The sequence below is a fragment of the Paenibacillus sp. J22P15 genome, assembly GCF_056269345.1.
On record NZ_JBWDNT010000003.1, the window covers coordinates 461372 to 519042 of the forward strand.

50 protein-coding genes (1 of these 50 cut by a window edge) are annotated in these 57671 nt (G+C 45.3%); 43 read left to right on the forward strand and 7 right to left on the reverse strand.

Translation table 11 applies throughout. The features are described 5' to 3' along the window. From AC0YN6_RS10480 to AC0YN6_RS10530, 11 genes are all read left to right on the forward strand, one after another. On the forward strand, positions 1 to 196 hold the end of the coding sequence (locus AC0YN6_RS10480; RefSeq protein WP_475746723.1) for a cation diffusion facilitator family transporter. It extends 722 nt beyond the left edge of the window; 196 of the gene's 918 nt are visible here — the last part of the coding sequence; its start codon lies off the left edge, out of view; the stop codon is at positions 194 to 196. A 30-nt stretch (positions 197 to 226) separates the two neighbouring features. Then, positions 227 to 2233: a single-stranded-DNA-specific exonuclease RecJ gene (gene recJ, locus AC0YN6_RS10485; protein WP_475746724.1), complete on the forward strand. Its 2007-nt coding sequence runs from the start codon at positions 227 to 229 to the stop codon at positions 2231 to 2233. Positions 2234 to 2287: 54 nt separating this feature from the next. After that, on the forward strand, positions 2288 to 2815 hold the full coding sequence (locus tag AC0YN6_RS10490; protein ID WP_475746725.1) for an adenine phosphoribosyltransferase: 528 nt from the start codon (positions 2288 to 2290) through the stop codon (positions 2813 to 2815). A gap of 200 nt (positions 2816 to 3015) precedes the next feature. Continuing rightward, the gene (locus AC0YN6_RS10495) at positions 3016 to 5196 is read left to right on the forward strand and encodes a RelA/SpoT family protein (RefSeq protein ID WP_475746726.1); all 2181 of its coding nucleotides are present in this window, start codon (positions 3016 to 3018) and stop codon (positions 5194 to 5196) included. A 54-nt stretch (positions 5197 to 5250) separates the two neighbouring features. Then, positions 5251 to 5694 carry a D-aminoacyl-tRNA deacylase gene (dtd, locus tag AC0YN6_RS10500; RefSeq protein WP_475746727.1) on the forward strand — a complete coding sequence of 148 codons (444 nt, stop codon included), beginning with the start codon at positions 5251 to 5253 and terminating at the stop codon, positions 5692 to 5694. A gap of 91 nt (positions 5695 to 5785) precedes the next feature. Continuing rightward, on the forward strand, positions 5786 to 5956 hold the full coding sequence (locus tag AC0YN6_RS10505; RefSeq protein ID WP_475746728.1) for a hypothetical protein: 171 nt from the start codon (positions 5786 to 5788) through the stop codon (positions 5954 to 5956). Positions 5957 to 6630: 674 nt separating this feature from the next. Beyond that, positions 6631 to 7893, forward strand: a complete 1263-nt coding sequence (gene hisS / locus AC0YN6_RS10510; RefSeq protein ID WP_475746729.1) for a histidine--tRNA ligase — start codon at positions 6631 to 6633, stop codon at positions 7891 to 7893. A gap of 31 nt (positions 7894 to 7924) precedes the next feature. Next, entirely contained in the window at positions 7925 to 9739 is a 1815-nt protein-coding gene (gene aspS / locus AC0YN6_RS10515; RefSeq protein WP_475746730.1) for an aspartate--tRNA ligase, read from the forward strand. Positions 9740 to 9768: 29 nt separating this feature from the next. Beyond that, a complete protein-coding gene (locus AC0YN6_RS10520; RefSeq protein WP_475746731.1) occupies positions 9769 to 10524 on the forward strand; it encodes a tRNA threonylcarbamoyladenosine dehydratase in 756 nt (251 codons plus the stop codon). Positions 10525 to 10712: 188 nt separating this feature from the next. Then, on the forward strand, positions 10713 to 10952 hold the full coding sequence (locus AC0YN6_RS10525; protein WP_475746732.1) for a hypothetical protein: 240 nt from the start codon (positions 10713 to 10715) through the stop codon (positions 10950 to 10952). Beyond that, on the forward strand, positions 10927 to 12201 hold the full coding sequence (locus AC0YN6_RS10530) for a replication-associated recombination protein A (protein WP_475746733.1): 1275 nt from the start codon (positions 10927 to 10929) through the stop codon (positions 12199 to 12201). Before AC0YN6_RS10525 ends, AC0YN6_RS10530 begins: the two co-directional genes overlap by 26 nt. Before the next feature lie 163 nt (positions 12202 to 12364). Here AC0YN6_RS10530 and AC0YN6_RS10535 read toward each other — a convergent pair whose 3' ends face one another. Beyond that, entirely contained in the window at positions 12365 to 13240 is an 876-nt protein-coding gene (locus AC0YN6_RS10535) for a helix-turn-helix domain-containing protein (RefSeq protein WP_475746734.1), read from the reverse strand. Positions 13241 to 13379: 139 nt separating this feature from the next. On the opposite strand from AC0YN6_RS10535, the gene AC0YN6_RS10540 reads away from it, so the two are divergent. Beyond that, positions 13380 to 14204: a phytanoyl-CoA dioxygenase family protein gene (locus AC0YN6_RS10540; protein ID WP_475746735.1), complete on the forward strand. Its 825-nt coding sequence runs from the start codon at positions 13380 to 13382 to the stop codon at positions 14202 to 14204. Between the two features lie 228 nt (positions 14205 to 14432). Further along, positions 14433 to 16868, forward strand: a complete 2436-nt coding sequence (locus AC0YN6_RS10545; protein ID WP_475746736.1) for a hypothetical protein — start codon at positions 14433 to 14435, stop codon at positions 16866 to 16868. A 124-nt stretch (positions 16869 to 16992) separates the two neighbouring features. On the opposite strand, the gene AC0YN6_RS10550 is transcribed toward AC0YN6_RS10545, so the two are convergent. Both AC0YN6_RS10550 and AC0YN6_RS10555 read right to left on the reverse strand, forming a co-directional pair. Continuing rightward, entirely contained in the window at positions 16993 to 18078 is a 1086-nt protein-coding gene (locus AC0YN6_RS10550) for a copper resistance D family protein (RefSeq protein WP_475746737.1), read from the reverse strand. Next, positions 18078 to 18647, reverse strand: a complete 570-nt coding sequence (locus AC0YN6_RS10555; protein ID WP_475746738.1) for a copper resistance CopC family protein — start codon at positions 18645 to 18647, stop codon at positions 18078 to 18080. The genes AC0YN6_RS10550 and AC0YN6_RS10555 overlap by 1 nt, the downstream gene beginning before the upstream one ends. Positions 18648 to 19021: 374 nt before the next feature. On the opposite strand from AC0YN6_RS10555, the gene AC0YN6_RS10560 reads away from it, so the two are divergent. Continuing rightward, positions 19022 to 20365 (forward strand): hemolysin family protein, encoded by a 1344-nt coding sequence (locus AC0YN6_RS10560; protein ID WP_475746739.1) that lies wholly within the window; start codon positions 19022 to 19024, stop codon positions 20363 to 20365. Between the two features lie 79 nt (positions 20366 to 20444). On the opposite strand, the gene mnmA is transcribed toward AC0YN6_RS10560, so the two are convergent. Continuing rightward, positions 20445 to 21578, reverse strand: a complete 1134-nt coding sequence (gene mnmA / locus AC0YN6_RS10565) for a tRNA 2-thiouridine(34) synthase MnmA (RefSeq protein WP_475746740.1) — start codon at positions 21576 to 21578, stop codon at positions 20445 to 20447. A gap of 201 nt (positions 21579 to 21779) precedes the next feature. Here mnmA and cymR point away from each other — a divergent pair, with 201 nt between their 5' ends. From cymR to AC0YN6_RS10640, 15 genes are all read left to right on the forward strand, one after another. Further along, the gene (gene cymR / locus AC0YN6_RS10570; RefSeq protein ID WP_475746741.1) at positions 21780 to 22199 is read left to right on the forward strand and encodes a cysteine metabolism transcriptional regulator CymR; all 420 of its coding nucleotides are present in this window, start codon (positions 21780 to 21782) and stop codon (positions 22197 to 22199) included. A gap of 13 nt (positions 22200 to 22212) precedes the next feature. Continuing rightward, entirely contained in the window at positions 22213 to 23367 is a 1155-nt protein-coding gene (locus tag AC0YN6_RS10575) for a cysteine desulfurase family protein (RefSeq protein ID WP_475746742.1), read from the forward strand. A gap of 17 nt (positions 23368 to 23384) precedes the next feature. Beyond that, positions 23385 to 23921 carry a PRC-barrel domain-containing protein gene (locus AC0YN6_RS10580; RefSeq protein ID WP_475746743.1) on the forward strand — a complete coding sequence of 179 codons (537 nt, stop codon included), beginning with the start codon at positions 23385 to 23387 and terminating at the stop codon, positions 23919 to 23921. A 13-nt stretch (positions 23922 to 23934) separates the two neighbouring features. Further along, positions 23935 to 24132, forward strand: coding sequence for a hypothetical protein (locus AC0YN6_RS10585; protein ID WP_054027275.1), 198 nt, complete (start codon positions 23935 to 23937; stop codon positions 24130 to 24132). Between the two features lie 155 nt (positions 24133 to 24287). Continuing rightward, positions 24288 to 25358 carry an AI-2E family transporter gene (locus AC0YN6_RS10590; RefSeq protein WP_475746744.1) on the forward strand — a complete coding sequence of 357 codons (1071 nt, stop codon included), beginning with the start codon at positions 24288 to 24290 and terminating at the stop codon, positions 25356 to 25358. A 353-nt stretch (positions 25359 to 25711) separates the two neighbouring features. Then, a complete protein-coding gene (alaS, locus tag AC0YN6_RS10595; RefSeq protein WP_475746745.1) occupies positions 25712 to 28345 on the forward strand; it encodes an alanine--tRNA ligase in 2634 nt (877 codons plus the stop codon). 50 nt (positions 28346 to 28395) lie between these two features. Then, the gene (locus tag AC0YN6_RS10600; protein ID WP_076270873.1) at positions 28396 to 28662 is read left to right on the forward strand and encodes an IreB family regulatory phosphoprotein; all 267 of its coding nucleotides are present in this window, start codon (positions 28396 to 28398) and stop codon (positions 28660 to 28662) included. A 60-nt stretch (positions 28663 to 28722) separates the two neighbouring features. Then, a complete protein-coding gene (ruvX, locus tag AC0YN6_RS10605) occupies positions 28723 to 29139 on the forward strand; it encodes a Holliday junction resolvase RuvX (protein WP_475746746.1) in 417 nt (138 codons plus the stop codon). Positions 29140 to 29147: 8 nt separating this feature from the next. Then, positions 29148 to 29444 (forward strand): DUF1292 domain-containing protein, encoded by a 297-nt coding sequence (locus tag AC0YN6_RS10610; protein ID WP_475746747.1) that lies wholly within the window; start codon positions 29148 to 29150, stop codon positions 29442 to 29444. Further along, positions 29444 to 29755 carry a DUF1292 domain-containing protein gene (locus tag AC0YN6_RS10615; RefSeq protein ID WP_475746748.1) on the forward strand — a complete coding sequence of 104 codons (312 nt, stop codon included), beginning with the start codon at positions 29444 to 29446 and terminating at the stop codon, positions 29753 to 29755. The genes AC0YN6_RS10610 and AC0YN6_RS10615 overlap by 1 nt, the downstream gene beginning before the upstream one ends. A gap of 212 nt (positions 29756 to 29967) precedes the next feature. Then, a complete protein-coding gene (mltG, locus tag AC0YN6_RS10620; protein WP_475746749.1) occupies positions 29968 to 31074 on the forward strand; it encodes an endolytic transglycosylase MltG in 1107 nt (368 codons plus the stop codon). A 56-nt stretch (positions 31075 to 31130) separates the two neighbouring features. Continuing rightward, the gene (locus AC0YN6_RS10625) at positions 31131 to 32063 is read left to right on the forward strand and encodes a peptidase U32 family protein (RefSeq protein WP_475746750.1); all 933 of its coding nucleotides are present in this window, start codon (positions 31131 to 31133) and stop codon (positions 32061 to 32063) included. A gap of 94 nt (positions 32064 to 32157) precedes the next feature. Continuing rightward, entirely contained in the window at positions 32158 to 33417 is a 1260-nt protein-coding gene (locus AC0YN6_RS10630) for a peptidase U32 family protein (RefSeq protein ID WP_475746751.1), read from the forward strand. Positions 33418 to 33608: 191 nt separating this feature from the next. Further along, positions 33609 to 35822 (forward strand): methyl-accepting chemotaxis protein, encoded by a 2214-nt coding sequence (locus AC0YN6_RS10635; protein ID WP_475746753.1) that lies wholly within the window; start codon positions 33609 to 33611, stop codon positions 35820 to 35822. A 199-nt stretch (positions 35823 to 36021) separates the two neighbouring features. After that, positions 36022 to 37977: a peptidoglycan D,D-transpeptidase FtsI family protein gene (locus AC0YN6_RS10640; RefSeq protein ID WP_475746754.1), complete on the forward strand. Its 1956-nt coding sequence runs from the start codon at positions 36022 to 36024 to the stop codon at positions 37975 to 37977. Positions 37978 to 38061: 84 nt separating this feature from the next. On the opposite strand, the gene ytvI is transcribed toward AC0YN6_RS10640, so the two are convergent. Further along, entirely contained in the window at positions 38062 to 39213 is a 1152-nt protein-coding gene (gene ytvI / locus AC0YN6_RS10645) for a sporulation integral membrane protein YtvI (protein WP_475746756.1), read from the reverse strand. Between the two features lie 166 nt (positions 39214 to 39379). Between ytvI and AC0YN6_RS10650 the strand changes: the two genes are divergently transcribed. After that, the gene (locus AC0YN6_RS10650; RefSeq protein ID WP_475746757.1) at positions 39380 to 40771 is read left to right on the forward strand and encodes a polysaccharide deacetylase family protein; all 1392 of its coding nucleotides are present in this window, start codon (positions 39380 to 39382) and stop codon (positions 40769 to 40771) included. Positions 40772 to 40874: 103 nt separating this feature from the next. Here the strand turns inward: AC0YN6_RS10650 and ilvD are convergent, their stop codons facing one another. Beyond that, positions 40875 to 42560, reverse strand: a complete 1686-nt coding sequence (gene ilvD / locus AC0YN6_RS10655; RefSeq protein WP_475746758.1) for a dihydroxy-acid dehydratase — start codon at positions 42558 to 42560, stop codon at positions 40875 to 40877. A 241-nt stretch (positions 42561 to 42801) separates the two neighbouring features. Between ilvD and AC0YN6_RS10660 the strand changes: the two genes are divergently transcribed. The 12 genes from AC0YN6_RS10660 (at position 42802) to melA (ending at position 55221) form a co-directional block, all read left to right on the forward strand. Then, positions 42802 to 43500 carry a response regulator transcription factor gene (locus AC0YN6_RS10660; RefSeq protein WP_475746759.1) on the forward strand — a complete coding sequence of 233 codons (699 nt, stop codon included), beginning with the start codon at positions 42802 to 42804 and terminating at the stop codon, positions 43498 to 43500. Beyond that, a complete protein-coding gene (locus AC0YN6_RS10665) occupies positions 43490 to 44587 on the forward strand; it encodes a sensor histidine kinase (RefSeq protein ID WP_475746760.1) in 1098 nt (365 codons plus the stop codon). The genes AC0YN6_RS10660 and AC0YN6_RS10665 overlap by 11 nt, the downstream gene beginning before the upstream one ends. 96 nt (positions 44588 to 44683) lie before the next feature. Next, positions 44684 to 45643 (forward strand): D-alanyl-D-alanine carboxypeptidase family protein, encoded by a 960-nt coding sequence (locus AC0YN6_RS10670; protein ID WP_475746761.1) that lies wholly within the window; start codon positions 44684 to 44686, stop codon positions 45641 to 45643. 385 nt (positions 45644 to 46028) lie between these two features. Next, positions 46029 to 46454 (forward strand): MarR family winged helix-turn-helix transcriptional regulator, encoded by a 426-nt coding sequence (locus tag AC0YN6_RS10675; RefSeq protein ID WP_475746865.1) that lies wholly within the window; start codon positions 46029 to 46031, stop codon positions 46452 to 46454. Between the two features lie 145 nt (positions 46455 to 46599). After that, positions 46600 to 47637 (forward strand): BMP family lipoprotein, encoded by a 1038-nt coding sequence (locus AC0YN6_RS10680; RefSeq protein ID WP_475746762.1) that lies wholly within the window; start codon positions 46600 to 46602, stop codon positions 47635 to 47637. A 117-nt stretch (positions 47638 to 47754) separates the two neighbouring features. Beyond that, positions 47755 to 49254 carry an ABC transporter ATP-binding protein gene (locus tag AC0YN6_RS10685; RefSeq protein WP_475746763.1) on the forward strand — a complete coding sequence of 500 codons (1500 nt, stop codon included), beginning with the start codon at positions 47755 to 47757 and terminating at the stop codon, positions 49252 to 49254. Further along, positions 49247 to 50296: an ABC transporter permease gene (locus AC0YN6_RS10690; protein ID WP_475746764.1), complete on the forward strand. Its 1050-nt coding sequence runs from the start codon at positions 49247 to 49249 to the stop codon at positions 50294 to 50296. Before AC0YN6_RS10685 ends, AC0YN6_RS10690 begins: the two co-directional genes overlap by 8 nt. A 1-nt stretch (position 50297) precedes the next feature. Further along, on the forward strand, positions 50298 to 51221 hold the full coding sequence (locus AC0YN6_RS10695) for an ABC transporter permease (RefSeq protein WP_475746765.1): 924 nt from the start codon (positions 50298 to 50300) through the stop codon (positions 51219 to 51221). Between the two features lie 21 nt (positions 51222 to 51242). Beyond that, positions 51243 to 51917: a sulfite oxidase-like oxidoreductase gene (locus AC0YN6_RS10700; RefSeq protein ID WP_475746766.1), complete on the forward strand. Its 675-nt coding sequence runs from the start codon at positions 51243 to 51245 to the stop codon at positions 51915 to 51917. 4 nt (positions 51918 to 51921) lie between these two features. Beyond that, the gene (locus tag AC0YN6_RS10705) at positions 51922 to 52644 is read left to right on the forward strand and encodes a nucleoside phosphorylase (RefSeq protein WP_475746767.1); all 723 of its coding nucleotides are present in this window, start codon (positions 51922 to 51924) and stop codon (positions 52642 to 52644) included. A 35-nt stretch (positions 52645 to 52679) separates the two neighbouring features. Further along, positions 52680 to 53594, forward strand: coding sequence for an AraC family transcriptional regulator (locus AC0YN6_RS10710; RefSeq protein ID WP_475746768.1), 915 nt, complete (start codon positions 52680 to 52682; stop codon positions 53592 to 53594). A gap of 130 nt (positions 53595 to 53724) precedes the next feature. After that, positions 53725 to 55221 carry an alpha-galactosidase gene (gene melA, locus AC0YN6_RS10715; RefSeq protein WP_475746769.1) on the forward strand — a complete coding sequence of 499 codons (1497 nt, stop codon included), beginning with the start codon at positions 53725 to 53727 and terminating at the stop codon, positions 55219 to 55221. Here melA and AC0YN6_RS10720 read toward each other — a convergent pair. Next, on the reverse strand, positions 55218 to 55832 hold the full coding sequence (locus AC0YN6_RS10720) for a 3'-5' exonuclease (protein WP_475746770.1): 615 nt from the start codon (positions 55830 to 55832) through the stop codon (positions 55218 to 55220). The genes melA and AC0YN6_RS10720 overlap by 4 nt on opposite strands. 340 nt (positions 55833 to 56172) lie before the next feature. Here AC0YN6_RS10720 and AC0YN6_RS10725 point away from each other — a divergent pair, with 340 nt between their 5' ends. Next, positions 56173 to 57432 carry an MFS transporter gene (locus tag AC0YN6_RS10725; protein ID WP_475746771.1) on the forward strand — a complete coding sequence of 420 codons (1260 nt, stop codon included), beginning with the start codon at positions 56173 to 56175 and terminating at the stop codon, positions 57430 to 57432. Positions 57433 to 57671 lie beyond the last annotated feature (239 nt).

Genomic DNA, 57671 nt, shown 5'->3' on the forward strand with positions numbered 1-57671 from the left:
AATGGTCATTAGCGTTAATCCGCGCATTTCGGTTCTTGAGGGTCAAGAGATTGCCAAAAGGGTAAAGCAGCTCGTTATGAAACGTTTTATACATGTTACGGATGTTTCGATCTACGTTGAGCCTTATGATCCTGGTTATCCTTATAAGTCTAATCATGATCCGAATCAGGAGCAGATGCCGACACTGCTGCAATAAACAGCAAACAGCAGGAGAGGAGCAAGCAGCATGATTCAAAGGAAGACAAGGTGGGCCGTAGCGCCATGGTCTGTTACCGATGAAGATAAAGCGAAGAAATTAGCATCGAATCTGAACATACCGCCGCTTGTAGCGAGGCTTCTCGTTCAGCGCGGTTTTGCCGAAACAGATGCAGCTGAACGTTTTTTACGAGGCGGGGCGGAACATTTTCATGATCCGTATTTATTACTCGGAATGGAGGCAGCTGTTGAAAGAATTAGACAAGCTGCTTCCAGCAATGAGAAGATTCGGATTTATGGTGATTATGATGCTGACGGAGTATCAAGTACTTCATTGTTAGTACATTTATTTCGCTCTTTAAACTATAACTTTGACTATTACATCCCGCATCGGGCTTTGGAAGGCTACGGATTGAACAATAAAGCGATTGAGCTTGCTGCTGAAGAAGGTGTTCGGTTAATCGTAACCGTTGATACAGGTATTAGCGCAGTTCAAGAAATTGATTATGCAAAGCAGCTTGGTATCGACGTTGTCGTAACCGATCATCACGAGCCGCCAGAGCGAATTCCAAATGCTTGTGCAGTTGTGAATCCGAAGCAGGAGGGCTGTGGCTATCCTTTCAAAGGACTTGCAGGTGTAGGCGTGGCATTTAAGCTGGCACATGCGCTCTTAGAGCGCCCGCCGCTTGAATGGGCTGATATTGTAAGTTTAGGGACAGTTGCTGATTTAATGCCGCTTAAGGACGAGAATCGTATTTTTGTGCGCTGTGGTTTGGAGAGATTACGCAGTCATGCTGGTGTAGGATTCCGAGCATTAGCGGAGGCTGGCGGCATTGAGCTTGAGAGTATTACAGCGACAGGCATTGCTTTTGGGATGGCACCTCGCATTAATGCTGCCGGCAGGCTCGATCATGCGAAGCGTGCGGTCGAACTGCTGACAACCGAGGATTATGATAATGCGATCTTGACTGCTATCGGACTGGACAGCTTAAACAAAGAACGGCAGCGCGTGGTGGAGAATATCGTGAAGGAAGCTGAGCTGCAGTGGCAGACTAAACGTGCTGAGGCTGAAGCTGCTGGTTTACAATCACCGCCAGTTATCGTGCTTGCCGGTGAAGGCTGGAACGTCGGCGTTATCGGCATCGTTGCTTCAAAGCTGCTAGAGAGAAATTATAAGCCGGTTATCATTCTTGGAATTGATGAGCAGACCGGGATGTGTAAAGGCTCTGCGCGCTCTATAGAAGGCTTTGACCTGCATGCGGCACTTACAGCTTGCGATGAGCTGCTCGATCATTACGGAGGTCACCAGGCCGCAGCAGGCATGAGCCTGCATCGTGATCGATTGTCTGAATTTGAGCAGAGACTTGGTGTGCTGGCTGCTGAATGGTTGAGCGCTGACGATTGGATTCCGAAAACCTCCGTTGATCTCGTATGCTCAATAAACGAGGCCACCCTTGAAACGATTACTGAGCTCTCACAGCTTGAGCCGTTTGGGATGGGGAACCCTTCGCCAAGACTGCTATTCCAGAAAACGGAGCTTGCAGATCGGCGTACGATAGGTAAAGAATCTAGACATCTGAAGCTGTCATTAGGCAGCGGTCGTCGTTTATTAGACGGAATTGGCTTTAGCATGGGTATGCTGGCTGAAGGATTGAAGCCCGGCAGTAAAATTGATGTCGTCGGCGAACTATCTGTTAATGAGTGGAACGGGCAGCGCAAGCCGCAGCTGCAGCTTCACGATGTGCATTTTGATCCTGCCGCTGCTGAATTTCCAGAGCGCGAGCAATTCGGCAAAGTGTACCAGCAGCTCAAAAAGCTAGGTCAGGCTCCACTGCAAGGATTAAATGCTCGCTTGTCTAAGCAAAGCGGTTTATCTTTAGAGACAGTTGAATTGATGCTGGACGTATTCGAGGAGCTGCAGTTTATTGAATGCCGCGATGGCCTGATGCAAGCGGCAGCATCTCCCGAGAAACGGGATCTAGCAACATCTGAACGTTATCGCACTGCGAAAACACAATTTGAAGCATCACAAACTTAGATTATTAGTGAAGTATTAAAACGAATAGTTTGAAATGGAAAGGGTTGACCACTCGTGTCTAACACACAATACAACTTCAAAGATTACATCCGAGTAATTCCTGATTTCCCGCAACCAGGTATCCGTTTCAAAGATATTACAACGCTTCTGAAAGACGGACCAGCTTATCGTGCTGCAATTGAAGAGATGCGTGCTGCGGTTCAGCATATGAAAATCGATGTGATTGCAGGACCAGAAGCTCGCGGATTCGTAGTAGGTGCTCCGTTAGCGTTGGCACTAGGCGTTGGGTTTGCTCCGATTCGCAAGAGCGGCAAGCTCCCTGGCGAGACGATTACTGCAAGCTATGACCTGGAGTACGGACAAGATCAGCTTGCGATGCACAAGGATGCAATTTCTCCAGGACAACGAGTACTGATTGCCGATGATTTACTAGCAACAGGCGGGACAATCGCAACTTCCATCAATTTAATCCGTCAACTCGGCGGGGAAGTAGTTGGAGCAGCTTTTCTAATTGAGCTTTCTTACTTAACAGGTCGTACGAAGCTTGATGGAATTGACGTATTCTCACTAATGTCTTACTAATAATTTGAGCCATACGATTACTATATAAATTGACCGCCTATCCCCTTTATCGCATTTTGCGAGAAGGCAAGGCGGTTTTATTTTATTGTTCGACGTCAGTTGTAGTTGACGCGGTACCGTGATTACAGGCATAATATTATAAAAACTCGGAAAACGCATGAATGGGATCCGCCAGGAGTGTAATCAGAAAGGGACGTATCATGGGCATTGAGCATTTACTCGAGAAGGCATCCGCCTATATGAAGGAGCAGGACCTGATACGCATCCAGGAAGCCTATGAATTTGCGGAACAAGCTCATCACGGACAAGTACGGAAATCGGGAGAGCCATATATTCTGCACCCCGTAGCGGTGGCGGATATTCTTGTTGATATGCAAATGGACGTGCTGTCGATTATTGCAGCATTGCTTCATGATGTCGTTGAGGATACGACTGTTGATTTGCAGACGGTTCGCGCGAAATTTGGCGAAACTTGTGCAATGCTCGTAGACGGTCTGACGAAGCTCGAAAAGATTCAATTTCGCTCTAAAGAAGAGCAGCAGAACGAAAACTATCGTAAAATGTTTGTCGCTATGGCACAGGACATTCGTGTCATACTCATAAAATTAGCTGACCGATTGCATAACATGCGTACGCTTAAGTTCCAATCCGAAGAAGCACAGCGGCGTATCGCATATGAGACGTTGGAAATATTTTGCCCGATTGCTCATCGCTTAGGTATTTCAGCTATCAAATGGGAAATGGAAGATATCGCGCTTCGCTATTTGAACCCGCAGCAATATTACCGTATCGCCAATCTCATGAAGAAGAAGCGTGCGGAACGCGAGCAGTTTATTGAGGACGTCATCTCCCGAATAACGGAGAAGCTTGAAGAAATGGGCATTGAAGGTGATATATCCGGCCGTCCGAAACATTTGTACAGCATTTACAAAAAAATGACCGATCGCAATAAGCAGTTTACTGAAATCTATGATTTGCTGGCTATTCGCATTATCGTAGACAACATTAAAGACTGTTATGCTACGCTCGGTATTATTCATACCCTCTGGAAACCGATGCCAGGCCGCTTTAAGGACTATATCGCAATGCCGAAGGCGAACATGTATCAATCGCTGCATACGACGGTTATAGGACCAAATGGAGAGCCTACGGAGGTGCAGATACGCACATGGGAAATGCACCGTACCTCGGAATACGGTATCGCAGCGCATTGGGCTTATAAAGAAGGCTCGCTCGTACCAGGCGGCAACTTTGAAGACAAAATGTCTTGGTTCCGCGAAATATTGGAGCTGCAGCATGAAGCACGCGATGCATCGGAGTTTATGGAGTCGCTCAAAATGGACTTTTTTTCCGATCTCGTATTTGTGTTTACGCCTAGCGGGGAAGTTATTGAACTGCCTGCTGGTTCAGTACCGCTTGATTTTGCTTATCGGATTCATACAGAGGTCGGCAATCGGACGATTGGCGCGAAGCTGAACGGTCGAATTGTTCCGCTTGACCATAAGCTGAAAACAGGGGATATTGTTGAAATTTTAACGTCAAAGCATTCGTATGGACCTAGTCAGGATTGGGTGAAGATCGCTCAGTCCTCACATGCTAGAAGCAAAATTCGACAATGGTTTAAGAAAGAGCGGCGCGAGGAGAATGTAGCGAAGGGCAAGGATCTGCTTGAGCGAGAGCTGAAGCGATTAGGGCTGGAGCCTTCCGCGTGGCAGCAAGAAGATAAGCTGCAGGAGGCTGCTGCCAAATTCGCATTTAACGACATTGAGGATATGATGTCCGCGATCGGGTTTGGCGGTATTACCGCAGCTCAAATTTGTACAAAGCTTACCGAGAAGATGCGCAGAGAGGCAGAGCTAGCGAGCCAGATTGAACTTACGAACGAAATCAAAGAGATCAAGTCGCCGGGCAATCGCAAATCTCGTCCGAATCAAGGCGTGACTGTGAAGGGCATCGACAATTTGCTTGTTCGCTTTGCACGCTGCTGCAATCCTGTACCAGGAGATGCGATCATCGGATACATTACACGTGGACGCGGTGTTTCTGTCCATCGGATGGATTGTCTGAACATTCCATATGGCGATCAGGGTGAAGAAGGCGAACGTGTCATTGAGGTTGAGTGGGAAGAAAACATAGATGCGAATTACAGTGTGGATATTGAAATAACCGGTCATGATCGCAGAGGGCTTCTGAATGAAGTGCTGCAGGCCGTTTCAGAAAGCAAAACGAATATTTCAGCTGTAACCGGACGCTCTGTAAAAAACAAAATGTCGCATATTCATATGACGGTTCTTATCCGCAATGTGGAGCACCTTACGTCGGTTGTTGAGAAAATAAAACGGATTCAGGACATCTACTCTGTCCAGCGGATTATGCAATAATCGGTTGGTGATTGCGGGATGCAGCATGAAGTAGAGTATGGAGGTTTTTAGGCAGTGAAGGTTGTCGTTCAACGGAGTAAGCAGGCAAAGGTAGTCATAGATGGTGAAACAGTTGGTTCGATCGATTCGGGGCTCGTACTTTTGGTTGGCATGACCCATGAGGATACGGAAGCGGATATCAAATGGATGGCGGATAAGGTAGCTAACCTGCGTATATTTGAGGATGAAACAGGCAAAATGAATCATTCTATTACGGATATCGGCGGCCAACTGCTCTCTGTCTCCCAGTTTACGTTATACGGAGACTGCCGGAAGGGCAGACGGCCAAATTTCATGGCAGCAGCTAAACCCGAGCAGGCAGAGCAGCTATACGATCTGTTTAATGAGAATCTGCGTTCTTTAGGTTTAACTGTGGAAACGGGTCGCTTCGGTGCAATGATGGAAGTGGAGTTCACCAATTCAGGCCCTGTAACGTTAATTTTGGAGAGTAGTACTTAATAAGGCAAACACGGGAAACAATATAGTGTAGGCTGTACAGCAGCTATTGCAGCTTGTACAAGCAGTATGCCATATTGGAGGAAATCCGCGAATGCATCAATCACGCAAAGAACAGGGAATCGAACGAGCATCTCGCAGGCTGCTTCATCCTGATCGAAGAGAAGCTAAAATTTTTGCTGAGCTAGAGGAAGATATGGAAGCGGCGGAGGAATGGGCGGGCTTCCCGCAGCACCCGCGCCGTGATCATTCGGGTCAACTATAGCAGTAAATGGACGACCGCCTTGGCTTCTAGCTCGGGCGGTCATCCAATTATTACACTATTTAGCTGAAGAAGCGCTCCTTTTGGAAAACTTCGTTAAAACGCTTTCTAAATTGTAATATTACTGTAATCAATCTCTAACTTTTTTTTAATATCATTAACCTATAATAGAACTCGACCCCCTTTTTAAAATATATTTTACTTTTGGACCTGCAAACACGTTTTGTAGGTTTTTTTCTGCCCATTTTCTGTTGAGGGACAGCTGTGAGAGCAGATCGATCTTGACTTTAAGCAGGGTGAGAGGTAAAATTAGTTCTCAGTATAGATATGGATTCATTGATGGGACAAAGTAATTCTTCACTTTATATCCAGAGAGGGACGTCAATTGGCTGCAAGCGTCCTTATATCGGTAGAATGAACAGACTTCCCGGAGAACAGACAGTGAACAACTGAAGGAAGCAAGCATTAAACTTGCGGCTGACACGGAGTAGCTGGACTGCGGATGACGGACGTTAACCGTCTTTGAGCGAGCTGTTGCATAGGATGCAGGCTCGGAATGTGGGTGGTACCACGGGAGATTCACTCTCGTCCCTTATGGCGCAAGCTATTAGGAACGGGAGTTTTTTGCGTTTACCGAAATTTGACCCGTTTATTATGGAGCTAGGAGGGGTTATTCAATGGCATTTCAGAAAATGCCGGGCACACAGGATATTTTGCCTGGCGCAGTAGAGAGATGGCAGTATGTGGAGCAGAAGGCGCGGGATATTTGTCAACGTTATAATTTTCGGGAAATTAGAACGCCGATCTTTGAATCCACGGAGCTATTCCAGCGTGGTGTCGGTGAGACGACCGATATTGTCGAGAAAGAAATGTATACCTTCACAGACCGCGGCAATCGCAGTCTGACGCTGCGTCCAGAAGGGACTGCTGGCGTTGTAAGATCCTATGTGGAGAACAAGCTGTACGGCGAGCCAGACGTGTCTAAGCTTTATTATATCGGACCTATGTTTCGATATGAGCGGCCGCAGGCAGGACGTTATCGCCAATTGCATCAATTTGGCGTCGAGGCGCTCGGCTCAGTCGATCCTGCAATTGATGCAGAAGTCATTGCACTCGGCTATACCTTTTATACGGAGGTTGGTCTAAAGGGTGTACGAGTTGAAATCAATTCTGTTGGTACTCCCGCTGTTCGTGCTGTGTTCCGTGAGCGCCTGCTCGCTTTTCTAGAGCCGAAGCGTGAATTGCTTTGCAAGGACTGTCAATCACGAATTGACCGCAATCCGCTGCGTGTACTTGATTGTAAGGTAGATCAAGAGCATTTTGCCGAAGCGCCGTCAATTCTGGATAGCTTGGATGAAGAATGCCAAATTCACTTTGATAAAGTTAAAATGTATTTGAGTGATATGGGCATTCCTTATGAGATTAATCATCGTTTGGTTCGCGGGCTCGATTACTATACCCACACAGCCTTTGAATATAAGGCTGAAGGCATTGGTACAATCGATACTGTCGGCGGAGGCGGCCGCTATAACGGTCTTGTATCGGAGATCGGCGGTCCTGACCAGCCAGGTGTTGGCCTTGGTCTTGGACTTGAAAGAACGATATTGCTGCTTCAGCATCAAGAAACGGAACTGCCGGTATTTAATCAAATCGATGTTTACGTGGTTGCGCTTGGCGAAGCTGCGGAGCGCGAGGTGACTAAGCTGGTTTACCAGCTAAGACAGCATGGAATCCGTGCTGAGCGCGATTATCTTGGCCGTAAGATGAAAGCTCAAATGAAGTCGGCAGATCGGCTGCAAGCGCGTTATACCGCTATACTTGGCGATGATGAGCTGGAGCGCGGCGAAATCTCCTTGAAGGACATGACTAAAGGTGAGCAGCGTGTTGTTGCTTTGGATAAGCTGGCTGATGAAATTAGCAGTTCATTATCAACACAATAATAAATCTAACTAAACGAGGAGCATGAAAACTATGTTGTTAAAAACACATCACTGCGGCCGCTTAACGAAAGCGGACGTAGGTCAATCAGTTATTCTAAACGGCTGGGTACAACGTCGCCGCGATCTTGGAGGCGTACTATTTATCGATCTTCGCGATCGTTCGGGTATTGTACAAACGGTATTTAACCCGGATTTCTCCGGTGATGCACTTGCGATCGCTGACCGCGCTCGTAACGAATACGTGCTTGCGATTCAAGGGACAGTAGTTGAGCGCGATGCTGAAACTTACAATGCTAACCTTGCTACAGGGGAAATCGAAGTACGTGTTACAAAAATTGAAGTATTGAACGCTGCAAAAACACCTCCATTCCCAATCGAAGACGGCGTTGAGGTTGATGAACCGCTTCGTTTGAAATATCGTTACCTGGACCTGCGTCGTCCGGAAATGCAAAAAACGTTGTTCTTGCGCTCGAAAGCAGCTAAGATTTTCCGTGATTTCCTAGACGGAGAAGGCTTCATCGATGTGGAAACACCAATCCTTACGAAGAGCACACCAGAAGGCGCGCGTGATTACTTGGTGCCGAGCCGTGTGCATGAAGGCGAATTTTTTGCATTGCCGCAATCGCCGCAAATTTTCAAACAGCTGCTAATGGTGGGCGGTATTGAGCGTTACTACCAAATCGCTCGCTGCTTCCGCGATGAGGATCTTCGTGCAGACCGTCAACCGGAATTCACGCAAGTCGACATCGAGACTTCTTTCCTTTCACAGGATCAATTGCTTTCGATGATGGAAGAGCTAACGGCTAAGCTTCTGAAAGAAACAGTTGGCGCTGAGCTTGAATTGCCATTCCAGCGTATTACTTATGCCGATGCAATGAACAAATACGGCTCTGACAAACCAGACCTTCGTTTCGGACTAGAAATTAAAGATATTACAGATATCGTATCCAGCAGCGACGTGAAAGTATTCGCAAGCGTTGCAGCAGGCGGCGGTGTTGTCAAAGCGTTGAACGCTAAGGGCTGTGCAAGCTGGAGCCGCAAAGAGCTAGATGACTTGCAGCCATTCGCTGCTCGTTACGGCGGTAAAGGTCTTGCTTGGATCACTGTGAAGGATGGCGAATGGCGCGGTCCAATCGTTAAATTCCTTAAGCCGGAAGAGATTGCTGCACTTACAGAGCGTCTAGAAGTTGAAGACGGAGATTTGCTTACATTCTCCGCGGATAAGAAGAAAGTCGTTTCAGACGTGCTTGGCAACCTTCGTTCTAAGCTTGGTAAAGACCTAGGCTTGATCGATGAATCCAAATTCAAGTTTGCATGGGTTGTTGACTTCCCATTGCTTGGCTGGGATGAGGATGCGAAGCGTTATGTAGCGGAACACCACCCGTTCACGCGTCCGAATGAAGATGACCTTCATTTCTTCGATACAGATCCAGGTCAAATTCGCGCACAAGCGTACGATCTTGTTCTGAACGGCTATGAAGTAGGCGGCGGCTCTATGCGTATCTACAAGCGTGAAGTACAAGAGCAAATGTTCAAAGCGCTAGGATTCAGCATGGAGGAAGCACAAGAGAAATTCGGCTTCTTGTTGGATGCATTTGAATATGGTACGCCTCCACACGGCGGTATTGCTTTTGGTTTTGACCGTTTGGTTATGCTGCTTACTGGTCGCACGAATCTGCGTGAAACGATTGCATTCCCTAAAACGGCAAGTGCAACAGATCTTCTATGCGACGCGCCGTCTGAGGTTGAGCTGTCACAGCTTGAGCAATTGCATATTCGTACTGTGCTTAAACCAAAACAACCAGTTGCCGCAGCAGCACAAGCAGCGGAAACAAACGAAAAATAAGCAATTAATGCCAAGGAGGCGGCAGCCGAATGCTTCACCAATTTTCACGAACAGAGCTTGCTATTGGGCCAGAGGGGCTAGCGCTAATGAAGGGGAGCACGGTTGCCGTGCTCGGCATCGGAGGCGTTGGCGGCATTGCTGCTGAGGCGCTGGCCCGTACTGGGGTTGGACGCATCATACTCGTTGACAAAGACGTCGTAGACATTACGAACGTAAATCGTCAGATTCATGCGCTCACAACGACAGTCGGCCAAGTAAAGTCTGAGCTTATGCGCGACCGGATTAAGCTTATTAATCCTGAATGTGACGTAATTGCTTTGCGTATGTTTTATACAGAAGAAACGTTTGAACAGTTTTTCGAATATCCGCTTGATTATGTCGTGGATGCATCCGATACGATTTCGTATAAGATTCATTTAATCAAGCAATGTTTGGAGCGTAAAATACCGATTATTTCGAGCATGGGTGCAGCAAATAAGATGGACCCAACGAAATTCCAGGTTGTCGATATTTCGCAGACGCATACCGATCCGTTAGCACGGGTTATCCGTACAAAGCTTCGGAAGGAAGGCATTAAGAAGGGCGTTAAGGTTGTATTCTCAACTGAGCTGCCAATGAAGCCGCGTGAAGATGTGACGAAGAAGATTGTTCCGGAGAATGCGCCTGAAATTCGCAAGGCAAAGCAGCCTCCAGCGAGCAATGCGTTCGTTCCGCCAGTAGCGGGCCTAATCATGGTCAGTGTCGTTGTGAAGGATCTGCTCGATGCAGGCGGTATTGAGCTGTAAGCTTATATCTCAATTCGATAAATAAGGCAAAAAGAAATAGCCGTTTCGCAAAAAAAGCATGTTCTGCTTTTACGTGCGAAGCGGCTATTTTTAGTTTAATTAGACCTTACCTATTCGGAAGCATATATGGCGAACAAATGTGCTTATATGCTATGATCGGAGTAACAGATGGCAGAAGGTTGGGAAGCATGATGGATTTATTTTCTTATCAAGAAGTAGAAATGCCGCGCGCCAGGCTGCTTGCAGATCGTATCATTATATTTATTGGTGCGACAACAGATTATATATACAAAAATCAGAGTGAAAAATTAAAATCACTTGTAGAGACGCGGTTATACGAATTATTCGCCAAAGTAAAAATCAATTTGGAGAAAAATTATCAAGTGAGAGTGGGGTGGAGCAATGTATCAAGAGCCGTTAGCGCATAAAATGAGACCAACAACGATCGACGAAGTGATTGGGCAGCGGCACTTATTGGGCGAGGGAAAGTCGATCAGGCGCATGTTGCAAAATAAAAAAATTTCGTCCATGATTTTGTTCGGTCCGCCTGGTATCGGTAAAACTTCCATTGCGAACGCGATTGCTAACAGCATCTCTCTCCCGTTTATGAAATTAAATGCAGTAGCGTCAGGCAAAAAGGATTTAGAGGATGTTGTCAAGCAAGGCAAAATCCTTGAATGTACGATTTGTCTCTATGTAGATGAGATACACCGCTTTTCGAAAACGCAAATTGAATATCTTCTTCCATATTTGGAATCGGGCGAAATTGTCCTTATTGGCTCAACAACGGAGTCGGTCATGCATTCGCTGCCATCCGCAATTTTGTCACGTTGCGCAATTTATGAACTGAAGCCGTTAACTCCTGAGGAAATCAAAATCGGTTTAGAGCGTGCACTCAAAGATCGCGAACGAGGGCTAGGCTTTTTTTTCGTCCGCTTTGAAGATGAAGCGTTCGATCATATTGCTGCGGTGAGCGGCGGCGATTTACGAACTGCGTTAAATGCACTTGAATCGTTGGTTATTTCAAACATTCAAATCGGCTTGGACGTGGAAATTGTAATCACGATTGAAATGGTTGAAGAAGCGCTCAACAAAAAGAGCATGGGCTACAACGGAGAAGACACTTTGTATAACTTACAAAGCGCCTATCAAAAGAGCTGCCGTGGATCAGATGTTAATGCCGCGATGCATTACTTGGCGCGGATGCTCGAATCGGGCGACCTCGTGACCATTTGCAGACGTATGCTTGTCATCGCATGGGAAGATGTTGGACTAGCTGATCCAAACGTGGGTAACATCGTGCTTAGTGCAGTACTTTCTGCTGAGCGCTTGGGGATGCCTGAGGCGCGCATCCCGCTTGCAGTAGCCACGTCCGTCATTTGCCTTACCCCGAAATCCAACACAGCCTACACCGCATTAGATCGTGCTTGGGACGATATACGCAAAGGTAAAGTCGGCGACATTCCAAATTCGCTAAAAGATGCGCATTATAACGGCGCCGCACAGCTTGGCCGCGGCATTGGTTATAAGTACCCGCATGATTTCGGCGGCTGGGTGGATCAGCAGTACCTTCCTGACGTGTTGAATGACGTGGAATATTACGTCCCAAAAGAACGCGGCGCCGAAAAAGCTTACGCCGCTTCGTATAATAAGATAAAGGAATTAAAAGATAAGTAATCGAAGAGACAAATAATCAGCCTGCTAGAACTTTTATACCGTTCAAGTTGGCTGTTTTTCATTAATCGGTCCGAGGATCCATTATGCTAACGGGATACGATAGATCAATGTCGAAGGGGCTGCCACTTGGTAGCCCCTTCACTCAACTAACTCGCAGATTTGTTTAGTCAAGAGAAGCTCTGCGCCACTGGGAGGGTGATATACCGATAAACTTTTTGAAAACGGTGGCAAAATGCTGGCTGGTCTTGTACCCTAGGTTCATCGCAACTGTTGTGACGCTGACCTCTTGCTGACGGAGCATCTGACAGGCAAGATCCATCCGCAGCCGATCGATATAATTAGCTGGTGACTGCCCATGCATATCACGGAACAATCGATAGAAATGGGATTCACTTACGCTAACCATATCAGCGAGCTCTTTATTATTCCATCTCTTTTCTGGTGCTGCTTGGACGGCTTCGGTCAATTTAATCATAGCCGCATGGAGATCAAATGGAATTTGACAGTTAGAGGACGGGCTAATTATTTGAAGAATAATATCGAGTATGAAATGACGTACTCGGCAGGAAGCCAGTGACTCATTATGTTCAATAGTATCTCTTAGCTTGATGAATGGTTCACGAACACGACTATCCACGAATACGATTCTTGGTAGTTGTTGCAGCTGGCGATGAATCTCCATTCGATCCTCATCTTGTAAATTTAGCCACCCGGAATGCTCGGAGGGATCCGTAATAATCATCCACCAGATGCTACAGGGCTCAATGAAATTAGAACGTGCACGATGCCATTCTCCAGGCCGAGTGTAGAAGAGCTGACCGGCGTGGGAAGGGAATGAGTGACCGTCTACCTCCCAAGTGGCCTTCCCACTTTCCACGAATACAAACTCGTACGAACGTTCATGTTGGTGGACGACTAAAGGTGAAGCTGCATGAAAGCGGTCATAACCGAACATGATCAATTCAGGTACGTTGGATAGCTGAATTGACAACGGAAATTCATACACCCAACGCGCAGTTTCAGTCTTTATTTTCTCCATTGTTAAGGTCCTCCGTCGTTTTTAATGGTCTCTTATGTTTCTAATCCTATTTGATAGGTTTTGAAAAGTCAATGCTCGTCTTGTGGTCTACAATGAACGTAGTAAGCCAAATTGACCAAGAAAAGATGAGGTGTCCATAATGGGAATTATTCCATATAACATTACAGCAGCGGATAAAGAGAGGTTTGATCAAGACGGTTATTGGATCAGTCCGAAATTGCTGGATGACGAGACGATCGAGCGTCTTCGCGGCGCGCATGAGCGTATTTGGAAGAAAGATTACGATGGGGCTGGTATGCCGCTTCATGCCTTCAATCTTTCTGACGATCCATTTGCTCTTCGTAAATTCGATAATGGCTGGTGGATTAACGATGAAGTTCGTAGTGTCGTCACCGATCAGAATTTGGGCCAAATGGCTTCGAATCTGTTGAACGAGGACGAGATTCGTCTATGGCATGATCAAGTGATTTACAAGCCGGGTACTGCAGGAAAAGAAACACATGCAGGGAATGTGGGCTGGCATCAGGATTACGGCTATTGGCGCGCAAGTAGTACAGCGAATATGATAACCGTATGGATTGCATTGCAGGACACGGACCTGAATAATGGCGGTATGATGACAATCTTAGGATCACATAAGTGGGGCGCAGTCGAGGGAAGTGATACTTTCTTTGAACAGGATATGACGAAGCTGAAGCAGCGTTTTGCAACGCGAGATTGGGTAGAGGAGCCTTGTATTTTAAAAGCTGGCCAAGCGAGCTTCCATCATGCCCTTACATTCCATGGCTCGTCAACGAATTTCACAGATCAGCCACGGTTATCTGTTGTTGCTCATCTAATGCCTGGAGATACTTCCTACAAACAAGGCAGAGCTCGGCATGATAATGTTCGATTGCTGGGACCACGTCCAGAGTTCGGACAGAAGTTTGATAATGAGTTCTTCCCGTTACTGTATTCCAAATAGGATAAAACAAGTGAAAGTGCACTAAGGAATTAACGGATACTTTAGCTTAACAATCACCGGGACGAGGCTGCCGACACAAATCGGCAGCCTCGTTGAGCTATACCAGCTAATAGCTTGTCAAGATTACCAGTAAAGTGGATCTAACACATGTGCTAAAGTTAAAATAGGCAAGTCAAATAACCCTCCAATCAATCGTGTTTTGGAAGGATGGGCATAGGAGAATTAACATTGAATAATCAAACAATAAAGACGACATATAAGGTTAGTTGGGACCCAGAAACAGGTAATATTAAAGGACTTTATGATAGGTTGAACCCAACTGCTAACTGGATTGACGAAAGGGATAATGGATTTGGAATCCCGTTTTTTCACGGAACGCAATTGCAGGAAGAAAATATCTCCTGTCATGTGGCGGATGTGACGGAGGATAGTTTGTTAGTAATGTCGAAGTCCCGAATGACGTCTGTGAACTGGAAATTCAATCCGGATCAGATTGATCTTGAACTCCGCACAATTTTGGATTGCGGACCACGGGTCGGTCTACAGATGGATTTTAACTTTCTTGATAAGCCAACTGAGGGAAGCTGGAGATTCCAGTGCATGCCTAAAGTCATCTATACAGATGAAAATCTCGGATATGCTTATTTTGTTTTTTTTACCTCGGATGGAAGGTATTTGGCTCTTGCAGTCCGGGACACTTTTGCGGCCTGGAGGATCAAATACAGTTATGAGGGTCATAAAATGACAGGTTTCCAGATTTTGAGCCAGGCTGACGATATTATCACAGGAGAACGACCGCGTCTGCCAAACACGGACTGCTTAAAATTAAGCCTGTATTTCGGAAAAAGCGTGGAAGACTGTCTTGAAAAGCTGGCATCAATATTGGGGATTTCCATTCTTGTACCTGCCATTTCGGGTGGTTTAAAGGGGAGCGCCATCAGAATATCTGAAATCGGCGAAATAGCTGATACAACCATTGTATCTCCCACTGGTAAAACTACTAAGTTAAGTACAGGCAGCAAGAACATTGTACTTGAAGAGGAAGGAATCTATCAGCTTGTTTCACATTCCAGTTCAGGCAGAGTCCACAAAAGCCGGGTACTGTGCCATGCGGAATGGGAACATTTATTTGATAGTGTGAATAATTTTCACAAAGATCATTTTCAGGATGAGTCTGGTGCCTTCTTCCGTACTATCTGGAAGGATACATTATCCCCCAAAAACGGATTGACTTATGAGGGAGTACCGTTTGGTGACCCCAATGTTCACATGTCTTGCAGAACGGGTGAATTTGGTGGATTCGCTGCCTGGGCGATGCTTAAAAACTGTATGGTGTATGGGGAAAAGCCCGAACTATTAGCTTCATTCCAACGTTATCTTCTTAATTGGGCACTGAATCGTGGGCACGAAGATACTCCTTATATAGGCACAGTCTGTAAACACGACCACCAATTTCGTGGTCGAAGTTATGGGCCTTATCATCTATACGAAGAAATTAACTATTTGCAATATGAAATCTTTCTGTTGGAGCAAATGGTGGATTACTATGTCATCACCAACGATCAGTCGGTTCTTGTTGATGCTGTAAATTTGGCAAAACATATCATTGAAGAGCATCAGCAAGAGAATGGATCCCTTGTCAATCAGAACACTCCAGATTATGAGCCGGTTGACTACTCGACTGTGCATCCATCCATTTTAGGTTTTCTAAAATTATATCAGGTCTTAAAAAATAGTGACACCGAAAACGCTGCTCTGATGTTACACACGGCGGAACGGATTGCTGACCATGTCTGTAAACGCGGACTGGACTTCCCAACGGAAGGCGAACCCTGCACAGAGGATGGTTCTATGGCTTGCTCTATAGCAACTTTGGTTTATGCATACGAACAAGTTGCTCCGAAACCGGAATACCTGAAAGTGGCACAAGATATTTTATCTGCCCACGAGGTGTTAGAGCTGTCAGGAACAGACTGCCGTATGAAAAATTCTAGTATTCGTTTCTGGGAAACACAATATGAAACCCGCGACTGGGGACCTTCCATAAATGCTGGCCACGCCTGGTCCATCTGGACGGCAGAGGCAAAAGCAGCAATGGCCCGGATTACCAGAAATTTTGATCTTTTGCAGGATGCCTATGAAGGATTTGTTACCAATATATGTAAAGTGGAGCAAAATGGAGGCATGAGCTGTTGCTATACACCGGATATGATTCCAGCAATCCCGCATGGCCACGGAATACCCGGTATTAATGAACGGATTGCTTTTCAGGAGATGGAATTTAGGCCTACTTCTTCACATCTGGCAATGGATTATGTACAAAAGACTTATGCATCTAGTGGTAATTACTTTTTGATAAAAGCTGCGGAAATCTGGGTGAACATGAGTGGCATTTGCGTAGAGAATGGTGTATCTGTAAATGGTGTGCTAATGGGGGAGGATTTCCATAGTAGCGCTAAACAATTTAATTATCTGCTTTTGTCTCGAACACCAGAAGGGGTGCTACGTATTCACTGCAGGAAAGGGACGCAGCTCACAATTGCCTTTGCTGAGCAGAAAAGAGCTGTAGTTGTTGAAGGTGCATCCGTTGAGCAGGAAAACGATCATACACTCCAACTTTGGACGGAAGCGGATGTCGTAACACTTTTGCCAATTCAATCATAATAATAAAGGTAAATAGCCCGCTTTTCATAATGTAAAAGGAAAAAATCCTGCTAATTTGATGGTAGTCAGCTGATTCATAAGCTAACTGCCATAATAGCAGGATTTTTTCTGTTATTGCTTCAATTTAGGCAACGGAGAACATGAGACCGAAATAGCCGAATACAACAGTGAGAAGCCCCATAATAAATGCTGGGATCAGCTTATTCGAGCGGTACATCCAGAGCAGGCCGACAGACATCACTGCAGCAGCGGCAAGCATAAGTATGCTCTCCATATGCAATGTGAAATGCAAAGTGAGATCAGGACTGAAGCTGCCTTTGAAGATGGATGTGAAAAGCGGTGATGGAGCTTCCGCTTGCAGTGTTTCCTTAACCGTATGCGGCGGCGCTTGTTGACCAAGCACTGCCGTTGCAGCAAGCACGAGCAGGGCAATGATGCTTTCCGCTTTCAGCCATCGTTTTGGATTGAAGGAAGGACTGTTTTTTGCTATTTTTTTGTAACCAAATCCGTTCGAGTAGGCGAAGAGCAGCAATGGCAAAATTAATAGATGCTTAATAAGGAGCATCTGACCGTATGGAAGCATCCAAGCGTTCACATATTCCGGTGTCGTGAATGACATGAGCGTAATACCGGCTAAAAGTGTGACAACGACAGAAATAATCGCAACGGGTGAAAACCACCGCAGAAACGCATGCCAATTCGCATCGTCTTTAGAAAACCAGCTGATTATAAACAAAATGCCAATCCATACACTGACCGCTAGGAAATGTGCTGAATGTGTAATTAATCCTTTAAATCCATAAAGAGATGAAGCGTGTCCAGCATAACCAAGCCAAACGATGAGCAAAAAAGTAACAAACAAAGCGACCTTAGGCATATGCTTATCGTTTTGGAAAGCTTTCAGCCCTAGAAGAAAAGCGAGTCCGGCAGAACCTATTGCTGTCCATACCCATGCCTTTCCCGTATTAATATCGAGCAGAATGCTCTTGAGAATGGAACCGTATGTCATATCAAAATCTTCGGCAAATACAAGAGCAAGCTTATGAATTGGAATAAAGGAAAGAATTGGGATGGCTACTGCACATGCAAGCAATAAGCCATTAGGCACGTACACGGAAGGCCTTCTATCCTCCGGTACAAGCCGCAATAGAAAGGTACCCGTTAAAATGGCGAAGCAAATGTATAGAAGGCCTTCGCTGATATAAATCATTATTTGCGCCTCCGGAGTAACAATACTAGCGCAGCTGCGACAATAATCGCTCCGATAATAATAGCAGGGGTATAGTTCGTTCCCGAATCGGTAGTCGAGACATCATTAGCTGCTTCGTCTGTATTCGGAGTCGTTTCTGGTGAAGGGCTAGGAGCTGTCGTCTCCGCAGGTGCTTCTGTTGTTGCTTCTGGTTCTTGTGTTGGCTCGTCAGTCACGACAGGCGCTTCCACAGTAAACGAATAATCACCTTCCACGGAGTGGCCATCCGCACCAATAATGACCCACTTTACAGTATAGAGACCATTAGGCAAAGCCGTTGGTACCGCCCCGCTCATCGTCATCCCGTCAACCTTGACTTTCTCTTTTTCGATTTCGTCACCATTCGCGTTCAATATTTTGAAATTACTAAGCTTCTCTATCTTTGTGTTAAAGGTCATTTCTATAAGCTCTGGTGAAGCAGTAACCGTTGCATCCCGCGCTGGTACCGCGTTTTCTAATTTAGAGTGGGCCATCGCAACGCCCGGTACGAGCCATAGTGCGGCTAGTAAAATAAGTAATATTCGTTTCATTTGTAAAACCTCCTACATATTTTTGTAACGAGCTTGCGTCGCAAGCTGATTGAATTATAACAGATTCGAATAAGCAGTTGCGCTCTATTAATTGATCATTTGATTGCGGCTTTATGAACATTTGTTGAAGTATGCCTTCTGAGCTTCTTAAATAACGCGAGGAAAGACTGGAAATAAGCGTATAAGTGCTAGCCTATGACGAATACACATAATTACAGTCTTGAGTGCGCATTGCCTCACGGCTTATCGTTGACGCGGCGGAATGGCATCTTGGAGTGATTGTTCATTACACAAAGATCGCCGTATCTTTGTTCCAAAAGGAGGTGCGCCTGTCATCGCATTTTATCATATTTATTGCGGAGGACAGGAATTCGTTGAGTGACCCATTACCGATTAGTTTGTCCTTATTGTTCATTTTTGTTCTTGTATGCCTGAACGCTTTTTTTGTTGCTGCCAAATTTGCGATGGTGAAGGTGAGAGGAAGCCGAATTGATACACTGGTCTCCGAGGGTCATCCACAAGCCAAACTAGCCTCTCATTTGACGAGCAATCTGGACGTGTATTTGTCCGCATGCCAGCTTGGCATTACGCTTGCATCGCTTGGTCTTGGTTGGATTGGGGGGCCGGCTGTTGCAAATGTGGTTGAGTCAGTGCTGAGCTATATCGGAATTCACAATGTGGTGTTCATTCAGGCAGGTTCATTTATTTTGGTTTTTATTTTCATTTCCATGCTGCATATTGTATTTGGGGAGTTGGCGCCAAAAACGCTGGCTATCCGCAAAGCTGAAACCATTTCATTGTTGACGGCATTGCCGCTCGTTTATTTTTATAAACTAATGTTTCCATACATTTGGTTATTCAACGGAATAGCAGGTAAACTTCTTCGTAAAATGGGGATTGAACCGGCCACCGAGAAGGATACAGCGCATACGGAAGAAGAAATTCGAATCTTAATGAAGGAAAGCCATAAAAACGGACTAATTGACAATATGGAGCTTACGCTGGTTGATAACATCTTCGACTTTGCGGAGACGAATGCGCGCGAAATTATGATTCCCCGAACAGAAATGATTTGTTTAAATACGAGCCACAGGTTAGAAGACAATAAGAGGCTAGCGCTGGAGCAAATGCTGACACGTTATCCCGTATGCGAGAATGATAAGGACAACATTATCGGATTCGTGCACATTAAAGATTTATTGAAGGATACGATGCAAAGCTTGCAGGATATACGGCAAATTACGAGACCGATCACAACCGTGCCTGAATCGATGCAGATCAGTATGCTGCTGAAGTTGATGCAAAAGCGAAAGTCACAAATTGCAATTTTGATTGATGAGTACGGAGGTACGTCTGGCCTAGTCACGCTAGAGGACATAATGGAGGAAATTGTCGGTGAGATTCAAGACGAGTTTGACGAGGAGCGGGAGCCTCTCGAAAAAAAAGACGACAATACCTATTCAATTAGCGGGCTCATGCTGATTGAGGAGGTTAACAGCTTCTTTAATCTTAATATTGATACAGATGATTATGATACCATCGGAGGTTGGATTTATTCCAAAATTAATATACCGCCTATTAACAATCAACGTGTTGATTATGGGGGTGCATACGAATTTATTATTGAAGAGACGGATCATCTACGGATATCCCGACTTATTGTTAGGAGAATTGGAGAGAGGGGAGCAGGAACACCAGGGCAGCATTTCGGATCATAATTGAATGTTTTTGAACTAAAAAAAGCTGCCTTACGCGTCGTGAATCGATGCATAGGGCAGCTTTTGTTGTAGATTCGTATTACGCTTGCTTTGCTAGAGAAGCTGAGGGATCAATTTTCTTAACGATATCAATCGTTCCTCCCCCAAGGCAAGCAGCTCCGTCGTAGAGCACGACTGCTTGTCCTGGAGTAATTGCCTTCTGAGGCTTATCAAAAACAATATGTGCCGCACCATTCTCGCCGATCGTTACGCTTACGCCTTGATCCGGTTGACGATAACGGAATTTGGCAGTACAACGAATCGTATCTCCGATTTGGACAGGGTTGATCCAATTCATGCCGCTTGCCGTTAAACTCACGGAGTAGAGGCTGTGATGCTGTTCTCCCTGCACGACATAGAGAATATTGTTCTCCAAATCCTTATCGGCTACGAACCATGGCTCACCAGAGCCGGATCCGCCGATGCCAAGTCCTTGGCGCTGACCTAGCGTGTAGTACATCAGCCCGTCATGACGGCCCTTCTTCTCGCCAGTCTGAATGTCAATCATGTCGCCTGCTTGAGCGGGAAGATAGCCGCTTAAGAAGGTTTTAAAGTTGCGTTCTCCAATAAAGCAGACGCCAGTGCTATCTTTCTTCTTAGCTGTATATAATCCTGCTTCCTCAGCAATGCGGCGCACTTCTGGTTTCGGAAGGTGCCCGATAGGGAACATCGCTTTGGCCAGCTGTTTTTGATTGAGGGCGCTTAAAAAATAGGTCTGGTCTTTATTTGAATCAATTCCGCGAAGCAGCTTTGTCTCACCATCCGCAGTACGTTCCACCTGTGCATAATGACCTGTTGCCAAATAATCAGCGCCAAGCTCCAAAGCACGCTGCAGGAAGTCGCCAAACTTAATTTCGCGGTTGCACATAACGTCTGGGTTTGGCGTGCGTCCACGCTTGTATTCATCGAGGAAATAAGTGAATACTTTGTCAAAATATTGCCGCTCAAAATTAACGGTATAATAGGGAATACCGATCTGTTCACATACGCGGCGAACGTCTTCTGAATCCTCTTCCGCCGTGCAATGACCGAATTCATCGGTATCATCCCAGTTTTTCATGAAAATGCCGACAACATCATAGCCTTGCTGCTTAAGCAGCAGTGCAGTGACGGAGGAATCGACGCCGCCGGACATTCCGACGACCACTCTTGTCGAAGCTTTTGGTTTTTCCATCGTAAACACCACCTTGCTCTAATCAAACCTCTATTATTGTAACATAGGCTGCAAACTTTTTCATGAAGATGACAACCTTTTTGCACACGATACACGTTTGATATGTTAACATATAAGTGAAATGGGAATACAGAGAATTAACAACTAATGAAGCCCACACAATGATAAATCAGTACTATAATGAATAAAAGAGGTGCCATTTTGAAGATATCGACGAAAGGCCGTTACGGCTTAACTATTATGATGGAGCTTGCAGCTAAATTTGGAGAAGGCCCAACATCGCTAAAAAGCATTGCTGAGCGAAATCAGCTTTCCGAACACTATTTGGAGCAACTAGTAGCACCCTTGCGAAATGCAGGTCTTGTGAAGAGCGTACGTGGCGCGTATGGCGGTTATATTTTATCAAAGGATCCGGAAACGATTACGTCGGGGGATATTATCCGTATTCTAGAGGGGCCTATTTCTCCTGTAGACTTTACAGAAGAGGATGATCCGGCTAAGCGTCAGCTGTGGCTGCGTATTCGTGACAGCATTGCTGATGTATTGGATTCAACAACACTTGCAGATTTAATTAATTTCGAAGATCCAGGCAAACCTGATAGCTATATGTTTTATATTTAAAGGAAGCGGACCTATGAAAAATCATTATTTTGATCATGCCGCCACTACTCCTATGCATCCAAGCGTCGCCAAAGCGATGCTTGAGGTTATGCAAGGACCTGGCGGCAATTCGTCTAGTATGCATACTTTTGGAAGAGCTGCGAAGCAGCAGTTAAATCGATCACGCGATCTCATCTCAGCAGCACTCGGCTGCAAACCAGGGGAATTAATATTTACATCAGGCGGTACGGAAAGCGATAACGCCGCTTTGATCGGCGCTGCAAGAGCACAGCGCAAACGAGGCAAGTCACATCTTATCACTTCAGCTGGTGAACATCACGCTGTTCTTCATACTTGCGAATGGCTGGTCAAAGAAGAAGGGTTCTCCCTTACGGTGCTTCCTATAGACAGCAACGGACTAACATCGCCTGAACTTGTTCAGGAAGCCATGACGCCAGAAACGGGAATCATAAGCATCATGCACGGAAATAACGAGGTTGGCACGATACAACCTATTGAAGAAATCGGGCGAATCGCAAAGGCGGGCGGAGCGATCTTCCATGTCGATGCCGTTCAAGCCTTAAGCTGGTTCGAATATAAGCTTAATGAGCTGCCGATTGATTTAATGAGTTTTTCTGCTCACAAAATAAACGGCCCGCAAGGGGTTGGCGCGCTATATGTGGCAACCGGTACGCCGATTGATGTCCTTCAGCATGGCGGATCACAAGAGAGAAAACGCAGAGCAGGAACCGAAAATATTGCAGGCATCGTCGGATTTGCAGCGGCGGTTGACATTTCTGTGAACGAGCGAGAAAAAAAGCAACTTTTTATGGACGAGCTTCGTAAGAGATGGATAGAACTGCTGCACAAGCATGTTGATGTGCCAATCGTAATTAATGGCAGTGAGCATCATTATTTGCCGCATATCGTAAATATCAGTTTTATCGGCATTGATACGGAGACCATGCTGATGAACCTGGATATGGAGGGTATCGCAGCAGCAAGCGGTTCTGCTTGTACCTCCGGTGCGCTCGAAAGGTCTCATGTATTAAGAGCGATGCAGCTTCCTGAGGAACAAATTCAATCTGCTGTAAGATTTAGCTTTGGTTTGGGGAATACTTTGGAGGAATTAGAAGATGCCGCGCAAAAAGTTGGAACAATCGTGAGGCGTATTCGTAATAACTACTAGGAGGACTCCAGCTAAGCGTGATCAAACTTCAACGGCTTATTGGACTTCCCGTCATCGTTATCCATTCCGGCAAGCTTGTCGGAACTGTAAAGGACGCCTGGTTCGACGAGCATTGGCAGCTGAAAGGGCTGATACTCGATTGTCCCAAGTGGTTTGCTTCAACCGTCAAAATAGTGGAGTGGACTCACGTATTATCTTGCGGAGAGGACACTGTTATTATAGAAAGTGAAGCAGCGATCGTTCGGATGAAGTCGAAGCAATTGCTACGTTCTTTCTACACAGGATTAGTGAAATTAAAGGATTTACCCGTCGTTACGGTCCTAGGTATTCAACTTGGCCGGGTGTCGGATGTTTATTTTTACCCAAAAGAGGGTACACAAATAGTAGGCTACGAGCTTACGGACGGTTTTGTTTCGGATCTGATGGAAGGACGCAGATGGCTGAAGGCGTCGAGCGATCCGGATAGCGTATTGCTCGGGGAAGACGCGATTATTGTTCCTGCTGTCAGTGAAGCGGAATTGGAGCCTGTCGCAGCTTCCAATTTCAGAGGATAGGGAGAAATGAAAGATGATGAGATGTCCGAATTGCAATTCGAAAGATATCGGAAAGATCGGTTCCCACCAGTTTTATTGCTGGGGCTGTTTCATTGAACTGACGGTTAACGGCGACAAAATGTCGGTTTACCAAGTAGAAGAGGATGGCACGTTAAGCTCGCTTGACGACTTGTTCTTTGAAGAGGAAATTACACAGGTTCACGTCAACTGACGTGCGTTGCTATAAACATAAATATCAAAAGACGGTCAACGACCGTCTTTTTTTTGTTGTTAAAGGATGAATTCTACCGTTTATACATATACTGAACTAGTTCCGCTTGTCCTGCCTAGGGCGAGCCGGAAATAGAAAGTTCGGGGGTGAGGACGGTGGATCGATTTACGAAGAACCGTCTGTTTGTATGGCTGGTTTATATTATTTTGGGCTTGATTGCGATTTATCTCATGCTGCTAATAAAGCCGCTTATTGTGAGCGTATATGTTTTTGTAAAAGCAGTTTTTGCTCCATTTATTATTGCAATGATTATATCTTATGTTCTGAATCCTATTGTCACGATGCTGCATGACCGTAAGGTTCCTCGAACGATCGCTGTGCTGCTTATTTATGCTGTCTTTTGCGCTGTTATTACCGTACTGCTCGTAAACTTAATTCCGATGTTCATCGAACAGGTGCAGGAATTAAACCGTCACGTGCCAGAGCTTTCGATGCGTGCTCAAGATATCGTTTCAGACATTAATAACACTTCTTTTTTGCCTGAAAGCTTACGAAATGGGCTCAATAAGTCACTGGTGCATATAGAGAAGAAACTGTCAGAGAGTCTGTTTAACTTTGTTAACAATATCGGATCGATGTTAAATGCCGTATTTATTACGTTCATCATTCCGTTTCTTGCCTTCTATATATTAAAGGATTTTGATGTGTTTGAACGGACTGTCATCACATATGTGCCTAAATCACATCGTAAAAACACGGTCAGGCTCCTTAAGGATATCGATACTGCTCTGGGCAGCTATATTCGCGGTCAATTTCTCGTTTGTATTATTGTAGGGGTGCTTGCATACTGCGGATATCTTCTGATCGGAATGCCGTATGCTTTGTTGCTTGCGGGTATTGTTGCGATAACGAATGTCATTCCGTATTTAGGTCCTTTTTTTGGAGCAGCGCCTGCCATTCTAATGGCTTCAACCGTATCCATAAAGATGGTCATTCTTGTTGCAGTAATTAACACCTTATGCCAAATACTCGAAGGGAACGTCATTTCGCCTCAGGTAGTTGGTCGAACGCTCCATATGCATCCGTTATCGATCATCTTTGCGTTGCTCGTTGGAGGTGAAATTGCAGGCATTGTCGGCATGATTTTGGCGGTTCCTATTTTTGCGGCTTGCAAGGTCATCATTCAGCATATGTTTGCATATTACGTGCGAAGAAAGATTATTTGACAGGCGGAAAGGGTGTAGATATAATTTTAAAATAATCAAGTGTCAATAATAAGGTAATAAAACGTTGATGAAATGAAGTAAGCCAATGCCCGTTAGCCAGAGAGAAAGCTTCTTCGCATATGCTTGTCGTAAGTGCTATGCGTCGGTTGAGAGAGCTTTTTATGACGAAGAGTGGCCGAAAGCTATTTTCAGAGTGTGAATGAACTTCACCGGCTTGACCCGTTAAAGTCTAATGAAGGCGATTGCGTATGCTGTTTACAGCGGGCAATAACCAGGGTGGTACCGCGATTCTATTCGTCCCTGTCTATGACAGGGGCTTTTTTGTGTTTAATATTTGAAGGGGGCTCACACCAATGAAAGCTAGTGAAATTCGTGCAAAGTGGCTTGCATTTTTTGAAAGCAAAGGCCATAAAATTGAACCAAGCGCATCGCTTGTACCGCATAATGACCCGTCACTTTTATGGATCAATGCAGGTATGGCACCGCTTAAAGCTTATTTCGATGGGCGTGTCGTTCCAGAAAATCCGCGTATTACCAATTCGCAAAAGTGTATTCGTACGAATGATATCGAGAACGTTGGTAAAACTCGTCGCCACCATACCTTTTTCGAAATGCTTGGCAACTTCTCGATCGGCGATTACTTTAAAGAAGATGCAATTACTTGGGCGTGGGAATTTCTAACTGAACCGCAATGGATCGGCTTTGATCCGAACCGCTTGTCGGTAACCGTATATCCAGAGGATGAAGAAGCGTTTGCTTTCTGGAATACAAAAATTGGACTTCCAGCTGAACGTATTTATAAGCTAGAAGAAAACTTCTGGGATATTGGCGAGGGCCCTTGCGGACCTTGTACAGAAATATTTTATGACCGCGGCGAAAAATACGGTGACTTATCGGACCCAGAATGTTGGCCAGGCGGTGAGAATGAGCGTTTTCTAGAAGTTTGGAACGTTGTGTTCTCGCAATTCAACCATAATAAAGACGGCAGTTATACACCGCTTCCAATTAAAAATATTGATACAGGCGCAGGACTTGAACGTTTTGCTTCGATCCTGCAGGATGTGGATTCGAACTTCGACACGGACATATTCCGTCCAATTATCGACCGCACATGTGAAATTGCTAAAGTAAGCTACAAAGTGAACGAAGAGCATGATGTGGCGCTGAAAGTTATCGCTGACCATATTCGTACAGTAGCTTTCGCTGTTGGTGACGGGGTTATGCCTTCAAACGAAGGACGCGGCTACATTATTCGTCGTCTGCTTCGTCGTGCTGTACGTTATGGAAAAACGATCGGCATCGATCGTCCATTCTTGCATGAATTGACATCAATTGTAGGCGAGGTAATGGGCGTTTACTATCCAGAGGTTGTCGAGAAGCGCGAATTTATTGAACGAGTGATCCGTACGGAAGAAGAACGTTTCCATGAGACTTTGTCAGATGGACTCGCTATGCTGTCCGACTTGGTAGCAACAGCAACAAAAGATGGTAAAAAAGAGATTAACGGAGACGATGCATTCCGTTTGTATGACACATACGGCTTCCCATTCGATTTGACGGAGGACTATGCTTCGGAGAATGGCATGACGGTTGATCGTGCCGGATTTGATGCAGCAATGGAAGCACAGCGCGACCGGGCTCGCGCGGCTCGCCAAGACACAGGAAGCATGAAGGTTCAGGGCGGTCCGCTTGGTGATTTCACGGTTAAAAGTGAGTTTGTTGGCTATAATGAATTGGTAACTGAATCCAAAATCATTGCCATCGTTCATGAGGACTTGTTGGTTGAAGCAGCTTCAGAAGGCAGCAAAGTTATCGTGATTTTGGATCGCACGCCTTTCTATGCAGAAAGCGGCGGACAAATCGGCGATACAGGAACGATTACGGGCAAAGGCTTTACTCTTCAAGTTGAAGAAGTAACAAAGGCGCCTCATGGCCAAAGCGTACATCACGCCGTTGTTGCGTCAGGTACTATTCGTATCGGCGAAGCCGCTGAGGCAGTTGTTACGAGAGCGGTACGTGATGATATTATCAAAAATCATACGGCAACACATTTGCTTCATAAAGCTCTTAAAGAGGTGCTTGGTGATCATGTCAATCAAGCAGGCTCTTCAGTCGAAGCTGAGCGCTTGCGCTTTGACTTCTCCCATTTTGGCAGCATAACAGCTGAAGAGTTGGTTGAAATTGAACGTCGTGTTAATGAGCAAATATGGCTGGGTACGGCGGTATCGATCGATACGAAATCACTGAGTGAAGCTAAAGCAATGGGTGCAATGGCTTTGTTTGGCGAAAAGTACGGCGAAGAGGTGCGCGTGGTTCAGGTTGGCAGCTACAGCTTGGAACTTTGCGGAGGCTGTCATGTTAGCAATACATCGCAAATCGGAATCTTCAAGCTGCTCAGTGAGAGCGGAATTGGTTCAGGCGTGCGAAGAATTGAAGCCGTTACAGGCAAACATGCGTATAACTATTTGGAAGGTCAGCTTGAGCTTCTCAAACAATCGGCTTCCCTCTTGAAATCAAATTCAAATGATGTGCCTAAACGCATCGAAGCATTGTTCGGTCAAGTGAAGGAGCTCTCGCGCGATAATGAGTCGCTTCAAGCGAAGTTAAGCCGTATTGAGGCAGGTTCACTTGAGCAAAATGCTAAGACTGTGAATGGAATTACCGTTCTGACTGCAAAAGTGAATGCTCCTTCAATGGATGCGCTACGCGGCATTGTTGATGAGTTGAAGCTTAAACTTGAGTCAAGCGTTATCGTGCTTGGTGCGATTTCAGATGACAAGGTTAATCTTGCAGCTGCGGTTTCTGCAGATTTGATCAAAAAAGGATTCCACGCTGGAAAAATCGTTAAAGAAGCTGCAATTCATTGCGGCGGCAGTGGCGGCGGACGCCCAGATATGGCACAAGCAGGCGGAAAAGATACATCAAAGCTGGAAGAAGCTTTGAAACTTGCAGAAGAACTAGTTCTGAGTCAAACAAATGTGATATGATGTGTTTGTATATCTCATTAGAAAGCGGTTTGGAAAGCGAGGTGCTGGCGATGAGTTCCATGGACAAAACAATGAAATTTAACGTGAAGGCGGAGGGGGTTGAATCTTCTCAAGATATTTTGCTATCGGTGCATGAAGCGCTTCTAGAGAAAGAGTATAATCCGATTAACCAGATCGTTGGGTATTTACTGTCCGGAGATCCCGCATATATACCGCGGCATAACAACGCCAGAAGTTTAATTCGTAAGAAAGAACGAGACGAATTAATTGAAGAGCTTGTCCGGTTTTACTTAAACCATAAGAAACAACAAGCGTAAACGGCTAAAGCCCTCCTTAGGAGGCTTAGCTATCGTTTCGCAGAAGGGACCGGACAAGACATGAGATTGATGGGATTGGATTATGGTGACCGCAACATAGGAGTTGCTGTCAGCGATGCTTTTCGATGGACCGCACAGGGAACTGGAGTGATTGAACGCAGACGAGACGCTAGCGAGTTTGACCGCATTGCAGAGCTAGTTAAGGAGCATGAGGTTAGCGAGATCGTTGTAGGTCTGCCGAAGAACATGAACGGAACCGTCGGTCCGCGTGGGGAAATTTGTATTGAATTTGCAGAACAGATTAAGCAGAAACTAAACATACCTGTTCACCTTTGGGACGAAAGGCTGACAACGGTAGCTGCCGAACGGACGCTGATTGAAGCGGACGTCAGCCGGAAGAAGCGAAAGCTCGTAATAGACAAAATGGCTGCAACGCTCATTTTGCAAAATTATCTCGATTCTAAAGCGAAAAGGTGAGGGTAAACATGACAAATCAAGAGATGGAATTCGAAGAGCCGGAAATTATTTATATCCCGGATGAAGAAGGAAATGAAGAAGAATTCGAAGTCATCATGAAATTTGAAGTTGATGGTTCCGATCAGAAATATATGATGGTGGTTCCACTCACTGGCGAAAATGACGAGGAAGATGAAGTATATGCTTTCCGTTATGAAGAAGAAGGCGATGATCTAAAGCTGTATACCATTGAAGATGAAGAAGAATGGAATATAGTTGAGGAAACATTTAATACCCTCCTTGGTGAGATGGAGGAAGAAGACTAATGTCCGGCACAGAGCATGAAGCACCAAAGAAGTTGAATACGCTAATAACGGCATTTGGCAATGCAATTGAGCTTGAAGCAGATGACGGCAGTGTTGAGGTATACGATATTAAAGCTGAGTTTCAGCTTGGGGATCGCATTTATGCAGCCCTTCAATCGGACCCAATGCGCGGTGAAGATGATGTTGAGCTATTCCGTGTTATTCAAGTAAACGGTGAACCGCAGCTTGAGAACATCGAGAATGACGAAGAGTGGGAAGCAGCATCAGAAGCTTATGATGATTTGTTGTTTGCAACTGATGAGCGTCCTTAATGAGTACACGTATATGCATTTAACGAGAGAGCGGCCAATAACCGCTCTTTTGTTCCATGTTTAGAGCCAAATGCTGAATTATGGAAATATTTTTCGACTCATTTCTGGTTTTACTGCAATTTTAGCTGAGCCACCAGAGCATGGTCTCAGCCATTTCGCCTGCGCATATCGACATACCGAACATGTTGGAATAAAGATAAGGGGGTCTAAGTTTGGACAAGTCATCAGAGAGGCTTGAGCAATATTCTTCATCAGGACCGAAGAAAAGCCGCATCACTTTATGGGTTATTTTAAGCTTGCTTGGGATTATGATCATCGGTGCAGGAAGCGTGGCTTTGTATGTATGGAGTAACTTGAAGCCGACTGCTGCTGGAGCGGTTCAGAAGTTTGATATTCCGAAAGGAACATCGGCGAATGAGGTTGCAGATTTATTGGAATCGCAAGGATTAATAAAAAATGCTTTTATATTTAAGTATTATTTGAAGTTGAACGATCAAGGCGGACGATTTCAAGCAGGATTATACGAGCTTAGTCCCGGCATGACAAATGACGCAATTATTGCTAAGCTGAACGCTGGCGATACAGTAGCAGAGGAAACGATTCGCTTCACGATACCTGAGGGCTTTACGGTACTGCAAATAGCTGACAAGCTTGCAGCAGAGAAGCTGATTGACAAGGAAAAGTTTATTGGTTTAGTTGCATCAGAAAAAAACTGGGGCGATGCGGAGGCTGCTCGCGCTATCCCGGAAAATGATAAACTGCATCAGCGTCTTGAAGGCTATCTTTTCCCCGATACGTATGAAATGAAAAAGGACAGTACAGAAGCTGATATTATTAAACGAATGGTGCTTGAGCTTGATCGGAAGCTTGCTGAGCTTCCTGAGGGCTGGATGGACGTGCTTGATGAGAGAAAAATGTCATTTCATGACATGCTGACGATCGCATCACTCATTGAGCGCGAAGTTGTAGTAGATGAGGAAAGAGCGCTTGTAGCAGGCGTTATCTATAACCGAATTGCTGATGGTATGAAGCTACAAATTGATGCTACAGTTCAATATTCATTGGATAAACCAAAAGAACGTCTTTATGAGAAGGATTTGCTAGTAGACAGTCCATATAACACGTATAAAGTAGAAGGTTTGCCTCCGGGACCAATTGCTAGTCCTAGTATTGAATCAATTAAAGCAGCTATATATCCTGAGGATACGGAGTATTTCTTTTATGTAACCAAGAAGGACGGCAGTCAGTCTCACTTGTTTGCAAAAACGTATAAAGAGCATTTGAGAAACATCGAGAAAAGTAATCAGCAAGCGGAGTAGGCGCTCACAATGATTAAGAAAAGGGGCTTGCTCGAAATTTTTAAGGAGGATTATGAATGGCGTACAAGCCGGAATTGTTAGCTACCGCGGCATCGATAGAGGAGCTTGAAAGGCTCATAGCGGCAGGTGCGGATGCTTTTGTCGTTGGTGAAGCACGCTACGGTATGCGATTAGCAGGTGAATTTAGCACGGAAATGATAGAGCAGGCGGTAAAGATTGCGAAGCCAAAGGGCGTAAAAATATATGCAGCACTTAACAATCTTATGGACAACGAAGCAGTTGATTCTTTAAATGAGTATGTATCAAAGCTTGCTGATATAGGTGTAGACGCGATTATATTCGGTGATCCTGCTGTGTTGATGGCTGCTAGAATATATGCTCCTGGGATAGCATTGCATTGGAATGCGGAAATGACCTCAACAAATTATGTAACTGCGAATTATTGGGGCCGCAGAGGAGCAACGAGGTATGTGCTGGCTCGTGAGCTGAACATGGAACAGGTGATTGAGACGGCCTCAGGCTCGGAGCTTGAGGTTCAAGTTCATGTCCATGGCATGACGAATATATATCATTCCAAGCGTTCGCTTGTTGATAGTTATATGGAACATCAATTGGAGCCGGAGCGGCTGCCTATGAAGGATAAGGATCGCGGATTATACGTAATGGAGGCCGAGCGCAAGGATGAGCGTTATCCGATTTACGAGGATGCGAACGGAACACATATCATGAGCTCGGATGACGTTTGTATGGTAGAGAACCTTCATGAGCTACTAGAATGTGGAGTAAACAGCTTGAAGATTGAAGGGCTAATGAAGTCAATCGAATATAACGAGATCGTCGTGCGCTCTTATCGGCAGGCGATTGATGCTTATTTGGCTGACCCCGAAAACTACAAATTCGAAGAACAATGGTTGGATGATATTAAACAAGCACAGGACCCGAAACGCGAGCTAAGCTATGGGTTCTTTTATAAGGAACAAGTCTATTAATAAATAAATGCTTACGAAGTGAGTTTTGCTTCGCAAAACAAAAGATAATGCTTACGAAGTGAGTTTTGCTTCGCAAAACTTAGGAGGAACAAAATTGACAACGATTGAGAAGACAACACCTCGCTATCAAGGCAAACGTCATCGGTTGGATAAGCCGGAGCTTCTCGCACCAGCTGGTAATTTGGAGAAGCTGAAATTTGCGATTCATTATGGTGCTGACGCTGTTTATATCGGCGGACAAAAGTATGGCTTGCGATCTAATGCTGACAACTTCAGCTTTGAAGAAATGAAGGAAGGCGTCGAGTTTGCAAACCGTTATGGTGCTAAGGTATTTGTCGCTACGAATATCTATGCGCACAATGAGGATGTAGATGGGCTAGAGGACTACTTGCGTGCTCTGGAAGACGCAGGAATCTCAGCTATTATAGCTGCTGACCCTGTCATTATTGAAACGGCGCAGCGAGTAGCACCGAAGCTGGAAGTTCACCTGAGCACGCAGCAATCGACGCTTAACTGGCAAGCTGTGCAATTTTGGAAGGATGAAGGTTTGCCCCGCGTTGTGCTTGGTCGTGAGACAAGCTTCAAGGAAATCGCAGAAATTAAAAAGAATGTTGATATTGAAATCGAGGCATTTATACATGGTGCCATGTGTTCATCGTTCTCAGGACGGTGCGTGCTGTCGAATCATTTTACGGATCGGGATTCCAACCGCGGCGGTTGCTGTCAGTCATGTCGCTGGAAATATGATTTGTTTGTTGATGATTTGCCAATGTATCAGGAAGAAGAAGATAAGTTCACTATGGGCTCTAAGGATCTTTGCATGATCGAATATTTGCCAGAGTTGATTGAAGTTGGCGTGGACAGCTTCAAGATTGAGGGCCGAATGAAGAGCATCCATTATGTGGCGACAGTCGTTAACGTATATAGACAAGCCATTGATGCTTATTTCGCTGATTCAGAGCATTTCGAGTTGAAGCAGGAATGGGTAGAGGAAATCAATAAGGCCGCTAATCGTCCGCTTAATACGGGTTTCTTCCTAGATACGCCAGGATCAGAGGATCATATTTACGAGCCTGAGGAAAAAGCTGCCCCTTATGATTTTGCTGGAGTTGTGTTAGACTACAATACAAAAACAGGTTTTGCAACCGTACAGCAGCGCAATCATTTTAAACTCGGACAGGAAATCGAATTTGTTGGTCCACAAGGTACATTCTTCAAGCAAACCGTAACAGAAATTACGGATACAGACGGTAATGCACTCGATGCTGCACGTCATCCGTTGCAGCATATTCGGATACGTACCCTTAAACCAGTTAAACCGATGGATATGATGAGGAAAAAAATTAGGAAATAGCAGAAAAGAAAACCATGACTAGAGTCTTATTTTATTAAAAAATAAGACTCTTTTTTTATTATTTATTATTATAAATTGACTAGTAAATGTCGATATAAAAATAATAGACTGTAAATACATAATTCGGCAAGATACGCTAGAAACAAACGACCTATTTCAGACTTATAATATTGAAGGCGGTGTCTTTCCTAATGGAAAACAAAGAAGAACAAAAACAGAATTCTCAGAAGAAAACACAGGAGAGAGAGAGAAAAGGTACAAATGAAGAAAAATCTGGATCACTAATGAAAGCGTCATTAAAAATAAAAATGCTTTCACAAGCAGCAAGTGCTGCTAAAGATTCTGTGAGAAGTACGAAATTATCGAATCCGATTAAATCGGTAGGGATGAAGCTTTTTTTAATCATCTTTTTCAGTATTATTGCTTGTGTATTAGCAGTAGGCCAAATGGCATATACAAAATCGAAAGAGATCGTTGAAAATAAAGTGTCGGAAGCAAGCTTTCAAACGATCAAGCAGGTAGCCAATAACCTTGATGTTATTTACTCAACGTATGAGGACTTGTCATTGCAAATATTAATAGATAAAGATTTTCATGAAAGTGTAAGGATGATGAAAACAAGCAAAGATGATTATGGGAAATTCGAAGCTTCACGCAAGCTAGCTGATAAATTACAATCCTACATAATGGGCAATAATACGATTTCCTCAGCGATGTTATTGCCTGTCAAGGCAGATTTGGTACCAATCACAGCAGGCAATGCGATGGCTAGCAGTGCAGAGAAGCTAATGCAGACAGCGTGGTTTAAGGAAACAATTGAACTTACGGGAAAAACGAACTGGATTCCACCACAAGCAGAAGGTTTATCCGACCCAAATGGCAAGTTTGCAATAGGATTGAGTCGCTTGATTAAAGATTCAGCTTCAAGTGAAGGATCCTATGTGTTACTGCTGGAAATTGAGACGGCTACGATAGCCAAACGCTTTAGTGATGTTCGTCTGGGCGATGGCAGTCAGCTTGACATTGTGAATGCTAATGGCCAATACATCACAAATAGTAATGAAGAAATGATCGGAAAGGCAGCGAACATTACGTTGCCGACCGATGGGGATAAAGGAATTGAAGGTTCTTTAAAAATGAAAACAAATAGCGGTGAAGACGTACTTGCCAGCTATCAAACCTTTGCTACAATGGACTGGAAGCTTGTAGGTACGGTACCGGTAAATGAGCTTATCAAAGACGCTAAAGCGATTCAAAACTTGACATGGATTACTGTATTTATTGCTGCTCTAATTGCGATTGCAATCGGAATACTTGTTATCATGACCATTGCCCAGCCGCTTGTGAGATTGCGTAACCTGATGACTGAGGGAGCAAGCGGCAATCTGACCGTTCGATCGGTGATGAAGAAACGACAAGATGAAATCGGTGAGCTTAGCGAAAGCTTTAATCTCATGATGACACAAATTACGGCTTTGGCTGTTCAGACGACCGTTTCAGCTGAGGATGTGCTGAATACGGCAAATGAGCTTGGGGATGCATCGAGAAAAACAGCGATCTCCGCTAAGGAAATCGCAGTCGCTACAGAGGAGATCGCTGGTGGAGCAACGAGCTTAGCTGTTGAAGCGGAGCGAGGCACTGACCTGACAGGCAACATCAATGAGCAAATGAAAAATGTGATTGCTGCCAATGAACAGATGGTTCAATCTGCACAAGCGGTTGAGAAAGCAAGTGAGCAAGGAACGAGTTATATGGGCGTTCTCATTCAGAAGACCAGCATGACGGAAGAAATGACCCGTTCGATGGTGGAGAAGGTCGATGCGCTGAAGGAAAGCACGGGCTCAATCGTTAAAATTTTGGACGTGCTCAACAGCTTAACAAAACAAACGAACATTTTGTCATTGAATGCAACGATTGAGGCAGCTCGTGCAGGCGCTGCAGGTAAAGGTTTTATGGTTGTCGCGGATGAAATTCGCAAGCTTGCTGACCAAAGTCGTCAATCCATTGACGTGGTTGCTCAAATTACGGAGAAAATTAGAGGCGAGATCGACGAGACCGTATTGGTGTTGTCAGACGCTTACCCACTGTTCCAAGAACAAATCGGTTCCGTCAAAGAAGCGAATCAAATATTTTTTACAGTATCTGGTCAAATGGGTGCAATGGTCAAAAAGCTGGATGACGTAACAGATTCCATTGGTCAGTTAGATGAATCGCAGATTGTATTAGGTGAAGCAATGACTAACGTAAGCGCGGTAGCCGAAGAGTCCTCTGCTACCTCAGAAGAAGTGGCTTCACTTAGCTCGGAACAACTTAGCATCAGTGAAGGTATGGTGCGTTTATCCGAGAAGCTGGATACGGTATCTCGCGAGCTGAAAAATACACTTTCTCAATTTAAGATTGATTAATTCATTTGGCATCATGGATATGAAATAATAAGATTTGAAGATGAGCTGCTCAGGCATTTACTGCTGAGCAGCTCTTTTTTTTAAGAGGATTGATGTTTGAAGGTCAACAGCAGAAGGAAATAATGAGCGTATATGGAATAAGCCGCTCTCAGAGCTTTTGGCAGCTATAAAAAGGAGAATTGCAGGATGGGGTTTGGATATGATTAAGCGTATAACTATAGCTGCTTGTCTAATCAGCTTCGTCATGCTGGTCTATATAGGACGTCTTGCTTGGATTCAGCTGATGCCGGGAAGCTCTTCGGCAGCAGTTCTCTCCCCTGCAGCCAGCCGAGGAGGCTGGCAAAGATTGTCCGTTCAGCAGCGTCAGCGTAATTTGGTGCTCGATACTGGACGGGGCGACTTCTATGATCGACATGGAGAAGCGATAACAGGAGAAACTTACTCAGCAATTGCACTATTTCCCATTCGGACGGATATCAAAGATCAAGAAGAAGATATAGGCGAGCTTAGCCGCTTATTAGGGACGACCGAGCAGCAATTGCGAGAGAAGTGGGACAAAGGTCGAGAGCCTGTATTTTGGAAGGCGGATGGCGAACAGTCTCCTATGCGGTTGACCAATGATCAAATTGCACGCATAACTAAGCTTCAGGTAAGCGGAATTCGTGTGCTTCCTTATCGAAATCGATATTTGCCTTATTTTGATGCTAAGCATCTGATTGGATTTACTAGTCAGCATCCGGAATGGCTGGAAGCTAAACACGCGAAAGACCTTGTAAGCGGTAAAAGAAAACTGGTCGATCAAGTGGGAGGTTCGGGACTTGAGAAGTCACTCGATAAGCTTCTGCATGGAGTGGGAGCGACATCCGTTTCTTTTTTCTTGGATGGTCGTAACGCTCCGATGCACGGCCTTGATATACGAATTACGCAGCCGGGCAACCATTACTATCCGCTAAAAGCGATGACAACGATCGATTTGAAGTTACAAAATGAAATTGAAGCTTACGTGGATGAACAAGGACTGCTGGAGGGCGCGATTGTCGTGCTTGATGCAAAAAATGCGGATATCGTTGCTATGGTATCAAGGCCGCAATTGAAGCCGGGGCAGTTCCAAAGCTCGGACGGGAGTGAGTGGGCTAATCATGCGATCAAAGCGGTGGAGCCCGGTTCGGTCTTTAAGCTTGTAACAGAGGCGGCAGCACTGGAGGCAGGTGTGGTGAACCAGCATGAAACGTTTTTTTGCAATGGTGAATACGGGAAATATGGCTTGTCCTGCTGGAAGGAAGGAGGGCATGGGCGCTTAACGCTTAAGGAAGGTCTCGCACAGTCATGTAATATTGTGTTTGCAACAGTGGCAGAGCGCCTCAAAGCAAAGGAAATGAAACGTACTGCCGACCTGCTCGGTATCGGACAGCAAGCAGGCTGGCATCGTGATAAAGGCTTTGGTCCTTTCAACGCGCCGCTGAGACTGTTGGAGGAAGAAGAGCGTGGACAGCTGTTTGCAGCTGCGCATACCGAATTGAATAAACGAGATAATCGTGCAGCAGAGGGTGGGAATACCGGGCAGAAGCACGGTGTGAAGCGGCGCGGCAAGCTTGACGCCGCGCAGAAGGTGCGGGATCAAGCGGCGATGCTGGCGGCCGTCGATGGCGGCGTGCTCGCGCAGAGCGCGCTTGGGCAGCGTGATGTAAGGATGTCGCCGCTTCAGGCGGCGAATCTGATTGTAACGCTGCTGAACGAGGGGCGCGTGATGGAGCCGCGCCTTGTCAGTGAAATCCGCTATGCCAACGGCCAGCGGATGGTGAAGCTGCCCGCGCAGCGTGCGCTAGCGAGCCGCGGCCGGATTAAACCGGCCACGGCGCATACGCTGCTGCGCGGCATGCAGGCGGTCGTCGACCATGGAACCGGTCGATCGATCCGCCAAGGGCTGTGGGCGGTGGCCGGCAAATCCGGCACCGCCGAAACGACTCGGGCCGGAATCGCTCGCAACCACCAGTGGTTTGCGGGCTACGGCCCGGTTAAAGCGCCACGATACGCTATCGCCGTGCTCGTGGAGAACAAGCCGCCTGGCAGCTCACATCAGGCGACTAAGCTCTTCCGCGGCGTCATGGATATTGCCGCCCGCCATTCCATTGCTGATGGCAGCAAGCTACCATAGCCACAAAAGAATAGAGCGATGCCTTCACAGCGAATATATTATCCGCTGTGAAGGCATCGCTCTATTTCGGCATTGGTGTGCAATTTATTCCTTTTTATCTTCATCCTGCTTTTCTATAGGTGCAATGTCAGACATGCTGCCGGGAATATCATATTCACCAAGCGGAGCATGAATCCAGCGGTGGAAGTAGCCTTGATCATACAAAGCCTTAATTAAGATCATAAGAATAGGTGACAAGATCACACCTGCAACACCGAATAGCGATAAGGACACAATCATGAAAGCGAGCATCGTAAAGGCAGATACGCCTAAGGAGTCGCCCGTAATTTTGGGTTCAAGAATTTGACGGGTAAGCACAACAACAAGAAATAATGCTGACAACCATATGGCAAGCGAAATCTTACCGACTATGATTAAATAAATAATCCATGGAATGAAAATGGTACCTACGCCGAGCAAAGGCAAAATATCAAAGATGGCCGATACTACAGCAATGACGAAAGCATTTTCCACCCGAAGCAGCAAGAGTGCGATCAAGATGACGATAAACGTGATGCTGATCATCTTTGCTTGAGCTTTAATGTAAAGTGCAATACCTTTAAAAACATTGTTGCGAAGGAAAAAGAAGGCGGATTTAAACGTATTCGGTGTTTTGTCTTCAGCCGTTTTCTTCCAAGTCGTAATTTCAATACTTAAGAAGTAAGCTAATATAATACCTACCACAAAATTGAAAACGAATGTAGAGAAGGATGACACGTAACCGATAATGGTAAGTAATACATTTTTTCCGAATAAAGCTAATGTAGCAGAGGCTCCTTCAATAAGATCTTTGGAGCGCTGAACCAGATCCAAATCTGCAGGCATGTTCCCAAATCTGGTTTGAATTTCTTCGGTAATCGAAGCAATCTGAATGGCAAGCATTTCTTGATATTTAGGGAAGTTTTCAACCAGCTCGGTTCCTTGCTTCGTAATCAAGAAAGCCGCACCGGAGAAGGCGGTAAGTAAAATCAGTGTAAAAAGCAGAACTGAAATACCAGAGGCAATCGATTTTTTCATGCCAAGCTTATTTAGCCGTTTGGCGAGCGGTTCGATACATAAGAAGATGAGAAAAGAGAAAAATATAGGCGTTGCAATGCGGTACAAATAGCTGAAGGAAAACATAATTAAATAAACGGTTAGGGCAATGAGCGCGATGTCAAAGGCAGTTCGCCAATACTTTTTGTAAAAGGGCAGCATAGTGATTCTCCTTCTTTTTCCATATTCATATTTCCATAAAGATTGTACTATAGTTTATAAAAATGTGCCTATTTTTTATTGCATTATGATACAATAAAAGTTACTGTTGTTGTTTTGTACTGCTATTATTTCGTCGACTAATTCATATAACGGTGGGGAAAACAAAATGGAAAATTTGTTCCTATGGGGATTATACGTCGCATCCTTCTATGCGTTTCTTCCAGGTCTGATTAGCCGAACTTTTGGGTTTCGTGTTTTCAAGAAGGGCCGAGTGGAGAAAGAGATTTCTTTGACGTTTGATGATGGACCGGATGAGATTTACACGCCCCAATTGCTCGATCTTCTAGCGCGTTATAATGCAAAAGCGACTTTCTTCGTTGTAGGCTCGCACGCTGAGGGTCAGCAAAAGCTGCTTCAGCGGATGAAGGAAGAGGGTCATGATATTGGCGTTCATAATTACGTTCATAAATCGAACTGGGTTATGCGTCCTCGGACGGTTAAGCGTCAAATCGAGCGTACCATTGACATTATTGAGCAAGCGACCGGGTCGCGTTCAACTTATTACCGGCCGCCATGGGGAATCGTTAACGTATTCGATTATGGAAACTTAGGACATTTACAAATTATTTTATGGTCTGCGATGTTCGGAGACTGGCGTATTCGTCTAGGCTCGGAGCAATTGAAGAAGCGAATGCTCAAGAAACTTAAACCGGGTGAGGTTTTACTCTTGCATGATTGCGGCATGACTTTCGGAGCTGACAAGGACGCTCCGAGAAATATGCTTGTGGCGCTTGAAGCTTATTTAGAGGAAGGCTCTAAGAAAGGCTATCGTTTTGTAGGCATTGAACAAATGATGAAGTTAACCGATGCTGCGCGTGCTGCACGTACTTCAATCTGGAAGAAAGCGATCATATCGCTTTGGTTGATGTGGGAGCGTCTGTTTCACGTCGTTTTCCGTTTAAAAACAGTAGGTGATGTCAACGAAGCAGCCTTTCATTATCGTGTCATCACTTATAACGGTCAAGATATTGAATTAGCAGAAGGCGGGCGCGTCTCGAAGGGAGACCGTGTTGCTGAACTGCATTTTGACAACAAAAAATTGTCGACAATTGCAGCGACCTCGAAATCTCCTGTAGCTACAGGTATTCGCATGCTGCGTGAAGTGGAGCAAGCCCTTCCGCTGCTTGCAAATCAGCTTGCTGATGATGCGGAGGCAAGCGATATTAAAGCTGTGTATGGAGTAACGATGATCCATCGCGGAGCTGATCGTCTAGGATTTGAAATTTTCCAGCTGCCTGAAGGCTGGTTCGCCAAGTCGACGCGTGTCTACTTGCGTATATTGATTAAAGTGCTGACAAACACAAAGCAAACAGCGAGGAGCAAGAAAAAGAGAGAAACGATTTCGCCGCGTATATTGCTAATGCCTGCTGCAACCATTAGACAGTATGCTACGACGAAGCTGAGCTTGATACAAGATATAAGTGAAACGGTCGAGAGAACATTAGGCGCAGCTGCCGACGAAGCTGCTCAGCTAGGTACGAAAACAACAGCGATATAACGTTGAAGAATGTTGCTATCATCCACGATAAGATATACAAAACAAAAGGAGTGCAGGCTGTTTCCAGCTTGCACTCCTTTATTGTTTTGTATATTAATTGTTACTACATTTTCATTACGCCGCCAGTGCTGGCGGATGTAACAAGATGAGCATAACGAGCCAAGTAGCCACGTTTGATCTTCAGTTCGAAGCCTGGCCATTCAGAACGGCGTTTCTCGAACTCTTCATCGCTGATAAGAAGATCCATCGTACGGTTGTTCATGTCGATCTCGATAATATCGCCGTCTTTTACAAAAGCGATAGGGCCGCCTTCAGCTGCTTCAGGAGAAGCGTGGCCGATGCTGATGCCGCGAGATGCGCCAGAGAAACGTCCATCAGTAATGAGAGCAACCTTAGCGCCAAGTCCCATACCTACGATTTGTGAGGTTGGTGCAAGCATTTCTGGCATGCCCGGGCCGCCGCGTGGTCCTTCATAACGAATCACGACAACATGGCCTTCTTTAATTTTTCCGTTAGCGATGCCGTGAAGCGCATCGTCTTGGGAGTCGAAGCAGATTGCAGGACCTTTATGGTAGCCGCCAACGGACTTGTCAACTGCGCCTGTTTTGATAATAGCGCCATTAGGAGCCAGATTACCGAACAGAACAGCTAAGCCGCCGCGTTCTGTATGCGGATTGTCAATTGTATGAATAACGTCGGTGTCTTGAATTTCACAGCCAACAACATTTTCGCGAAGCGTTTTGCCGGTAACGGTCATGCAATCACCATGCAAAGCGCCTTCTTTCTTGAATAGCTCATTAAGGACTGCACTTACACCGCCTGCGTTATGCACATCTTCAATGTGATAATCGGATGCAGGAGCGATTTTCGCCAAATGCGGAACGCGTTCAGCCACTTCGTTGATGCGCTCAATTGGGTACTCGATTCCAGCTTCATGCGCAATTGCAAGCGTATGAAGAACTGTATTTGTTGAGCCGCCCATTGCCATATCTAGAGCAAATGCATTGTCAATTGTATCTTTTGTTACGATATCGCGCGGCTTGATGCCAAGCTCGATAATTTTCATCAATTGGCGTGCTGCGTCTTTTACGAACTCTTTACGTTCCGGAGATACAGCAAGAATTGTGCCGTTACCAGGCATAGCAAGTCCCATACCTTCTGCCAAGCAGTTCATGGAGTTAGCTGTAAACATACCTGAGCAAGAGCCGCAAGTCGGACAACCGAATTGTTCAAGCTCCATCAGTTGGTCATCATTAATTTTACCAGCTTGGTGAGCGCCTACGCCTTCAAATACGCTGGAAAGTGAAATCGAACGACCGTCGGATGTTTTACCCGCTTTCATAGGTCCGCCGCTTACAAGCATAGTCGGGATATTGACGCGAAGTGCGCCCATGATCATACCCGGAGTGATTTTATCACAGTTCGGAATACATACCATTCCGTCAAACCAGTGCGCATTTACGACTGTTTCGATGGAATCAGCAATGATTTCACGGCTGGCAAGGGAGTAACGCATACCGATGTGACCCATCGCAATGCCGTCATCAACGCCGATTGTGTTAAATTCGAAAGGAACGCCGCCAGCTTCGCGAATCGCTTCCTTAACAAGCTTGCCGAACTCTTGTAGATGAACGTGACCAGGAATAATATCAATATACGAGTTACAAACCGCGATAAACGGCTTGTCGAAATCTTCCTCTTTTACACCTGCAGCGCGAAGCAAGCTGCGATGCGGTGCGCGGTCGAATCCTTTTTTGATCATGTCAGAACGCATTCTTTTGGCCGCCATGTAAGTTCCCCCTATATGCTGAATAAAATATCAATACTCTCGATTTTATCACAATGGACAAGCGTTGGCTATAACAGGGGAAGAATGGAATTTCATGCGTAAATGTTAAAAATACATTAAGAATCACTTAAACATTGTGATAATCAGACGAACTGCGGGACATCATGCTGATTATTCAGGTATAGTATGCTCAGTGGTTACTTGGTTAACAATTTGAAGACGGTTGAGGGGGCGCACGCATATGGACAGACGAGTATTGATTGTTGATGATGAGCGGGAAATTGCTGATCTTATAGAGATCTATTTGAGGAACGAAGGATTTGTAACTGAAAAGGCCTATGACGGGGAGCAGGCATTGCTTGCTTTTGCGAAGGCTCCTTTTGACATCGTTATATTGGATATTATGATGCCCAATATGGATGGTCTGGAGGCAACCAGACGATTAAGACGGGATCAATCCGTGCCAATTCTAATGCTTAGCGCAAAAGCTGAGGATATGGATAAAATTATGGGGCTAATGACAGGCGCTGATGACTATATGGTCAAGCCGTTTAATCCGCTTGAGCTTGTTGCGCGGGTTCGTTCTTTGTTAAGGCGAACCTATCAGTACAGCGGGCAAGCAGGAGCAAGCAGATCGCTTGATAAAGAGCTTCGCCTAGGACCGCTGAGAATCGATAAGCTGAGTCATACCGCGGAGATAGATGGGAAGCCGCTGCATTTGACTTCGACTGAATTTGGCATATTGCATTTGCTGGCTGGTCAACCGGGCAGAGTGTTCAGCGCAGAGGATATTTTCCAGCAGGTATGGAAAGAGAAATATTTTGATTCAAATAATACGGTGATGGTGCATATTAGCAAACTCAGAGATAAGCTGGAGAAGGAGCTGGGCGATAAAATGATTATTACCGTCTGGGGGGTTGGCTACAAAATTGAAGGATAATATCACGTTAAAACTAGTCGTTCGTTCGTTGTTTCATTTATTTGCAAGCGCTGTGCTATCCGTTTTTTCGATATTTGTATTATTAAGCTTCGGATCGTGGCTTATCGATAATATAAGATTTATGAGAGTTCTTTATCAAATGGCTAATTCATTAGCTAATCAGCAATTTATTGTTGCAGGAGCAGGCATATTGCTGTTTTTGTTGTTCTTTATAATTTTTCAGTGGAGGCTGTTTCATTATCTTGGCCAAATGAATAAGACGGTTAGCCGAATAGCAGATGGTACGTATGAGATGGATTATAAAATTGAAGTAAGGAAAAACAACCTATTTGGGCCAATGGCAGCTAATGTGAACAGCTTGGCTAGCCGGCTTCATCTTGCCCTTGAGGAAGAACGGAAAGCGGAGCAAACAAAAAACGAGCTCATTACAAATGTTTCACATGACTTGCGTACTCCGCTTACATCGGTACTCGGCTATTTAGGATTAATTGAGCAGGACCGATATCGCGACGAGGTAGAGCTGCGCCATTATGTACAAATTGCATATGAAAAATCCAAACGGCTGAATATTCTCATTAATGAGCTGTTTGAATATACAAGAATGCGCCATGATACGGCTGCGCTAAAGGTAACAAATTTCAATCTAATTGAAATGCTGGGTCAGCTGTTGGTGCAATTTCGACTGCCGCTAGAGGAAGCAGGTATGATGAGCAAGCTTGCAGTTGATAAAACGTCCATCATGATCAAGGGGGATGCTGCAAAGCTTGTACGTGTATTCGAGAACTTGATTGTCAATGCCATGAATTACGGCAGAGAAGGCAAACAGGTTATTGTCACGGCTAAGGTAGAGGAAAGGACAGTGATCGTTGAAGTAATCAATTTCGGAGAGCCGATTCCAACGCTTGACTTGCCTCATATCTTCGATCGGTTTTATCGCGTAGATAAATCACGGACGCAGTGGTCTGGCGGTTCCGGCCTAGGGCTAGCAATAGCCAAAGGTATCGTCGATAAACATGGAGGCTCAATTTCAGTATCCAGCGATTCAGATCAAACGCTCTTTCGCGTATCCTTGCCGATTATTAACTAATAATTAAGGTTTTCTTATGATTTGGTTACAGTCTCCTTAAGCTGATGCTTCTATACTTGGTCGTATAGAAGTGAAAGTGAGAGGGGAACGTTTAATATGCAGCAAGGGACATTTAATACAAAGTTTGGGACAGCGTTGAAATTATTGCTTGTGGCAATTGGTGTTATAGCTTGTGTTGCTTATTTGATTTCATCTAAAGGGTCTTCAGTCGAATCGAAGCTGCAATTAGATTCAAGCTCAGCTATTTTAATAGACTTGAACACAGGTGAAATACTTTACGAGAAGAACGCTAATGAGGCGCTTCCGCCTGCAAGCATGTCCAAGCTGATGACAGAGCTTATTATTCTGGACATGACAAGCGAAGGGGAAATTAATTGGAAAGATAGAGTCACTGCGAGCTCATATGCTGTTGAAGTGCCTGGCTCTCAGATCGGTTTTGAAGCGGGAGAGACTTATACAGTTAAAGAGCTTTTTGATGCGATGGCTATCCATTCTGCGAATGATGCAGCGGTTGCGCTTGCTGAACATGTAAGCGGCAGTGAGGCAGCATTTGTACAATTAATGAACAAACGGGCAGTAAAGCTGGGCTTATCCAACGAAACCGTATTTGCTAATGCAACGGGGCTTAGCAAGGAAGATCTGCTGCCGTTCGCTGCAGCATCAGCGTCAGGCGATACTGTGATGACGGCGAAGGATACCGCGTCGCTGGCATCTTATCTTCTAAAGAAATATCCTGAAATCTTGGAGGTATCTAGTCGCAGCAGCGTGACGTTGGCAAGCAATTCACAGAGATTGAAATCGACAAACCTGATGCTAAGCGGCATGCCTTATGCGTTCCTCGGCAACGATGGCTTGAAAACCGGCTATACCGTACAGGCAGGTTATTGCTTTACGGGTACGGCGAAGCAAGATGGACGACGTCTAGTTTCTGTCGTAATGGGAGCCAAGACGCCTGAGCAACGATTCACGGAAACGAGTATGCTGTTTCAATATGGCTTCGAGCTGAATGGCTTAGAAAGCGTTATGGGTCATATTCAAAGCAAACTAGGTATATAAGCAGGATGAACGGCGGGGGGCTTTTGCTTTTAAAATTTTCAAGGTTCAACTAAGCGGAGCAGGTCGAATGATTCTGGAGAAGCGCCAGCGGTCGCCTTTGTTCGCGGATTCCTTCCTCGGCCAATTCATTTCAGGAATCCGCGAACAACAGCGATCGGAAGATCATTCGATTGCGTAGTGAATTTAGGAATAGAAAGGGGCTATCCCATCGTCATCTTTGATGACTTTTGGGACAGCTCCTTCTTGTTTGATGCGTTTATATATTTTAGTGAAGATTGTTAGTTAAACGCGGATAGGAGCGGTATAATATGAATAGAAGACTATAAGAATTAGTAGATAGGCTGGTGATTGCATGGAAGCTATAAGTGCGGAAAGACAGGAATTAATGAGGCGGTTGGACGAATCTTTTCGTCAAGTAAGGAGACAAATTAATACCGAATGGCACACTCATAATGTGCATGGATTAGGGATAACCCATGGGAGAATGCTAATTATTTTAGGGAAAACGGGAGCACAGAAGGCATCTGCATTGGCTGAACAGCTTCATATTACTAGCGGGGGCGTCACGGGCATTGCAGATCGATTGATAGAGCTTGGCTATGTGAAACGTGAGCGAAGCGAGAAAGATCGGCGTGTAGTGATGCTGGCATTAACGGACGAAGGAATGAAAATTATAGATTTTATTGAGTCGACACGATTTAAGCTGATGCATAAGCTGTTCGAGGGGCTGTCCATTTCGGATATGGAGCAGGGTGTTCAGCTATTTGAGCATATGAGTAGAAATATGGAATCGGATGTTACAAATTCGTGACTATTCTCACATTTCATTATTAATGTGGCTTAATTTAGTGTAGAATAAACTAGAAATTTGTCGATTATAATTGGATTGACAAATTCCGATAAAAAAACTAGGATTAAAAGGAATTAATACATTCAAATGTTTAGGGGAGATTACGATGAAAAAAGCATTTGCTTTAGCGGTATCGTTGTTTCTAATGGTTGCGCTTGTCGCAGCTTGCGGATCAAACAAAAATGATGCAGGAAACGCAGCCAATAACGGTGCAGGCGACAAAGCGGAAAAGAAAAAAATCGCTCTTGTATTGCCCGAAAAAATCGGTGTTAACAAGTTTTTTGTATTGATGGATGAAGGCTTCAAGAAAGCCGGTACGGAATTCGGCGCTGAAGTGAAAACAATTGAGTCTACTGACCCAGCAGGCTTTGAGCAAAATCTTCGTGCAACGGTAGCAGAAGATTATGACTTGATTATTACTGCAACATTCCAAGCAGAGGATGCGCTTAAGAAAGTTGCTGCTGAAAATCCGGACAAGTCATTCGCTGTTATCGATACAGTGGTTGATCTTCCAAACGTTCGCAGCGTAAACTTCCGTGAGCATGAAGCTGCTTACTTGATGGGTGCACTTGCAGGTCTTTCAACTAAAACAAATGTTGTGGGTGCAGTTGTAGCAATGGATGCTCCACTACTAAGCAAATATACAGTAGGCTTTGAACAAGGCTTGAAAAGCACGAACCCAGATGCAGAATTCCTTATCAACTATGTAGGCAGCTTCGCGGATCCGGTTAAAGGTAAAGAGCTTGCCTTGCTTCAACAATCTAAAGGCGCTGACTTTATCGCAGGTATGGCAGCTGTTGGTGACAATGGCGTGTTTGAAGCAGCGAAGGAAAAAGGCTTCTTCACTTCCGGTCAAGATACTGACCGTACAGAAGAGGATCCAGAGCATATCGTACTTTCTCAATTGAAAGGCACGGACGCAGTAGCTTATGAAACAGTTAAATCGTTTGTTGAAGGCAACTTCGCATTCGGCGTTGCAGATTATGGCTTGAAAGAAGACGGCGTAGGCTTAACATTCGTAACAAAAGACAGCACATCGCCGCTTAGCCCGTTTATAGGTCAAGAAAATGTGGATAAAGTTAAAGCTATCGCTGAAGACATTAAATCTGGTAAAATTGTTGTAACTAATCCGTTAGCTCAATAGAATGTCGTGCCGGCTGCTACTATGCAGCCGGTTTGCTTGTTGCATGAAAGCTTCCTCAGCAATCGAGGAAGCAGTTTTTTTTGTTTATATCGGCATTGAAAAGGGAGGAGCTTTTGTATGTTGCTGCAAATGGACAGCATTACGAAGTCATATGGGAGCGTAACCGCGAATAGTAATGTTCAGTTTTCGCTGCAAAAAGGCGAAATTCATGCCTTAGTTGGTGAGAATGGTGCTGGAAAAACGACGTTAATGCGTATTTTATACGGGATGGAAAGTCCGACAAGCGGTGAAATTCGAATCGAAGGAAAGCCGGTTTCGTTTGCGAATCCTGCGGAAGCGATTAAACATAAAATTGGAATGGTTCACCAGCATTTCATGTTATTCCCTACGTTTACGATCGCTGAAAATATAGTCATTGGGCGCGAGCCTTCCAAAATGGTAGGCTTCGATCGGAAGGCTGCTGCTTTGGAGGTTGAACGACTAGGCAAGCTATACGGGATGCCAGTAGATCCTTGGAAGAAGGTTGCTGATTGCTCTCTAGGCATGCAGCAGCGAGTGGAAATATTAAAGGTGCTCTATCAGGGTGCAGAAGTTATTATTTTGGATGAACCAACAGGCGTATTAACGCCGCTCGAAGTGAAAGAGCTGTTAATTGCTATTAAAGGATTAGCTGCACAAGGCAAAAGTTTTATTTTAATTAGTCATAAACTGCAGGAGATTATGGAAGTCGCTGACCGCGTTACCGTGCTTCGAGATGGCAAGGTTACGGGGACAGTCGATGTGAAAGACACAAATGCTGAACATTTGTCGCGGCTTATGGTTGGCCGGGATTTAGTACATATATCGCGCAATGAGGCAAACACAGGCAAGCCTGTGCTTGAGGTGGATAATGTTTCAATCCCTGGTGTCAAGACAAAACCGCTGCTCAGCGACGTTTCCCTTTATGTGAATGAAGGAGAAATTGTGGGGATTGCAGGTATTTCGGGCAATGGACAGTCGGAGCTTCTGCAAACGATATCAGGTCTTATGAAGCCGAATGAAGGTACAATTAAGCTGCTTGGTCAAGATGTTACAGGTTCGTCTGTTGGTGTTATTCGTGATCGCGGACTTGCTCATATTCCAGAGGACCGTTACCAATGGGGAGTTGCAAAGGATGCAACCGTAACCGAGAACGGCTTGATGGGGCATACGGATAAACATCAGAAATACGGTGTTTTGAATGGGACGAGTATTCGTCAGATGGTTGGCGAATGGGTTAAACGCTTCGAAATCAAAACGGGCTCCTTGTCTACAAAAGCTCAGTTTTTATCAGGCGGAAACCTTCAGAAGCTAATTGTTGCGCGGGAGCTTGCACAGAGGACGCCGTTTCTAATTGCAGCTGAGCCAACGCGCGGTGTTGATGTCGGTGCGATGGAAATTATTCATGGCGAGCTTCTGAAGAAGCGGGATGAGGGCGGAGCGATATTGCTCGTTTCCTCTGAGCTGACTGAAATTTTGAAGCTTTCGGATCGTATTTTGGTCATGTACGAAGGTAAGATTGTCGGCGAGTTGGATGCTGACACGGCTACTGAGGAGCAAATTAGTTTGTTAATGGCGGGAGGAAAAGCGGTTGGATAAGCTGGTACAATTCGGACGTTCGTTGTTGCAGCCGCTTTTGGCTGTCATCATCGGACTAGCAGCTGGAGCAATAGCCATCGTAATCGTCGGAGGCTCCGTTACGGAGACTTACGCGGAAATGTGGAAGGGCGCTTTCGGCAACTTTTATTTTTTTACAAACACATTAAGTAGAGCTACACCTATTATTCTTATAGGGCTCGGTGTTGCCCTTGCCTTTCGTGCTGGTTTTTTCAACATGGGCTCGGAAGGGCAAATGGTACTCGGTGCGCTCAGCGCAGCGGTAACGGCAATTTATTTGCCAGGGCCGGGTTGGTTTAAGCTTGTTGCAGCTATTATTGCTGGAATTATTTCCGGGGGAATATGGTCGGCTTTCGCAGGCTGGCTCGATGCTAGATTCCGAATGAATCTACTCATCACGACATTATTACTCAATTATATAGCTACACTCTTTGCTGGTTATATCGTATCGTATCCACTCAAGGATCGTACAGGTTCTGCTGCAATGGCGCAAACCGTTATGATTGATCAAAGCGTTTGGCTGCCGAAGCTATTTAAAGGAATGAGCCTTCATGGCGGCTTTATTATTGCTGTTGTTGGGGCGATATTGCTGTTCCTGTTCATGAGATATACGGTAAAGGGATATGAAATTAGAATGCTCGGCGGCAATCCGCTGTTTGCAAGCTACGGCGGCGTTCAACGTGGAAAAATGATGCTGCTTAGTATGTTCGTGAGCGGCGGCTTTGCTGGTCTAGCAGGCTCTGTTGAGGTGCTTGGCACGCAATATCGCTACTTGGACGGAGCGTTAACCTCACCAGGATATGCTTGGTCTGGAATCATGGCTACATTGCTCGCCGGATCACACCCGTTAGGTACCGCATTTGCAGCAATTTTGCTTGCTGCGCTGCAGACAGGCGGAATGGGCATGGAGCGTAATACAGATGTGCCGCTGGAGGTTTCAAGTATCATTCAAGCGGTGCTCATCTTGTTCGTATCTGCTAAATTCACATATTCGTTCATTAAACGCAAGAAGGCGGGGTCATAGTATGGATTTTTTATTAGATGTCTCGCTGTATTCATCAACGCTCCGTATGGTCACGCCAATTCTGCTTGCGGCGCTCGGCGGTGCATTATGCGCGCGAGTAGGCTTGTTCAACGTTGGTCTTGAAGGCTTAGTGTTGATAGGCGCTTTCTCAGCGATCGTGGGCAACCACTTCACAGGAAATGTATTCGCTGCAGTACTGTTCGCGGTTTTATGTTCGCTTTTATTTTCGATATTGTTTGGTTTCATGAGTATTCAGCTGAAAGCGAATGTTATCGTTGTCGGGATTGCGCTGAACTTTCTCGCGCTTGGACTAACGACCTTCTCGCTGCGTGCGATCTTTAATGTAAAAGGTGCATATTACAACAAAGACATGATTGGGCTGCCGAAATGGGATATCCCAGTAATAAAGGATATACCATGGATAGGTGAAGTTATATCTGGTCATTCACCGCTCGTTTATTTATCTATCATTCTTGTGATTGTGCTGCAGCTGTTTTTGTTTAAGACAGTTACAGGATTCCGCTTGCTTGCAGCGGGGGAGAACCCAACAGCAGCGAGAAGCCTTGGCATCAAAGTGACTCGTATTCAATATGGCGCAGTACTGATGTGCGGTGTCCTCTGCGGACTAGCTGGAGCACAGCTGTCGCTTGGAAATGTGACGATGTTTACAGAGGGAATGACGTCTGGAAGAGGGTTCATCGCCCTCGTTGCTACGATGCTTGGCCAATCGAACCCTGTTGGTGTCTTAGGTTCAAGTATGTTGTTCGGATTTATGGATGCTCTCAGCATCAGACTTCAAGGCTTTGCTTTACCGACTCATTTTACAATGATGCTGCCGTATATCGTCACGATTGCCGCTATGTTGTTCTTTAAAGATAAAGGTTATATGCAGGAAGCGCGCAAGTCGAATGAGAGCTCCCGCTAGAGTAAATATGGAGGTAACAAAATGCATAAAAAAGCTGAACGTCTAAAAAAAGTGTCAGGGATCAAGCAGACAGTGCTTGCCCCTGAGCTTGCCCACCGTATTCCGCCAGGCCAAACGATGACGGAACGGTTTCCGATTTTGCATGAGGGCGATGTGCCTGTCTATGATATAAACAGCTGGTCGCTTCGGGTATTCGGTGAGGTGGAGGAGGAGCGTACGTTCAGCTTCGAGGAGCTGCTTGCCTTGCCCCAAACGAAAACCTTATGCGACATCCACTGTGTGACACGCTGGTCAAAGCTGGATACGGAATGGGAGGGCATAAAGTTCAAGGACCTTCTGCCTCTGCTCGGTGTTAAGTCAGATGCGAAATATGTAATGATTCATGCGGACGAGGACTATGATACGAATTTGCCGCTTGAGGATTTGATGCATGATAATGTATTGCTTGCCCATCGCTTTGACGGTGAACCTTTGACGGATAAGCATGGCTGGCCCATGCGTCTGGTCGTTCCTCATTTGTATTTTTGGAAGAGCGCGAAGTGGATTACAGGTATTGAATTTATGAAAGAAGACCGTGAAGGATTCTGGGAGCGTAACGGCTTCCATAACTATGCGGATCCATTTAAAGAGCAACGGTTCAGCAGCGAAGAAAACTCGATGCCTGAGGATGAATGGTTGAAGAAGGAGTTTGATTAAACAGATGCTACCTATACTACAAGTTAATCCAGAAGATTTGCCGGCTTACGCTATCGTATGCGGTGATCCGCGTCGTGCGGAAATGATTTCACAGAAGCTGACCGATGTAAAAGAGCTTGCGTTCGCGCGCGAGTATCGCACATTCGTAGGTGAATATGCAGGCGTGAAGCTTGCAGTAGTAAGCCATGGCGTTGGCTCGCCAGGAGCGGCTGTATGCTTTGAGGAGCTTATCCGCGGTGGAGTGAAGACACTTATTCGCGTGGGCACGGCGGGTTCCTATTCAGCGGATCATCCTGCTGGAAGCCTAGTCGTGAGCACAGCGGCAGTTCGTGCGGAAGGTCTTACACATCAGCTAGTACCAGCTGGTTTCCCAGCTGTTGCAGACAGCGCGGTTACAGAAGCGTTGTACGCTTCTGCGCTTGAGAGCGAAGGTATCGTAAATAAAGGGATTACAGTAACGCTTGATGTCTTTTTCTCAGGTGTTGTAGAAATTCCTCATCGACAATATAAGCAAGCGGGCGTCATTGCTGTGGAGATGGAGATTGCGGCATTGTTCGTCATCGCATCACTTCGCGGAGCGCGGGCAGGAGCGATATTGGCGCTAGACGGATACGCAGATTCTGATTTGGCGGGCGAGTACGATCCGCATACTGATGTTGTAGCGAAAGCAGTTGAGCGCGAGATCGAAACGGCGCTGCGTGCAGTAGCTAAGCTTGCATCCGCGTAACGATAATTTTTGCTAAGCAAGGGGGGAAGCTTCACGTGAGTGGAACGCTGTTTAAAAGAGAGTGGCTGAACGGAGATTTCTATCCGCATGTGTTTGCTTATTATTTTAAGCAGTGGTCCGATTACGCGATGGCTTTCCATTCGCATGATGCCATTGAAATTATGTATGTTATATCTGGAGCCTGCGGCATTGAGGTTGAAGCAACTGAAACAGATGAAGCCTTTGAAATGACGCTGAAGAAGGGTGACTTTATCATTCTGGATGCGAATATCCCACATCGGCTTACCGTTGACGAACGCGGGCCTTGTCGTATGCTTAATGTTGAATTTGATTTTCGGGAGCGCCAAGCGGCGGTTCCTTCTTTACGGCAGCTTGCTTTTGAGGATGAATTTGTGGCCAGATTGATCACAGAGCCGTCCTCTTATTTGTTTTTGCGTGATCCAAGTGAAGTCTATCAGGTGCTCAAAAGCCTCGTGCTTGAGCTAGACAGCCGTTGCAAGAGCATCAATATGAAGGCGGAGCTGTTGTTTGCACAGCTGATCCTAGCGATAGCTAGACTGCATGAGGAGTCAGGCACAAAAGGTGCTGATCCCATTGAACGTTATGTTAAGCAAGCGATCGAATATATGCATCATAACTATGATAGAGAAATTCAGGTGAAGGATATTGCAGCGGCTGTCAACCTGCATCCAGGTTATCTGCATCGTGTATTCCGTGCTCAGCTTGACCAAACGTTAACAAGCTACTTAACGGAGCTAAGGATGGAAAAGGCGAAAATGCTGCTCCGCGAGACGGATATCGCAATCGCCGATATTTGTGATTATGTGGGAGTTGGGAGCAGGCAATACTTTCATGCGATGTTCAAAAAATATACGAATCAGACACCAATTGCTTATCGGCATTCGGTCGATACACAGATTTTGGACTATCGCTGGCAAAATAATGAATGATAAAAGTGACGATTTCTGACACTAGGAAACATAGTTGGTCACAATATTGATAACGCTTTCGCATGATCGTTGTTAACATATAGAGAAGATTAAACAACTCTATGAAGACGATAATTGGAGGCTGATTGGCATGTCTGCTTTTAAAATAACATTTATAGGTGCGGGATCGATCGGATTTACTCGCGGATTGCTGCGTGACTTGCTTGCTGTACGTGAATTTCAGAACATTGAAATCGCGTTTACGGATATTAATGCTCATAATCTTGAAATGGTAACAGCTCTTTGTCAGCGTGATATCTATGAGAACGGCTTGTCGATTACGATTCAATCCACAACCGATCGACGTGAGGCTTTAAAGGATGCGAAGTACGTAATTTGTACAATTCGTGTTGGGGGTCTTGAGGCATTTGCAACCGATGTGGATATCCCGCTCAAATATGGCGTTGACCAGTGTGTTGGAGATACACTGAGCGCTGGGGGGATTATGTACGGTCAACGAGGCATCGCTGAAATGTTAAATATTTGCCGTGACATCCGCGAGGTGTCGGCACAGGATGTTATGCTGCTTAATTATGCGAATCCAATGGCGATGATGACCTGGGCATGCAATAAATATGGCGGTGTACAGACGATTGGTTTGTGTCATGGCGTGCAGGGCGGACACTCTCAAATTGCTGAGGCGTTTGGACTTAAGACGGAGGAAGTTGATATTATTTGTGCGGGTATCAACCATCAAACTTGGTATATCCAAATCAAGCATAACGGCGAAGACTTAACCGGCAAGCTGCTGGAAGCGTTCGAGAAACATCCAGATTTCAGCCGCACGGAGAAGGTGCGTATCGATATGCTGCGCCGATTCGGTTATTACAGCACAGAATCAAATGGTCATTTGAGCGAATATGTGCCTTGGTACCGCAAGCGCCCAGAGGAGATTAATGATTGGATCGATATGAGCTCATGGATAAACGGTGAAACCGGCGGCTATCTGCGTGTTTGCACAGAAGGACGCAATTGGTTCGAGACTGATTTTCCTAACTGGATGAAGGACGCTGCGAATGAGTTTAAGACCGAGCTGCGCAGCCACGAGCATGGATCTTACATCATCGAGGGATTGGAAACAGGACGAGTTTATCGAGGCTATTTTAACGTGGAAAATAAAGGGGTCATTGCCAACCTGCCTAATGATGCGATTATTGAAGCACCGGGCTATGTGGATCGCAATGGCATCTCAATGCCAACTGTCGGCGAGCTGCCGCTGGGTGCCGCAGCGGTATGTAATGTAAGCATCTCCGTACAGCGTCTTGCTGTTGAGGCGGCTATACACGGTGATATTAACTTGCTAAAGCAGGCGTTTATGATGGACCCGCTTGTTGGAGCTGTATGCAATCCGAATGAAATTTGGCAAATGGTTGATGAGATGCTTGTGGCGCAGGAGCAGTGGCTGCCGCAGTACACTGATGCAATTGCCGCAGCCAAGAAGCGCCAAACGGAAGGCCCGCTGCTTTCTACACGTGATTACAAGGGAGCAGCACGTTTGAAAGTGAAGACAGTGGAGGAGATGCAGCAGGACCGAGAAGCTGCGAACAAAAATGCAGGTGAATCGGATAAAGGGAAAGAACGGGTTTAGCGCGGAGCGTATTTCAGCTCCATCGCTTCTAGCTTTGTCCCAGGGGGAGTCCAAGCAGGCGGTCCGAATTTCTTGAGATAGCCTAACGTGTTCAAGTAACCTTCAACCGACTGCTCATCGTCCATCTTGCGGAAAATTTCCCAGCAAGCTATGACGTCATTAAGCGCTCGATGACCGCCAATTAAAGGAATGCCGTAGCGATCCGACATGTCCTTCAGTGTATGCGGATAGACATGCCTTGCTCGGCTAATCGTCAGCGTATCAATAAAGCTGTTCGAAAAGGATCTGCCGGCGATCCGAAGCAAGGAATGGTGCAGGAAACCAAGGTCGAATGCAGCGTTGTGAGCGATCAGGATGTTGTCGCCAAGCATCCGATTTAAAATACGGAATGCAGTGTCCTCATCCATGCCGTAAGCTGTCATCTCATCGGTGATGCCGGTCAGTTCTGTTATTTTGGCAGACAACTTGCCATCGTAACGAACGAGCGTGCTGAATTCACTCGCTATTTCACCGTTAACGCAGCGGATTGCAGCCATCTCGATGACACGATCCTTCTTCGGATCCAGTCCGCTCGTTTCAAAATCAATTATAGTATAGGTATGAGCATTCATAGTTGATTCACCACTTTTTCTAATAATAAAATAGATTCTCTATCCCATATCATTCGATAAAAACGAGTGATTCCCTTTAATTTCGTTTAGGTAATGATAGGTTATGGCAGTTTGCACACAGGCAAGCTGCTCTTTTGTTTGTTTACAAGTCATGTATACTACCATAATCAGGCGAACTAAGGACAAAAACAAAGGATAGATTTCCTACACCGCTGTTTATGAGAGGATAGCGGCTATTTTGAAGGCAAGACCACTTTCTTGCATCAAGGGAACGGTTTGGCTTGTGATAGAATAAATAGAAAATCGTTATTCAGATGATGAACAACGGGGGATGCAACCTATGCGGACGGGGTCGAAATTTTGGGGGAAAATGAATTGGTTGAAAGGTACGCCGCTTCCGCCTGAGAGCAGGCTTAGCAAGGAAGCGATTACAGCACTAATCATTCATTGCTGCTTTCAATTTGGTGCGTCGATGTCAGGCTTGTTCCTAAATCTATACTTATGGCGGCTGACACAAGATTTAACGGTGAACGGAATTTATAATATTATCGTTTTTTTAGTGACTCCTCCTGCTTTCGCTCTGGGAGGCTGGATCGCTAAGCGTCGTGATCGTATGGTAACCTATCGGCTAGGAATCGTTATGATTGCTATTTTTTATTTGATGGTTGTCATCGCACAAGAGCATGTCGCTCAATATTACATATGGTTTGCCATTTTCAATGGGGTAGCCGCGGGATTGTACTGGACGGGCTACTTAGTCATTCAATATGATGTCTCAACAGAAGCAAACCGCATACGGTTTCTTGCTATCAACATGATTGCATTTAATGCGTCTGGGCTTGCCGGCCCCGCGCTTGCTGGATTTATTATTCAGCGTAACGAAGGACTTGAAGGTTATATTTTCATTTTTACGCTGGCATTTATTATGTTCCTCATTGCTGCCATTGTGAGCTTCCGAATTCCAATGATTAAGTCGCATCATAAGGCTTATTATTTGAAGTTCATGGGAATCGTGATGAACAAGAACCGCCGCTGGCTTAAGGCATTATATAGTTTCTTCGTGCTTGGTCTGTTTCAAGGGATTATGCTCTTTCTTCCCAATATTATGTTGTATCAGACGGTTGGCCGTGAGGATTGGGTAGGCTACTTAGGAGTCTTCTTCTCATCTCTGACTGTTGCCACTGGTTATGTCATTTCGAGGAAAGCGCAGAAAGAACAAGTTCGCAAATATGTACTGCTTTCTACGACAGGCGTTGCCATCGGTTCCTCGCTGCTGCTCATTCAAGTTGAGTTTTGGTCGGTTGCCTTGTTTATGATTTTGTTCTCGATATGTAATCCGCTAGCTGTTAATACGTTGACTTCCTACTACTATCGCTTAATCGGCACGCTGCCGCTCAAAGGTCAGCTGCGAGTTGAATCCGTTGTCATGCGGGAGTTGTTCCTTAACACGGGTAGAGTGCTCTCTATTTGCTTGCTCATTATACTTGCCAAGGATTTACAATCCATATGGATGCCGGTCGTGCTGTTTGCTATGGCAGTGCTGCAATATATTTCGGTATGGTTAATTAAGGAGAAGCAAAGCATAGAGGAAACACAATAAATAGCGCATTATAATTGACTAGGAATGTAAGCCTCGACCTAAGTATGTAATTAATGTTGGAACGGAACCATATTCACGTTTATGTGGCTGCTTGCTTGTTGAGGCGGCCTTTTTTTAATTACAGTGATATGACATGAGAAGTATTTATTCACATATAGTAAGGGTCTGTTTTACGTGCACTGTATTGTTTGATTATAAATATAAAATACTGCCTATTCTGTATCGCATTTATGTATAAT

Excerpts from the sequence above, each read along its gene's own strand:
- recJ (WP_475746724.1), top strand. The coding sequence starts at position 227 with ATGATTCAAAGGAAGACAAGGTGGGCCGTAGCGCCATGGTCTGTTACC.
- AC0YN6_RS10495 (WP_475746726.1), top strand. The coding sequence starts at position 3,016 with ATGGGCATTGAGCATTTACTCGAGAAGGCATCCGCCTATATGAAGGAG.
- AC0YN6_RS10505 (WP_475746728.1), top strand. The coding sequence starts at position 5,786 with ATGCATCAATCACGCAAAGAACAGGGAATCGAACGAGCATCTCGCAGG.
- hisS (WP_475746729.1), top strand. The coding sequence starts at position 6,631 with ATGGCATTTCAGAAAATGCCGGGCACACAGGATATTTTGCCTGGCGCA.
- aspS (WP_475746730.1), top strand. The coding sequence starts at position 7,925 with ATGTTGTTAAAAACACATCACTGCGGCCGCTTAACGAAAGCGGACGTA.
- AC0YN6_RS10520 (WP_475746731.1), top strand. The coding sequence starts at position 9,769 with ATGCTTCACCAATTTTCACGAACAGAGCTTGCTATTGGGCCAGAGGGG.
- AC0YN6_RS10525 (WP_475746732.1), top strand. The coding sequence starts at position 10,713 with ATGATGGATTTATTTTCTTATCAAGAAGTAGAAATGCCGCGCGCCAGG.
- AC0YN6_RS10530 (WP_475746733.1), top strand. The coding sequence starts at position 10,927 with ATGTATCAAGAGCCGTTAGCGCATAAAATGAGACCAACAACGATCGAC.
- AC0YN6_RS10535 (WP_475746734.1), bottom strand. The coding sequence starts at position 13,240 with ATGGAGAAAATAAAGACTGAAACTGCGCGTTGGGTGTATGAATTTCCG.
- AC0YN6_RS10540 (WP_475746735.1), top strand. The coding sequence starts at position 13,380 with ATGGGAATTATTCCATATAACATTACAGCAGCGGATAAAGAGAGGTTT.
- AC0YN6_RS10550 (WP_475746737.1), bottom strand. The coding sequence starts at position 18,078 with ATGATTTATATCAGCGAAGGCCTTCTATACATTTGCTTCGCCATTTTA.
- AC0YN6_RS10555 (WP_475746738.1), bottom strand. The coding sequence starts at position 18,647 with ATGAAACGAATATTACTTATTTTACTAGCCGCACTATGGCTCGTACCG.
- mnmA (WP_475746740.1), bottom strand. The coding sequence starts at position 21,578 with ATGGAAAAACCAAAAGCTTCGACAAGAGTGGTCGTCGGAATGTCCGGC.
- AC0YN6_RS10575 (WP_475746742.1), top strand. The coding sequence starts at position 22,213 with ATGAAAAATCATTATTTTGATCATGCCGCCACTACTCCTATGCATCCA.
- AC0YN6_RS10585 (WP_054027275.1), top strand. The coding sequence starts at position 23,935 with ATGATGAGATGTCCGAATTGCAATTCGAAAGATATCGGAAAGATCGGT.
- alaS (WP_475746745.1), top strand. The coding sequence starts at position 25,712 with ATGAAAGCTAGTGAAATTCGTGCAAAGTGGCTTGCATTTTTTGAAAGC.
- AC0YN6_RS10600 (WP_076270873.1), top strand. The coding sequence starts at position 28,396 with ATGAGTTCCATGGACAAAACAATGAAATTTAACGTGAAGGCGGAGGGG.
- ruvX (WP_475746746.1), top strand. The coding sequence starts at position 28,723 with ATGAGATTGATGGGATTGGATTATGGTGACCGCAACATAGGAGTTGCT.
- AC0YN6_RS10610 (WP_475746747.1), top strand. The coding sequence starts at position 29,148 with ATGACAAATCAAGAGATGGAATTCGAAGAGCCGGAAATTATTTATATC.
- AC0YN6_RS10615 (WP_475746748.1), top strand. The coding sequence starts at position 29,444 with ATGTCCGGCACAGAGCATGAAGCACCAAAGAAGTTGAATACGCTAATA.
- AC0YN6_RS10625 (WP_475746750.1), top strand. The coding sequence starts at position 31,131 with ATGGCGTACAAGCCGGAATTGTTAGCTACCGCGGCATCGATAGAGGAG.
- AC0YN6_RS10635 (WP_475746753.1), top strand. The coding sequence starts at position 33,609 with ATGGAAAACAAAGAAGAACAAAAACAGAATTCTCAGAAGAAAACACAG.
- AC0YN6_RS10640 (WP_475746754.1), top strand. The coding sequence starts at position 36,022 with ATGATTAAGCGTATAACTATAGCTGCTTGTCTAATCAGCTTCGTCATG.
- ytvI (WP_475746756.1), bottom strand. The coding sequence starts at position 39,213 with ATGCTGCCCTTTTACAAAAAGTATTGGCGAACTGCCTTTGACATCGCG.
- AC0YN6_RS10650 (WP_475746757.1), top strand. The coding sequence starts at position 39,380 with ATGGAAAATTTGTTCCTATGGGGATTATACGTCGCATCCTTCTATGCG.
- ilvD (WP_475746758.1), bottom strand. The coding sequence starts at position 42,560 with ATGGCGGCCAAAAGAATGCGTTCTGACATGATCAAAAAAGGATTCGAC.
- AC0YN6_RS10660 (WP_475746759.1), top strand. The coding sequence starts at position 42,802 with ATGGACAGACGAGTATTGATTGTTGATGATGAGCGGGAAATTGCTGAT.
- AC0YN6_RS10670 (WP_475746761.1), top strand. The coding sequence starts at position 44,684 with ATGCAGCAAGGGACATTTAATACAAAGTTTGGGACAGCGTTGAAATTA.
- AC0YN6_RS10675 (WP_475746865.1), top strand. The coding sequence starts at position 46,029 with ATGAGGCGGTTGGACGAATCTTTTCGTCAAGTAAGGAGACAAATTAAT.
- AC0YN6_RS10680 (WP_475746762.1), top strand. The coding sequence starts at position 46,600 with ATGAAAAAAGCATTTGCTTTAGCGGTATCGTTGTTTCTAATGGTTGCG.
- AC0YN6_RS10685 (WP_475746763.1), top strand. The coding sequence starts at position 47,755 with ATGTTGCTGCAAATGGACAGCATTACGAAGTCATATGGGAGCGTAACC.
- AC0YN6_RS10695 (WP_475746765.1), top strand. The coding sequence starts at position 50,298 with ATGGATTTTTTATTAGATGTCTCGCTGTATTCATCAACGCTCCGTATG.
- AC0YN6_RS10700 (WP_475746766.1), top strand. The coding sequence starts at position 51,243 with ATGCATAAAAAAGCTGAACGTCTAAAAAAAGTGTCAGGGATCAAGCAG.
- AC0YN6_RS10705 (WP_475746767.1), top strand. The coding sequence starts at position 51,922 with ATGCTACCTATACTACAAGTTAATCCAGAAGATTTGCCGGCTTACGCT.
- melA (WP_475746769.1), top strand. The coding sequence starts at position 53,725 with ATGTCTGCTTTTAAAATAACATTTATAGGTGCGGGATCGATCGGATTT.
- AC0YN6_RS10720 (WP_475746770.1), bottom strand. The coding sequence starts at position 55,832 with ATGAATGCTCATACCTATACTATAATTGATTTTGAAACGAGCGGACTG.
- AC0YN6_RS10725 (WP_475746771.1), top strand. The coding sequence starts at position 56,173 with ATGCGGACGGGGTCGAAATTTTGGGGGAAAATGAATTGGTTGAAAGGT.